The organism is Streptomyces sp. NPDC058751, assembly GCF_042746485.1.
GTDB lineage: Bacteria > Actinomycetota > Actinomycetes > Streptomycetales > Streptomycetaceae > Streptomyces.
In genome coordinates this window covers 57,105-98,584 of sequence record NZ_JBHYPZ010000029.1, presented here as the reverse complement: position 1 = coordinate 98,584, position 41,480 = coordinate 57,105, and the positions used below count along the sequence as shown (strand labels likewise).

Genomic DNA, 41,480 nt, shown 5'->3' with positions numbered 1-41,480 from the left:
GGGGCCCCCGGCCACACCACCGAACCGGTTGGGGGCCTCCACCCCGTCCCGGGGGCCCCCCCCCCTCACGTATGCGTGTGTGCGACGGCGGGGCCGGGGCTCAGTGGCCGCCCTGCTCGTCGCGGCGACGCTGCCAGCGCTGTTCGATCCGGTCCATCATGGAACGGTGCTGTCGGCCCTGCCGGCGAGCGGCGGACGAGCCCGGAACGGTCGGCTGTTCACCCGGCTTGGGAGCTTTGCGCCAGCCGGTGACGGCGAGCACCGCGCAGCCCAGCATGACGAGGAAGCCCACCACGCTCAGCCAGATCTGGACCGCGACCATTCCGGCCATGAGGAGCGCGATACCCACCAGGAAGCCTGCGACCGCTTGGTAGACCCGTCGCCGGGTGTACGTACGCAGCCCGCTTCCCTCAAGCGCTGTCGCGAACTTGGGATCTTCGGCGTACAGCGCTCGCTCCATCTGCTCGAGCATTCGCTGCTCGTGCTCCGAGAGCGGCACGGAGTCCTCCTCATCGTGCAGTCGCCGGGGCGACCGGGGGTCCCCTTCAGGATAGGCAGGGAATCGGCCCCGTGAAACCCGCCCTCTACGCCAATTCGCCGACCGGAACCCGGCACGGCGCCCCGATGCGCTGAGGCGTGCATTCCCCAGCGACCGGCCCGTCATGCCGGACGGTCTCCCCCGATCATACGGCGCCGAGCACTCGATCGGGTGGTCTGTGGCGTACTCCATCCGCCGCCGAGCCCCTGATCAGCGGCGCACCGTGGGGCCGCTCAGACCTCTGCGGCCCCTCGAGCCTCACCGAGCACATGGAGCTGTGTGGCCACGGAGTGGAACGCGGCGAGTTCGGCCGCGGCCGCCTCCAGCTTCAGCAGGGCGTCCAGGGCGCCCGGCTCGGTGTCCACCAGGACCCCCGGCACCAGGTCCGCGAAGACCCGGACGCCGTGCACGGCGGCGACGTGCAGGCCGGCGCCCGCGACCAGGGAGGTGAGCTGCTCGGCGGTGAACCGGTGCGGAACGGGATCGCTCTCGCCCCAGCGTCCGTCCGGGTCGTCGAGCGCGTGCCGGGCCTCCTTGAAGTGCCCGGCGAGGGCGCGGGCCAGCACGGCACCGCCCAGGCCTGCGGCGAGGAGGCTGAGTACGCCCTCGGGGCGCAGCGCGTCCACGACGTTGCGGACGCCCTCGGCCGGGTCGTCCACGTATTCGAGCACGCCGTGGCACAGCACGGCGTCGTAGCGGCCCCGCTCGACCACGTCGAAGAGGCCGTGGGCGTCGCCCTGGACGCCCTGGACGCGGTCGGCGACGCCGGCCTCGGCGGCACGCCGCTCCAGCGCGAACAGCGCGTTCGGGCTGGGGTCCACGACGGTGACACGGTGCCCGAGGCGGGCCACGGGCACGGCGAAGTTGCCGCTGCCGCCGCCCGTGTCGAGCACGTCGAGCGAATCCCGCCCGGCGGCCTTGACCTGACGGTCCAGGGCGTCCTTGAGGACCTCCCAGACGACGGCGGTACGGAGAGAAGCGCGGGGGCGCATCGGGTCCGACACGGCAGTTGACTCCTCGGCGCGGCACCGCCCGGTGAACGGCGGAGCGATGTTCGGGCCTCCCGGCGGGGAGGCAGCAGGCGCCTCCACCCTATTGCCTCCGCCGCCGTGACCGGTCCCCCGTCTCACGCGCGCCGGGTCACCCGGGCGACGCGCGCGGGACCGCCCGCGGTCCGCGCGGGGTCCCTCCGGTCAACCCGCGCCCGGAACCCCCCTTTCCGGCCCGCCCGCCCCGCCCGGCCCGCCCGCCCCGCCCGGCCCGTCCGGGCCCCGGCCGGGCCGGGGCAGCACGGGCTGCAGCGACAGCATGCGTTCGACCAGGCGCAGGAACATGTGGACGTCACGTATCAGGTCGTCGGCGTCGCGGGTGCCGGCCGCTCCCTGGATGCCGGCCTCGGCGCGGGCACGGCGGGTGGCTCCCGAGGCGAACAGCGCGCTCCACTCGGTCAGTTCGGGAGCGATCTCGGGGAGTACTTCCCAGGCGCTGCGGATCCGGGCCCGGCGCCGGGACGCGGGCTCCGGGCGGGCACGCGCGGCGAGGACGGCGGCCGCGGTGCGCAGCGCGGCCAAGTGGGCCGTCGCGTAACGCTCGTTGGGCGTCTCCAGGGCCGCCGCCTCGTCGAGGGCGGCGCGGGCCTGGGAGAGCAGGTCGAGGGCGGCGGGCGGGGCCGTGGCCCGACGGGGCACGGGGTGGACGTCGCCCGCCGGTCCGGGCAGTGAGGGGGCAGGGCCGGTGGCGCGGCGCCGACGGGCGGCGGCTGCGGACGAGCTGGCCATGACGAACCTCCTGTCGTCGTGTGACGGCACTGTGGCCGTATGTGCACATCGTGCGGTATGCCACTGACAATCCGTTCTGACCTGCGCTTTTGCTTCGATCGACAGTTCGGGTTAGTTTTTGCACTGACCAGTCAGTTCAAAAGTGGTTCGATGTGTTCCAGAGGATGGGGGGAGCTGTGGACGGTCCGCACGGACTGCGCCTCGCGGCCGAGGACTTCGGACTCGACGGACCCCGCGGACGGGTTTTCCGCGGGGTCCGTCTCGACGCGGAGCCCGGTTCGCTCGTCGCGATCGAGGGACCGTCGGGATCCGGCCGCACCTGCCTGCTGCTCGCCCTGACGGGCCGGATGAAGGCCACCGAGGGGACGGCGGCCGTGGGTCCGTCGAGGCTGCCGAAGCAGCTGGCGGCGGTGCGCCGCGTGAGCGCGCTCGCGCACGTGCCCGGGGTCACGGACCTCGACCCCGCGCTGACCGTCGGGGAGCACCTGCGGGAACGGGCCCTGCTGCAGCGGCGGTTCGGGGGATCGCTGCGCGCCCTGCTGCGGCCTCGCGGCGAGCGGGCGGGCGAGACCGGGGCACGGATCGGTGCCGCGCTCGCGGCCTCCGGGCTCGACCCGGACACGCTGCCCAAGGGACCGAGGACCGCCGTGCGCGATCTGGAACGGGTCGAGACGCTGCGGCTGTCGCTCGCGCTGGCCCTGATCGGCCGCCCGCGCCTGCTCGGCGTCGACGACACCGACCTCAAGCTCTCGGACGCCGAACGGGCCGAGGTCTGGGCCCTGTTGGCGTCCATCGCCGCGTCCGGCACGACGGTCGTGGCGGTGTGCAGCGAGGCTCCCGAGGGCGCCGTCGTCGTGTCCACCGCACCGGCCGCCACGACGGGGACCGCCGACGGGGAGAACGCCGTCACCAGCACCAGCACCGTCACCCGCGCCGCGACCGGCACGGAGGCGGCGGCGGACGCAGACGCAGACGCGAAAACGAAGGCGAAGGCGACCGCGAAGGCAGACGCGGACGTGAAGGCAGACGTGAAGACGGAGGCGGAAACGAAGGCGAAGGCGGCCGTCGCTTCCGGCACCGCTCCCGAAGCCGACGCCACCGACACGGGAACCGGAACTGCCGGCACCTCCGACGCCGACGCCGACAGCGACAGCGACAGCGACAGCGGGAAGCACGACAGGAAGACGACCGATGCGCTCGCCTGAACTGGCCTTTCTCGAACTCCGCCGCTTCGGCCGGGGCAAGCTCCCGCGCGCAGCCCTGGTCGCGCTCCTGCTGCTGCCCCTGCTGTACGGCGCCCTCTACCTGTGGTCGTTCTGGGACCCCTACAGCCGTCTCGACCGCATCCCCGTGGCGCTGGTGAACGACGACGAGGGAGCCACGGCCGACGGCCGACGGCTCTCTGTCGGGGACACCATCACCGAAGGGCTGCACGACAGCGACACCTTCGAGTGGCACGAGGTGACCTCGGCCGAGGCCCGCCGGGGCGTGGAGGACGGCACGTACTACCTGTCGCTGACCATGCCGGGCGACTTCAGCAGGAGGATCGCGTCCAGCTCCGGGACCTCGCCCGAGACGAGCGCGCTCCAGGTGCGGACCAACGACGCGAACAACTACATCGTCGGACAGATCTCCCGCACGGTGTTCGGCGAGGTGCGCAGGGCCGCCTCCACGAAGGCCTCGCGTTCGTTCCTCGACAAGATCTTCGTCTCGTTCTCCGACATCCACGGGAAGACCGTGCAGGCGGCCGACGGCGCCGACCGGCTCAGCGGTGGCATCGGCAAGGCGAAGAAGGGCTCCAAGGACCTCGCGGACGGTCTGAAGGAGGCCAAGAAGGGCAGCGGGAAGCTCTCGGGGGGCCTCAGGAAGATCACCACGGGGGCGGGCGACCTGGAGGACGGTTCGCGGCAGGTCGCGGACGGCACCCGGGCGCTGGCCGACAAGGTCGACGGGGTCGCGGACGAGGTGGGCCCCTTCCTGGAGGACAACGAGAAGTCGATCGGCGACGCGGCCCGGCTGGTCGCCGACTCCGCCGCGGGGATCCGCCACAACCTCGGCACCCTGGTGAAGACGGCCCCGGCCGCGGCCAAGGGCGCGCACACCGCCTCCGACGCGCTGGACGCCGTCCACCGCGCGCGGTGCGAGACCCTGCCGGTCCCCGACCCGGCGTGTCCCGAGCTGACGAAGGCCACGAAGGCCGCGGCCGACGTCGTCAAGGTCGCCGACGACGTGAACGTCCTGATCGGCGACCAGGACGGCGACCTCGCCGAGCTGGACAAGAACCTGGTGACCCTGGAGAAGCGGGCCCGCGCCCTCGCCGCCCGCTCGCCGCACCTCTCCGAGGACCTCGACGACGCCGTCTCCAAGGTCGACAAGCTGAACGAGGGAGCCGCAGCCGTCGCCGACGGCGCGAAGCGGCTGCACTCCGCCCTCGGCACCGCCAGGACCGGGGCGACGTCCCTCGACAAGGGCGTCGGCCGGCTGAAGACCGGCGCGAACACCCTGGACGGCGGCCTGTACAAGCTCGTCGACGGCTCCGGGAAGCTGGCGGGCGGCCTGCACGACGGCGCCGAGCGGATCCCCGACTACGACAAGTCCGACCGCGACCTGCGCACCGAGGTCATGGCCGACCCGGTGCGCATGGCCTCCGAGGACCTGCACGAGGCGCCGAACTACGGCACCGGATTCGCCCCCTACTTCATCCCGCTGTCCCTGTGGGTCGGCGCGATGGTCGCGTACATGCTGATCCAGCCGCTGAACCGGCGCGCTCTCGCGGCGGGCGCCTCGGCCTGGCGCATCGCGCTGGCGGGCTGGCTGCCGGTCGCCGTCGTCGGCGTCCTGCAGACGGCCGCCCTGATGGCGGTGCTGCACTGGGCGGTCGGCCTCCAGATGGCGCGGGCGGCGGGAACGGTCGGCTTCCTGTTCCTGGTGACGGCCTGCTTCGCGGCGATCGTGCAGTGGCTGAACGCCCGCTTCGGGGCCGCGGGCCGGATCCTCGTCCTGGCCTTCCTGATGCTCCAGCTCACGTCGGCCGGCGGCACCTACCCCGTCCAGACCAGTCCGGGCTTCTTCAACGCGATCCACCCCTACCTGCCGATGAGTTACGTCGTCGAGGCCCTCCGCCGGCTCATCACCGGCGGCGGCCTGGAACCGGTGGGGACCGCGTGCGCCGTGCTGACGGCCTTCACGGCGGGCGCGCTCGCGCTCACCGCCCTGACGGCGCGCCGCAAGCAGGTGTGGACCCTGGACCGGCTGCATCCGGAGCTGAGCCTGTGACCACGCGCGCGGGCGCTCCTGTGACAATCGGTGCCATGGAAAGCAGCAGCATCACGGCGGGCGGTGGCGGCCGCCGCGAGGCGACCAGGCAGAAGCTCTACGAGGCGGCCGTCACCCTGATCGCCGAACAGGGCTTCTCCGCCACCACGGTGGACGAGATCGCCGAGCGGGCCGGTGTCGCGAAGGGCACGGTCTACTACAACTTCGCGAGCAAGTCGGTCCTCTTCGAAGAGCTGCTGCGCCACGGCGTCGGGCTGCTCACCGCCTCGCTGCGGGAGGCGGCGGAGAAGACCGACCGGGACGGCGGCAGCAAGGTCGACGCGCTGGACGCGATGATCCGGGCCGGGCTCGTCTTCATCAGCCGGTATCCGGCGTTCACCCAGCTCTACGTGGCGGAGCTCTGGCGCACCAACCGGGCCTGGCAGTCCACGCTGATGGTGGTGCGGCAGCAGGCGGTGGCGGTCGTCGAGGGCGTGTTGCGCGACGGGGTGGCGGGCGGCGAGCTCAGCGACGAGATCGACATCCCGCTGACGGCGGCGGCACTGGTCGGGATGGTCCTGGTGGCCGCCCTGGACTGGCAGGCGTTCCAGCCGGAGCGCTCCCTGGACGACGTCCACGCGGCGCTGTCCCGGCTCCTCCAGGGCCGCGTGAGCGGCCACCGCTGAGCCGGAGCCACGAGGCCCGCACCGGACGCGCGACCGGCCGCCGCGCACCGGGCGCCACACGCACGAGAGCGCCGGTACGGCCGGCCGCGTCCCCCGCGGGCCGTCCCTACCGGCGCTTCGCCGTGCTCCCCCGTACCCCCGTCTGCCCCCGTTCGGCCGTCCCCCCGGGTCCCCCGTGTCTCGCTCCCGCCGGCCGGACCGGCGGAAGGAGCGGCCAAGGGCGCGGGTTCCGTTCCGCCGCCCCGTGCCGGCGGTACCGGAACCGCGCCCCTCTCCGTGCCTCCACTCTGTCGTTCACGCAGGTCGCAGCCCATCCGTGCGCCTACTCATCTCTCCCTGTAGGTACGGATACTCAGGCATACGTGCTCAGACCCAGGACACCCCCGTCGCCCACTGGCTACGATCCCCTCCGTGTCCGTACTCCCTCTGGTCCTCACCAGCGGCTGGGCCAGCGGTGTCAACGCGTACGCGGTGGTGCTGCTCCTCGGCCTCTTCGGCGCGACCGGCCTGACCGACGACGTCCCGGAGGCCTTGCAGCGCCCTGAGATCCTGGTCACGGTCGGCGTCCTCTTCCTCTGCGAGGCGGTCGCCGACAAGATCCCGTACGTCGACTCGGTGTGGGACTCCGTGCACACCGTGGTCCGGCCGGCGATGGGCGCCTGGGTCGGGGCGCTGCTCGCCGGGCAGAGCGACGCCGTCCCGGACCTGACGGCGGCCCTGCTCGGCGGTTCGACCGCGCTGGCGAGCCACCTGGTCAAGGCCGGGACGCGGATGGCGGTCAACACCTCGCCCGAGCCCTTCAGCAACATCGTCGTGAGCATCGCCGAGGACCTCGGGGTGGCGGGCGTCATCACCCTGGCGGTCTTCCATCCCTGGGCCGCGGCGACCGTCGCCGGTGTCCTGCTCCTCACCGGGCTCACGGTGCTCTGCTTCCTCGTCTCGCGCATCAGACGGTTCCTGCGCCGCCGGGCACAGCGCCGGGAGGAGCGGCGGACGGTCGCGGCGGCGGGCCGGCCGCCCGGCGGTGCGCCGTGGACGGACGGCGGCTGACGGGACTGCCGGCGGGGGCGGATAAAGTCGCCGCCATGGGACGGATCGCGGTGATCGGCGCCGGGATGGGCGCGATGGCGGCCGCCGCCCGGCTGGCCGTCGCGGGCCACCGGGTGGTGGTGTACGAGCGGACGGAGACGTACGGCGGTGCGGTGCGCCGCTTCGAACGGGACGGCTTCGCCTTCGACACGGGCCCGGGGCTGCTCCCGGTGCCGGCGGTCTACCGCGACCTGTTCGTCAAGACCGGGAAGCGGCCCCTGGAGGAGTGCGTCGAGCTGGTGCGGGTCGACCCGTCGGCCGACCACGTCTTCGCGGACGGCACCCGGGTGTCCCTGCCGAACGTCTCGCGCGCGGGTGTGCTCACCGCGCTGGACGAAGCGCTCGGCGACGGCGCGGGCGCCCGCTGGGGCGACTTCCTGGTGCGGGCCCGCGAGGCGTGGGACCGCTCGCGCCGGCCGCTCCTGGAGGAGCCCCTGTGGCCCAACTGGACGGTGCTGGCCGAGCGCGAGCCCTACCCCTCGGTGCCCCACAGGAGACTGCTGCGCACCCGCCGGGCCGGGACCCTCGCTGAGGTCGCCGCCCGGGAACTGCGCGACCCGCGCCTGACGGCCCTCCTGGAGAGCCACGCCCTGGCGTACGGGCTCGACCCGCACAGCACGCCGGCGAGCGCCGCCGTGCTGCCGTACATGGACCACGCCTTCGGCACCTGGTACGTGCGCGGCGGCATCCGGGAGCTGGCGCGCGCCGTGTACGAGCGGTGTCTGGAGCGCGGGGTCGAGTTCAGGTTCGACACCCCGGTCGAGCGGATCGTCGAGAGGGACGGCCGGGCCGCCGGCGTGGAGCTCTCCCGCGACGGCTCCGCGGCTTCCGGCACCGGGGACGGGCCGGGGACCTCGGGGGCCTTCGAGCAGGCGGACTTCGTGGTCGCGGGCGTGGCGCCGGGCGTCCTGGACGGTCTGGTGACCGGGGCCGCGCTCCGGGGCGGTGACGAGGTGCCGCCGCAGCCGGGCGCGGCCGGCAGGCTGACGCTGCTGCTCGCGCTGCGCGGCGGCCGTCCGGCCGGGACGGCGCACCGCACGGTGGTCCACTCGGCCGACCGCGACGGCGAACTGGAGCGGCTCTTCGGGGAGCGTCCCGGGGTGCCCGCCGCGCCGACCGTGGTGGTGGCGCGTCCGGACGACCCGGCGCTCGTCCCGGACGCGGAGCACGAGGCGGTCGCCCTGACCGTCACGGTCCCGTCCGGCGCCCGGGTGTCGCAGGAGGACGTGGAGCGGGTCCTCGACGCCGCCGGGCGGGCCCTGCCGGGTCTGCGCGAGCGGCTGCTGTGGCACGAGGTCCGTACCCCGGCCGACATCGCGGAGGAGACCGGCGCGGAGGGCGGCGCGGTGCCCGCCCCGGCGCTCGCCGCGGGGGACGGCCGGCTGCTGCACCCGTCGAACACCACGCGGGTACCGGGGCTGTTCGCGGCCGGGGGCTGGGCACACCCCGGCGGCGGTCTGCCGCACGCCGGGATGTCGGGCGCCCTGGTGGCCGGGCTGATCGTGGAAGGGCCGGGGTTCCAGGGCTCGCAGTAGGGGAACGGGCGGACGACGGCGCGGGGAGACCCGGGGCCGCCGTCCGGCAGGTCAGTAGCGGTACTGCTGCTCGTCGTACCCGGCGTTGCCGTTGCCCTGGTAGGGGTACTGCTGCTGCTCGGGCGGGAGTTCCCCGCCGTACTCGTCGGTGCGCTGCTGCGGCACCCAGACGCCGCTGGCCGGGGTCTCGCCGCCGTACGTGCCGGTGGCGTACTGGTCCTGGCCGTAGTTCTGCTGCTGGGCGTAGCCCTGGTCGCCGCCGTTGTAGGCGCTCTGGTCGTACGTGGCGCCCGTGTACGTCTGCTGGCCGGTGTACGGGTCCGTGTAGCCGGCGTACTGCTGCTGGTCGGTGCCGTAGCCGTACTGCTGCTGGTCGTAGCCCGTGTAGCCGTCGTACGCGTAGGCCTGCTGGTTCTGGCCCGTCGAATAGACCTGCTCGTTCTGGCCCGTCGAATAGACCTGCTGGTCCTGGGAGGCGGACGCGCCGGCGTAGGACTGGTCGGTGGCGGCGGCGTACGCGGTGGAGTCGTAGACACCGTAGGTGCCGGTCTCCTCGGGCAGGGGCTGCGGCTCGTACACCGAGGTCGACTCGGCGGCCGTGGGCTCGGCCGGCTCCGGGGGCGTGAAGCGGTCGGACGGGGCGGGCGTGAAGACGTCGTCCTCGTCGGCGTACGGGTCCTCGCGGCGGTAGGCGGCCACCTCGACCTCTTCGAGGTCGGAGCCCTCCTCCGCCTGGTCCGTGTCCTCCGGCTCGCCCCGGCGGCGCTTGAGGAGGCTGCCGGGCCCGTCCTCGGCGGAGGGGCCCTTGATGGCCCAGCCCTGCGCGAAGCCCTGGCGGAACGACAGCGTCACATAGGTCTGGCCGACCGTGAAGGCGGCCGCGCCCAGACCGATGACCACGACCGAGTGCATCAGGACGCCGAGCACCACGCCGAGGAAGCCGACGAAGGCGAGCAGCCTGAAGCGCAGCCTCGCCTTGTACTGCAGCAGCACCTCACCGAGCAGCCACAGCGCGACGATGCCGAATGCCAGATAGAGGACCGTCAAGCCCATGTACGCCCCTCTCCCAGTGGCCGCTACGCAGTGTGTCGTACGCGGGTGCGGCCGGTCTAGGCCTGCTGCGGGTGGTGCAGGCCCAGATTCTCGTAGATTTCCAGTGTCGCTGTGGAGTTGTTGAGCGTGATGAAGTGCAGTCCGGGGACTCCCTCGGCCAGCAGCCTCGCACAGAACTCCGTAGCGAACTCGATCCCGATCGAGCGTACAGCCGCCGCATCGTCTTTGACTGTGAGGATCCGCTCTTTCAGGACGTCCGGGAACGAAGCGTTCGAGAGTTTGGGCAGCCGTTCCAACATCTTCACACTTGTCACGGGCATGACTTCAGGGATGACCGGTGTCTCGCAACCCGCCGCGTCCACACGGTCACGCAGACGGAGGTAGGACTCCGGCTGGAAGAACATCTGCGTGATCGCGTAGTCGGCGCCGGCGCGGCACTTGTCGACGAAGTGGGACACGTCGAGGTCCCACTCCGTGGACCGGGGGTGCATCTCCGGGAAGGCCGCGACCCCGACGCAGAAGTCGCCGGACTCCTTGATGAGGCGCACCAGTTCGGCCGCGTAGGTCAGCCCCTGGGGGTGGGGGACCCACTCGCCCATGGGGTCGCCGGGCGGGTCCCCGCGCACCGCGAGCATGTTGCGGATGCCCGCGTCCGCGTACTGCCCGATGATGTTGCGCAGCTCGGCGATCGAGTGGTCGACCGCGGTGAGGTGCGCGACCGGGGTGAGGGTCGTGTCGAGGACGATCTGCTCGGTCTCCTTGACCGTGCCGGCCCGCGTGGAACCGCCGGCCCCGTAGGTCACGGAGACGAAGTCGGGCGCCACGGCCTCGACCCGCCGCAGGGCGTTCCACAGGTTCCGCTCGCCCTTGGGGGTCTTCGGCGCCGAGAACTCGAAGGAAAAGGTCTGCTTGCCGGTGGCGAGCATGTCGCGCACGGTGCGCGCGCGGTCAGTCCTGGTGGAAGCGGATCCGAGGGCCATATCGGCAGGTTAGCCAGCGGGCGCCGCTCCCCCAACCGAACCGCTGGTTTTTGTCCGATCTGTCGATTTCTTGTCCACCCCTCGGACGGTTGCCCCTCCGCGACGCCCGGCGTACGGCCGCCGGGCCCTCACAACGCGCGCAGCCGCTTCGCGAATTCGGCCGCCGCCGCGCCCGGGTCGTCCGCCTCGGTGATCGCCCGTACGACGACGACGCGGCGGGCGCCCGCTTCGAGCACCTCGTCCAGCCGGCCGAGGTCGATGCCGCCGATCGCGAACCAGGGGCGGGCGGTGCCGAGGGCCGCCGTGGCGCGGACCAGGCCGAGTCCGGGTGCGTGGCGGCCGGGCTTGGTGGGGGTGGGCCAGCAGGGGCCGGTGCAGAAGTAGTCCACGCCCTCCTGGACGGCGGCGGCCGCGGCCTCGGCCTCGGAGTGCGTGGAACGGCCGACGAGCACGTCGTCGCCGAGGATCGCGCGGGCCGCGGGGACCGGCAGGTCTCCCTGGCCCAGGTGCAGGACGTCGGCGCGGGCGGCGTGGGCCACGTCCGCCCGGTCGTTGACCGCGAGGAGCTTGCCGTGCCGGGCGCAGGCGTCCGCGAAGACCTCCAGGTGCTCCAGCTCCTCCCCCGCCTCCATGCCCTTGTCGCGGAGCTGCACGATGTCGACGCCGCCCGCGAGGACCGCGTCGAGGAACCCGGGGAGGTCGCCCTGGCGTCTGCGGGCGTCCGTGCACAGGTAGACGCGGGCGTCGGCGAGGCGGTCCCGGGCGGTCGTGGCGGCGTTCTCGGGCATGCGTGGTCCCCCGTTGTCGGTGCGCGGGGAGCGCGGCGGCCGGGACGGTCCCGCCGCCGCTCTCCCCGTGCCGGACGGTCTCTGTCAGGTCAGACGGCGAGCGCCTGGGCGCGGCGCTTCACCTCCGTGCCGCGATTCTCGCTGAGAGCCTGCGCGGGGGTGCCGGGCAGGGTCGGGTCGGGGGTGAAGAGCCACTCCAGGGCCTCTTCGTCGGAGAAGCCGTCGTCCCTCAGGAGCGTCAGGGTGCCGGCCAGGCCCTTGACGACCTTCTGCTCGGCCACGTCGATGAAGTCGGCGGGGACGTGCAGCGCGCGGTTCTCACCACGGCGTACGGCGATCAGCTGGCCTTCCTTGACCAGCTGCCGGACGCGTGTCACCTCGACGCCGATCTGTTCGGCGATGTCGGGGAGGGTGAGCCAGGCGGGGACGAGAGCATCGATCTTTGCGTCAATCTCGGTCACGGGACAAGCGTGCCATCCCGCACCGACAGTCGGAAGCCGAGGGCGTCCGACCCGGGGTGACGGATCAGGCCGTGGCTCCCTTCAGCGGCCTCGCCGGGTCCGCGAGCAGTTCCGGGTCCATGGCGGCGCCCGCCTCGATCAGCCTGCGGCCCTGGGCGAGGTCCCGCGGGCGGCCCACCGCCAGGAGGGCGACGAGCCGCGCCCCGCGCAGCCAGCACACCGACCAGGAGGCGCCCGCGGGGTCGCCGCGCCACACCAGGGTGTCGGCCGGCGTGTGGTGGCCGACGTACTGCACGAAACGGCCGAACTGCTCGGACCAGAAGTACGGCACGGGGTCGTAGGCGGCGGGCGTCTGGCCGACGATGTTCAGGGCGACCGTGCGCGGGCCCTGGAGGGCGTTGTCCCAGTGGTGGACGAGGAGGCGCTCCCCGTAGCGTCCGGACGGGAAGGAGGCGCAGTCGCCGACCGCGTAGACGTCCGGCAGGGAGGTGCGCAGGTGGTCGTCGGCGACGATCTCGCGGTGGGCGCCGAGTTCGATGCCGGAGCCTGCGGTCCAGGCGGTGGCGGGCCGCGCGCCGATCCCGACCACGACGGCGCCCGCGGGCACCCGGGAGCCGTCGTCCAGGACCACCGCGCCGGGCTCGACGCGCTCCACGCGCGCGCCGGTGCGCAGCGAGGCCCCGCTGTCCGCGTACCAGGCGGCCATGGGGGCGGCCACCTCGGCGGGCAGCGCCCCGGCGAGCGGCCGGTCGGCGGCCTCGACGACCGTGACCGCGCAGCCCGCCTCGCGCGCCGCCGTGGCGAACTCGGCGCCGATCCAGCCCGCCCCGACCACCACGATGTCGTGCTGGCGGGCGAGGACGGGGCGCAGCCGGTCGGCGTCGTCCAGGGTGCGCAGCAGATGCACGCCGGGCACGCCCTCGGCGCCGGGGAGCCGGATCGGTTCGGCTCCGGTGGCGAGGACCAGGGCGTCGTACGGGACCGCTCCCGCGTCCGTGTCCAGTTCGTGGTCGCCGGGGCGCACCCCGAGCGCCTCGCTGCCCAGCCTGAGCTCGATGTCCAGGGCCTCGAAGTCGACGTCGAAGGCGGAACCCTCCGCCTTGCCGAGCAGGACGGCCTTGGACAGCGGCGGCCGGTCGTAGGGCTGGTGCGGCTCCGCGCCGATCAGCGTGACGGTGCCGGCGAAGCCCTGTTCGCGCAGGGCGACCGCGGTCTGCACCCCGGCCATGCCCGCGCCCACCACGACGACCCGCCGTACCGGGGACCTCTGCGACGGGGACTGTGACTGCGTCTGATCGCTCACCTGATCACCATAGACACGTGACGATCCGTCAGTCAGTGGACGTGCTCGGTGACCTCTTCCACACGACGGCTCCCGCGCGGTTCCTCCACCACGCTCGTCCCCGATCCCGGACGCGACTCCCACGTCCAGGTCTCCTCCAGCCGCACGCGGCCGTCGGGCAGTTCCACGACGAGGGACACGCAGTGGCCCGAGGCGGTGGTCCCGTCGCGCCCGAGCTGCACGTACCGGAAGTCGACGCGGTCGCCCTCCCGGGTGCCCACGAGGTGTCCGCGGACGACGTCGCCGCCCGCGTAGTCGGCCCAGACCACGCCGTCCTCCTCGTGGTACGCGAACCGGGTGCCGGTGCCCACCTGGCCCGGCGCCTGGTCGGCGACGGGGACGAGGACGAGGCCGTCGAGCGGTCGTGCCATGAGCGGAGACTCCCTTACCGAGACGGACGGGGGCGGGCTAGGGTGGCCAACGTAAAGCACTCGCGGGAGCCCGGGCGCACCGGGCTGAGAGGGAGGCTGGGCGGCCTCCGACCGTACGAACCTGATCCGGGTCATGCCGGCGAAGGGAGGGGCTGGACGCCCATGCCGTCTTCACGTTCTTCGGACGTCCTCGTCGTCGGGGGCGGGATCATCGGTCTGGTGACGGCCTGGCGGGCCGCGCAGCGCGGGTTCACCACCGCGCTCGTGGACCCCGAGCCGGGCGGCGGGGCCGCGCAGGTCGCGGCCGGGATGCTGGCCGCCGTCACCGAGCTGCACTTCGGCGAGGAGACCCTGCTGGGCCTCAACCTCGCCTCGGCGCGCCGCTATCCGGACTTCGCCGCCGAGCTCACCGAGGCCACCGGCCAGGACCTCGGTTACCGCCGCAGCGGCACGCTGGCCGTCGCGCTGGACGCCGACGACCGCGCCCATCTGCGGGAACTGCACGCGCTCCAGGTGCGTTCGGGGCTGGAGTCGGAGTGGCTGAGCGGCCGTGAGTGCCGCCGTCTGGAGCCGATGCTCGCGCCCGGCGTGCGCGGGGGTCTGCGGGTGGACGGCGACCACCAGATCGACCCGCGGTGCCTCGCCGCCGCGCTGGTCACCGCGTGCGAGCGGGCCGGGGTCGTGACGCACCGGACCTGGGCGGAGCGTCTGAGCGTCGTACGGGAGCGGGCCGCCGGGGTCGTCACCACGGACGGCACCGAGCTCGGAGCGGGCCGGGTGGTGCTCGCCGGGGGCAGCCTCAGCGGGCGCCTGGCGGGCGTCCCCGACGACGTCGTGCCGCCGGTGCGCCCGGTCAAGGGGCAGGTGCTGCGGCTGACCGTCCCGCGGCACCTCGCGCCCTTCCTGGAACGCACCGTGCGGGCGGTGGTGCGCGGCAGCCAGGTCTACCTGGTGCCGCGCGAGAACGGCGAGCTCGTGGTGGGCGCGACCAGCGAGGAGCTGGGCTGGGACACCACCGTGACGGCGGGCGGCGTGTACGAACTGCTGCGCGACGCCCACGAGCTGATCCCCGGGATCACCGAACTGCCGCTCACCGAGACCCGCGCGGGCCTGCGCCCCGCCTCGCCGGACAACGCCCCGCTGCTCGGCCCGAGCGCCCTCGACGGACTGCTGCTGGCCACCGGGCACCACCGCAACGGCGTGCTCCTGACGCCGGTGACCGGTGACGTGATGGCCCACGTGCTGACCACCGGCGGTCTCCCCGCCGAAGCCCGGCCCTTCACCCCCCTGCGCTTCGGCGCCACGGCCCTCATGGAGACGCCCGCGATGGAGACGCCCGTATGAACGTCGTCGTCAACGGGGAGCGGCGGCGGATCGCCGCGGGAACCGCTCTCGGCACGCTCGTCGCGACCCTCACCCCCTCGTCGTCGGGGGTGGCCGCCGCCCTGAACGAGACCGTCGTCCCGCGCGCCGAGTGGCCGTCCACCCCGCTCGCCGAGGGTGACCGCGTCGAAGTCCTCACCGCCGTCCAAGGAGGCTGACCCATGGCAGACGACCCCTTCGTCCTCGGCGGTACGGCCTACACGTCGCGGCTGATCATGGGGACGGGCGGCGCGCCCAGCCTCGACGTGCTGGAACGCTCCCTGGTGGCGTCCGGCACGGAGCTGACGACGGTCGCGATGCGGCGCGTGGACCCGTCCGTGCACGGCTCGGTCCTGTCGGTGCTCACGCGGCTGGGCATCCGCGTCCTGCCGAACACGGCCGGCTGCCACACCGCGGGCGAGGCCGTGCTGACGGCCCGTCTGGCGCGCGAGGCGCTGGGCACCGATCTGGTCAAGCTGGAGGTCATCGCCGACGAGCGCACGCTGCTGCCCGATCCGATCGAGCTGCTGGACGCGGCGGAGACGCTGGTCGACGACGGCTTCACCGTGCTGCCGTACACGAACGACGACCCGGTGCTGGCGCGGAAGCTGGAGGACACCGGCTGTGCGGCGATCATGCCGCTCGGCTCGCCGATCGGTTCCGGGCTCGGGATCCGCAACCCGCACAACTTCGAGCTGATCGTCGAGCACGCGCGCGTGCCGGTGATCCTGGACGCGGGAGCGGGCACGGCCTCGGACGCGGCGCTCGCGATGGAGCTGGGGTGCGCGGGGGTGATGCTGGCCTCGGCGGTGACGCGGGCCCAGGAGCCCGTCCTGATGGCGGAGGCCATGCGGCACGCGGTGGAGGCGGGGCGCCTGGCCCGGCGGGCGGGGCGCATCCCGCGGCGGCACTTCGCCACGGCGTCCTCCCCCGTGGAGGGCAGGGCCGCGCTGGACCCCGAACGCCCCGCGTTCTGACGGCCGGACGGCCCCGCGTCCCGGCGGGCGGTCCACCCCGCGTTCCGCCGTCTTCCGCCCCGTCCTGCGCACTCCGGGCCGCCCGGCGTCGGTTTCCGGCCGGTCCGGCGGGGTGGTTGTCGTGTTGTGGCCTTGCGGTGACAGACGGGGCATGATCAGACATTCGTGCGACGAACAGGACTTCGCACGTGCGGCGCGCGTCACAGCTCGGCTGCAGTCGGGCCCCCGTATCGGCCGAACGGGGCGCCGTGACGGTGGCGGCTCGTAGACTCACCTGCGTGGATACGACCCTTCAGGACCCGCTTGTCGGACACGTGCTCGACGGCCGTTATCGCGTCGAGGCACGGATCGCGGTCGGCGGGATGGCCACGGTCTACAGGGCCCTGGACACCCGCCTCGACCGCGTGCTCGCGCTCAAGGTGATGCACCCGGCGCTGGCCGCCGACGCCTCGTTCGTCGAGCGGTTCATCCGCGAGGCCAAGTCGGTGGCCCGGCTGGCGCACCCGAACGTGGTGCAGGTCTTCGACCAGGGGGCGGACGGGTCGTACGTCTATCTGGCCATGGAGTACATCGCCGGGTGCACCCTGCGCGACGTGCTGCGCGAGCGCGGCGCCCTGCAGCCACGGGCCGCGCTCGACATCCTGGAGCCGGTACTCGCCGCGCTCGGCGCGGCCCACCGCGCCGGGTTCGTGCACCGTGACATGAAGCCGGAGAACGTCCTGATAGGGGACGACGGCCGGGTCAAGGTCGCGGACTTCGGTCTCGTCCGTGCCGTGGACACGGTGACCAGCACGACGGGCACCGTCCTCGGCACCGTGTCGTACCTCGCCCCGGAGCAGATCGAGCACAACACCTCCGACACCCGGGTCGACGTCTACGCCTGCGGTGTCGTCCTCTACGAGATGCTCACCGGCGCCAAGCCGCACACCGCGGACTCCCCCGCCCAGGTGCTCTACCGGCACCTCCACGAGGACGTGCCGCCGCCGTCGGCCGTCGTGCCCGGCCTGGCGCACCCGCTGGACGAGCTGGTCACCGCGGCCACGGCCCGCGATCCCGAGCTCCGCCCGGCCGACGCGGTGGCCCTGCTCGGCCAGGTCCTCGAAGCGCGGGCCGGTCTCACCGCCGAGCAGCTGGACGCGATCCCGCCGGGCGCCCTGTCGGTGAGCCACGACAACGCCGACGACCGTACGAGCGTGATCCCCCGGTCGCTGTCCGTCCCCCGTCTGCTGCCCGTCAACGAGGACGACAACTCCGTCGACCGGACCAGCCGGTTCGAGCAGAGCAGCCCGTTCACCACCTCGCCGGTCCCGCAGCAGGCCGCGGACACGAGGCCGCGGAGACGCGGGACGCTGCTGGTCGTCGCGGCGATCGTGCTGGTGCTCGGCCTCGGCGCCGGTGTCTGGTACATCAACTCGGGCCAGTTCACCAAGGTCCCGCCCGTCCTGGCGAAGACGGAGCAGCAGGCCAGGAACCAGCTCAAGGGCGCCGGGCTCGACGTCAAGCGGGTCGAGCACGCCTACAGCGACACGGTGAAGCGGGGCACGGTCATCAGCACCGACCCCGGTGTCGGCCAGCGCATCCGCGACAACGGCTCCGTGACGCTGACCCTCTCCGACGGCCCCCGGACGGTGAAGGTGCCGGACCTGAAGGGCCTCGCCCTGTTCAAGGCGCGGGAGGTGCTCAAGGGCGACGGCCTCGCCCCGGGCATGGTCACCCGCGAGTTCAGCCAGGACGTGACCAAGGGCTTCGTGATCGGCACCGATCCGGCCGCGGGTACCGCGCGGCACTCGGGTTCGGCGATCGCGATCGTGGTGAGCAAGGGCGCCCCGGTGGAACTGCCCGACGTGACCGGTTCGTCGGTCGAGGACGCCACCGCGGAACTGGAGGACGCGGGCCTGAAGGTGAAGATCGCCGCGGAACAGGTCGAATCGGAGTTCGACAAGGGCCAGGTCGCCCAGCAGACGCCGCGCGCGGGCCGTGAGGCCGCCACGGGCGACACGGTGACGCTGACGCTCTCCAAGGGCCCCGAGATGGTCGAGGTCCCGGACGTCGTGGGCGACAACGTGGACGACGCCACCGAGACGCTCGAGGCCGCCGGGTTCGAGGTCGACGAGGACCGCGGGATTCTCGGGTTCTTCGGGGACACGGTCAAGAAGCAGTCCGTGAAGGGCGGCGACACGGCTCCCAAGGGCTCGACGATCACCATCCAGATCCGCTGAGCCGGTCCGCCGACGGACGGCGGGGACGCACGGGCCGTCCGGGGGCGGGTGACGGGCCCACCCGGGGACGGGTGCCCCGCGGCGCGTGACACCCTTGCGGGTGTGACCAGCAAGCAGCTCCGCAACCCCGTCGGCGGCCACGTCCCCGTGGCCGGCGGCCTCGCCTCCGTCGGTCTGGCCTACGCCCGTGACCTCGCGGCCGAGGCCGTCCAGGTCTTCGTCGCCAACCCGCGCGGCTGGGCGACGCCCGCCGGGAACCCCCGGCAGGACGAGGACTTCCGCGCCGCGTGCGCCGCCGGATCGATCCCCGCGTACGTCCACGCCCCATATCTGATCAACTTCGGCTCGCACACCGAGGCGACGGTCGAGAAGTCGGTGGAGTCGCTGCGGCACTCGCTGCGGCGCGGCCGGGAGATCGGCGCCCTGGGAGTGGTCGTGCACACCGGGAGCGCCACCGGCGGCCGGGACCGTTCCGTCGCGCTGAAGCAGGTACGGACCCACCTGCTGCCGCTGCTGGACGAGCTGACCCATGACGACGACCCGTTCCTCCTGCTGGAGTCGACGGCCGGCCAGGGCTCCTCCCTCTGCTCGCGCACCTGGGACTTCGGGCCCTACTTCGAGGCCCTGGACGCGCACCCCAGGCTGGGCATCTGCCTCGACACCTGCCACATCTTCGCGGCGGGCCACGACCTGACCGGGCCGAGCGGCATGCACCAGACCCTCGACCTGCTGGTCGACACCGTCGGCGAGGGGCGGCTGAAGCTGATCCACGCCAACGACTCCAAGGACGTGGTCGGCGCACACAAGGACCGCCACGAGAACATCGGCTCCGGCCACATAGGCGAGGATCCGTTCCGCGCCCTGATGGCCCATCCCGCCACCGAGGGCGTACCGCTGGTCATCGAGACGCCGGGCGGGAAGGAAGGGCACGCGGCGGATGTGGAGCGGCTGAAGAAGCTCCGCGACGGATGACCCGCCTCCCTCCCGGGAACACCCCGGGGCCGGGGGCTCAGAGTTCGGGGCCGTCCCCGGGTTCCTCCTGGTAGGAGTAACGCTGCTCGCGCCAGGGGTCACCGACGTTGTGGTAGCCCCGCTCCTCCCAGAAGCCGCGGCGGTCGGCGGTCATGTACTCGATGCCGCGCACCCACTTGGGCCCCTTCCACGCGTACAGGTGCGGGACGACCAGGCGCAGCGGGAAGCCGTGCTCCGCCGTCAGCAGTTCGCCGTCCTTGTGGGTGGCGAAGATGGTGCGCTCGGAGGCGAAGTCCGCGAGGCGCAGGTTCGAGCTGAACCCGTACTCGGCCCAGACCATCACATGCGTGACGGCGGGCGCCGGCGGGGCCTTCTCCAGGATCGTACGGGCGGGGACGCCGCCCCATTCGGCCCCGAGCATGCTGAACTTCGTGACGCAGTGCAGATCGGCGACGACGGAGGCGTACGGCAGGGCGGTGAACTCGTCGTGCGTCCAGCACTGCTTCCCGCCGTCGGCGGTGGCGCCGAAGACCCGGAACTCCCAGCGCTCGGGGCGGAACCTGGGGACGGGACCGTAGTGCGTGACCGGCCAGCCGCGCTGGAGTCGCTGCCCCGGCGGGAGCTGCGGCTGTGCCGTCTCCCCAGATTCCCGCTCGACCGGCTGACCCATGATTCCATCCTGACAGACCCGGAACAGTGCCCATGACCAGCACGGGCCGGATTCGGGCAACTCGGAGTAAGCGTGCACTTACTGGACGCTCCCGGACACCGGTGAAAAGATGCGGCGCAATCTGCCCGGTACCCCGCCTGGAAGGAGCCTCTGCGATGCAGGGCGACCCCGAGGTCATCGAATTCCTCAACGAACAGCTGACCGCCGAGCTGACCGCGATCAACCAGTACTTCCTGCACGCGAAGATGCAGGAGAACTTCGGCTGGACGAAGCTCGCGAAGTACACGCGGCACGAGTCGTTCGACGAGATGAAGCACGCGGAGGTGCTCACCGACCGCATCCTCTTCCTGGACGGACTGCCGAACTACCAGCGGCTCTTCCACGTCCGGGTGGGGCAGACCGTCACCGAGATGTTCCAGGCCGACCGCCAGGTGGAGGTCGAGGCGATCGACCGCCTCAAGCGCGGGATCGAGGTGATGCGCACGAAGGGCGACATCACGTCCGCGAACATCTTCGAGTCGATCCTCGCGGACGAGGAACACCACATCGACTACCTGGACACCCAGCTCGAACTGGTCGAGAAGCTCGGAGAAGCGCTGTACCTCGCGCAGCTGATCGAGCAGCCGGAGGGTTAGGCGGCCTCTTGCCGGTCGGCGCCGAGGGCGTCGGAGAGCACCGGCATGCCCCGGTCGGCCAGCTCTCGGCGCGGACACGAGCCCCTGCCCAGCAGGGCCTGGATCCGGCGCACGCACGAACCGCAGTCCGTGCCCGCCTTGCAGGCCGAGGCTATCTGCCGCGGAGTGCAGGCGCCGTCCGCCGCGTGCTTCTTCACCTGGTCCTCGGTGACCCCGAAGCAGCTGCAGACGTACACGCGGTTCACCTCCCGCCGGAATCGCTGGGTAACGCCGTCCCGATGATCGGTGAGGCTAACCTAACCTTACCCGGCGCACAGGAGCCGCAAAAGGGGCGTGGGGCGCGGATCGCATGTGATCCGCGCCCCACCTCAGGCGCTCGCGACAGGCGTGCCGCCTGCCGGTCTCCTACTGGTCGCGGTACATCTCGGCGACGAGGAAGGCCAGGTCGAGGGACTGGCTGCGGTTCAGACGGGGGTCGCAGGCCGTCTCGTAGCGCTGGTGCAGATCGTCGACGAAGATCTCGTCGCCGCCGCCCACGCACTCGGTGACGTCGTCACCGGTGAGCTCGACGTGGATGCCGCCCGGGTGCGTACCGAGACCCTTGTGGACCTCGAAGAAGCCCTTGACCTCGTCGAGCACGTCGTCGAAGCGGCGGGTCTTGTGGCCCGAGGCCGCCTCGAAGGTGTTGCCGTGCATCGGGTCGGTCACCCAGGCCACGGTCGCGCCGGAGGCGGTGACCTTCTCGACCAGCTCGGGCAGCTTGTCGCGGACCTTGTCCGCGCCCATGCGCACGATGAAGGTGAGACGGCCGGGCTCGCGGTCCGGGTCGAGGCGCTCGATGTACTGCAGCGCCTCCTCGGCCGTCGTCGTCGGACCCAGCTTGATCCCGATGGGGTTGCGGATCTTCGACGCGAACTCGATGTGCGCCCCGTCGAGCTGACGGGTGCGCTCGCCGATCCACACCATGTGGCCCGAGACGTCGTACAGGTTGCCCGTGCGCGAGTCGACGCGGGTCAGCGCCGACTCGTAGTCGAGGAGCAGCGCCTCGTGGGAGGCGTAGAACTCGACGGTCTTGAACTCCTCCGGGTCGGTGCCGCAGGCCCGCATGAAGTTCATCGCGTTGTCGATCTCACGCGCGAGCTGCTCGTAGCGCTGCCCGGACGGGGACGACTTCACGAAGTCCTGGTTCCAGGCGTGCACCTGGCGCAGGTCGGCGTAACCGCCGGTGGTGAAGGCGCGCACCAGGTTGAGCGTGGAGGCGGACGCGTTGTACATCCGCTTCAGGCGCTCGGGGTCGGGGACGCGGGCCTTCTCGTTGAACTCGAAGCCGTTGACCGAGTCGCCCCGGTAGGTCGGCAGGGTCACGCCGTCGCGGGTCTCGGTGCCCTTGGAGCGGGGCTTGGAGTACTGGCCGGCGATCCGGCCGACCTTCACCACCGGCACGGAGGCGGCGTACGTGAGGACGGCGCCCATCTGGAGCAGCGTCTTGAGCTTGTTGCGGATGTGGTCGGCCGACACGGCGTCGAAGGCCTCGGCGCAGTCGCCGCCCTGGAGAAGGAACGCCTCTCCCTTGGCGACGGACGCCATCCGGGCGCGCAGCTGGTCGCACTCGCCCGCGAAGACGAGCGGCGGATACGACTCGAGGTCCGCGATCACATCGCGCAGAGCCTCGGCATCGGGGTACTCGGGCTGCTGCGCCGCGGGCAGGTCTCGCCAGGTGTTGCCAGCGCTCGCGCTGGACTTAGCGTTCACGGTCACCCCGACAACATTACGGGGTCGCGTCCCGCGTCCATTCGCATGCTCATCAATTGAGACGAACCGCGCTCGATCGACTGCCTCCCGGGCGGACGCGGAACCGGTCCCGGCGTCCGCCCGGGAAGGAGAAGACAGGCCCTACTCCACGTCGAGGAGGTCGCGGTCGATGGAGATCCGCACACCGCCGTGGGTCTCGGTCGTGTTGCCCACGTACTGGTGGACGCGCTGGTGCTCGGACCACAGGGCCGGGGGGATCGAGGAGTCGGACGTGGTCGACGCGCGGTTCCAGCGGGCGAAGTGGATCACGTCGGGCAGGGTGAAGCGGCTCTTGTTGGCGACCAGGTCGGACACCAGGGACGAGGTGCTGCCGTACGCGCCCGAGCGGTAGCCGAGCTCGCGCAGGCGCACGGTGTAGGCCTGGAGGTAGGTGAGCACCGTGTCGGTGATCTTGCCCCCGGACTCGTAGTGCTCCAGGTCGTTGTAGATCACCGTGCCCTTGCCGAAGCCCAGCGCGGCCGCCTGCCTGACCGCGTCGTCGGCGGCCGCGGTGCCCTGCGGCACCGGGCTGGTGATCGCCGAGCAGCCGCCCCCGCAGCTCCCGCCGTCGGAGGAGGGCTGCCGGCCCACGTACAGCGGGAAGAACCGCCAGCCGCGCGTGTACTGCGTCCGCACCCAGGCGGCGGTCAGGTGCTGCTGGGCGCAGGCGCGGTTGAGCCCGCCGATGTAGACGCCGACGGCGCCGTACGGGGAGTCGTCGCGCCAGGCGTCCATCGCCGCCTGGCTCGGGGCGGTGCAGGCGTCGAAGCCCTCGCCGCGGAAGGAGGTCGCGTCCTTGGGCAGCGGGGCCACCGCGCGCTGGTCCGCGGGCCCCTCGCGCCGGGCGGCGGCGACGGGCAGTCCTGCGCTGCTCAGGACCTCCTGGATGCGGGCGCGGTCGTATCCGTAGGCCGCGGTGACGGCGATGCGGTCGGCGGTGGCCCGGTAGGTGCGGGCCGTCGGGTTCTCGGTGACGGCCCTGGCCGCCGCGGGAGCCGGCTGGACCAGCAGCGCCTCGGTGCGGCCGCTGGCCCTGGCCGGGCAGTTCTGCTCGCTGCCCGGGGTGCCGAGGTAGACGGCGTGCCGGTCGAAGCGGACGCAGGTCTCGGGATGTCTCTTCAGGTCCACGATCCGCCAGGAGTCGGGGACGGTGAAGACGTACCCGCGGTAGGCGACCCGGGTCAGGTCCTCGGCGTCGCTCGGGAGCGGGGCGGAGCTCGCGGGGACGAACGTCCCGGCGGTGAGGGCGGCCGCCGCGAGGAGCACGGTCAGGGCGCGGGCGCCGGGGCGGCGGGTCCGGGACGGACTGCTTGCGTGCATGGCTCTCGTTTCTCGGTGCGTTCGGGCTGTCTGGCCATCCATGGCCGGTGACCGGACGGCCCGAACGCACCGCGGGACCGTTTCACGCTGTTGCGCGCCCCTCACCGTCGGGTAGGGTGCGGCGCATGTTCGCGCACTCGAACCAGAACTGGTGGTGGACCGCTCATCCGGCGGCCCGCTGACTGCGCGTAGACGAAAACGTCGCGAAGGCCGCCCGAGGGGCGGCCTTCGGTGTTTGCGGACCCGGGTCGTTCCTCTCCGAACTGCACGATTCGAGAGAAGGACCGCACCCGATGAACCTGCTCGACCTGCTCGACGATCCCCGTCCCTTCGCCCTGCTGCGCCGCCGCACCCCGGGCCGTGACCACGAGGTGGTCGAGGTGCTGCGGGGGCCGGTGCGCGAGGTGGAGCGCCTCGCCGACATCCCCGACGAGGCCCTCGCCCTGATCCCGTTCCGGCAGATCCGCGAACGCGGCTTCGACGTCCGCGACGACGGCACCCCGCTGTCGGTGCTCGTCCCCGAGGAACGCGCCGAACTGCCGCTCGCCCGGGCGCTGGAGGAGCTGCCGGCCCACGACGTCCGTGTCGAGGCGGGCGGCTTCGATGTCGACGACGAGGAGTACTCCGGGATCGTCGAGCGGGTGCTGCGCGAGGAGATCGGGCGCGGCGAGGGCGCCAACTTCGTGATCCGGCGGACGTACGAGGGCCGGATCCCGGGATTCGGACGGGCGGACGCGCTGGCGCTGTTCCGCCGGCTGCTGGTCGGCGAGCGGGGCGCGTACTGGACGTTCGTCGTGCACACCGGAGATGAGCAAGGGCCCGAAGGGCCTTCCTTGGAAGGGCGGGGGCGGGAGACGGGTGGGCGAACCTTGGTCGGGGCGAGTCCGGAGGTGCACGTGCGGATGTCCGCCGGGACGGTCGTCATGAACCCCATCAGCGGGACGTACCGCTACCCGGCCGGGGGGCCGACGCCGGAGGACCTGCTCGCGTTCCTCGCCGACGGCAAGGAGATCGAGGAGCTGTCGATGGTCGTCGACGAGGAGCTCAAGATGATGTGCACGGTCGGTGACATGGGCGGGGTGGTGATCGGGCCGCGGCTCAAGGAGATGGCCCATCTCGCGCACACCGAGTACGAGTTGCGGGGCCGCTCCTCGCTGGACGTGCGGGACGTGCTGCGGGAGACCATGTTCGCGGCGACGGTCACCGGCTCCCCGGTGCAGAACGCCTGCCGGGTCATCGAGCGTCACGAGGTCGGCGGGCGCGGCTACTACGCGGGCGCGCTGGCGCTGGTCGGGCGGGGGGAGGACGGGCCGGACGGCGGGCCCGGGGCGCAGACCCTCGACTCGCCGATCCTCATCCGCACCGCCGACATCGACGCGGACGGCCGGCTGCGGGTGCCGGTCGGCGCCACCCTCGTCCGGGGGTCGGACCCGGCGGGCGAGGTCGCCGAGACGCACGCCAAGGCGGCGGGTGTGCTGGCGGCGCTGGGGGTGCGGCCCGGCCGGCCGCTCCCGGAGGCGGCCCGGCCCGGGCTCGGCGACGATCCGCGGGTGCGGGCGTCGCTGGACGGGCGGCGGGCCTCGCTGGCGCCGTTCTGGCTGCGGATGCAGGAGCGGTCCCGGGAGCTCACCGGGCACGCGCTGGTCGTGGACGCCGAGGACACCTTCACCGCGATGCTCGCGCACGTGCTGCGCTCCTCCGGCCTGGAGGTGACGGTACGCCGCTACGACGGACCGGGGCTGCGCGAGGCGGTCCGCGCGCACGAGGGTCCCGTCGTCCTCGGCCCGGGTCCCGGCGATCCCTCGGACGCGGCGGACCCCAAGATGCGTTTCCTGCGCGCTCTGACGGCCGACGTGCTGCGTGAGCACCGGCACGGCGTCCTCGGTGTCTGCCTCGGGCACGAACTGATCGCCGCCGAGCTGGGGCTGGAGATCGTCCGCAAGGACGTGCCGTACCAGGGCGCGCAGACCCGCATCGACCTCTTCGGGCGGGCCGAGACCGTCGGCTTCTACAACAGCTTCACGGCCCGCTGCGACGACGCGGCGCTGGCGGAGCTCGCGGCGCACGGCGTCGAGGTCAGCCGGGCCGCGAACGGCGAGGTGCACGCGCTGCGCGGTCCCGGCTTCGCGGGCGTGCAGTTCCACCCGGAGTCGGTCCTGACGCTCGACGGCGCGGCCGTGGTACGGGAGCTGACGGGTCAGCTCCGGGGCACGAGCACGTTCTCCGAGCGGCGGCCCTCGGTGTAGTCGAGGACGTTGCGGACGGTGGCGTCGACTATCTGGCCGACGGCGTCCTCGGTGTAGTACGCCTGGTGCGAGGTGACCAGGACGTTCGGGAAGGTGACGAGGCGGGCCAGGGTGTCGTCCTCGACGGTCTCGAGGGACTTGTCGAGGAAGAACAGTCCGGCCTCCGCCTCGTACACGTCGAGGCCGACGCCCGTGAAGCGGCCCTCGCGCAGCTCGGCGACGAGGGCCTTGGTGTCGATCAGGCCGCCGCGGCTGGAGTTCACCAGGATCGCGTCGTCCTTCATGGCGCGCAGGGCGTCGGCGTCGATGAGGTGCTGGGTCCCCGGCATCAGCGGGACGTGCAGGCTGACGACGTCGGACTCGGCGAGAAGCCGTTCCTTGGAGACGTACGTCATCCCGAGCGCGAGGCACGCCGGGTTCTCGGCGACGTCCCAGCCGAGCAGCTTCATGCCGAAACCGTGGGCGATCCTGGCGAAGGCCTCGCCGATCTTCCCGGTGCCGACGACTCCCGCGGTGCGGCCGTGCATGTCACGGCCCATCAGCCCCGCGAGGCGGAAGTCGAAGTCGCGGGTGCGGTTGGCGGCGCGCACGATACGGCGGTTGACGGCCATGCCGAGGGTCCAGGCGAACTCGGCGACCGAGTAGGGGGAGTACGACGAGACCCGGGCGACGGTCATGCCGAGGCGCTCGGCGACGTCGAGGTCGATGTTGTTGAACCCGGTGGAGCGCTGGGTGACGAACTGGGTGCCGCCGGTCGTCAGGGTCTGCAGGACGCGGTTCCCGAGGGCGCAGTTGACGCTGGTGGACACGGCCTCGTAGCCGGCCGCGATGGGGGCGGTGTCCTCGCTGAGGAAGACGTCGAGGCAGCGGACCTCGTGACGTCCCGCGAAGGCCTTCTCTATCAGGGGCTTCTCGTCGGACTGGACGCCGAACGCAAGGATCTCCACCGGTCTCTCCCGTGCTGGGGTACGGACCGAATATTACGGCCCGTACCCCGGAGCCGTGCGGGCGCGGCCCGGCGGTGCCGTCAGCCGAAGAACACCCCGACCTCCTCGTACAGGGAGAGGTCGACCGTCTTCAGCCTGGCGGTGGCCTCCGCGATCGGGACGCGGACGATGTCGGTGCCGCGCAGCGCCACCATCTTGCCGAAGTCGCCGTCGCGGACGGCCTCGATGGCGTGCAGCCCGAAGCGGGTGGCGAGCCAGCGGTCGAAGGCGCTGGGCGTCCCGCCGCGCTGGACGTGCCCGAGGACCGTGGTGCGGGCCTCCTTGCCGGTGCGCCGCTCGATCTCCTTGGCCAGCCACTCGCCGACGCCGGAGAGCCGGACGTGTCCGAAGGAGTCCAGGCTGCCGTCCTTGAGGACCATCTCGCCGTCCCTCGGCATGGCGCCCTCGGCGACGACGACGATCGGCGCGTACGACGCCTTGAAGCGCGAGGTCACCCAGGCGCAGACCTGGTCCACGTCGAAGCGCTGCTCGGGGATGAGGATGACGTTCGCGCCGCCGGCCAGACCGGAGTGGATGGCGATCCAGCCGGCGTGACGGCCCATCACCTCGCAGACGAGGACGCGCATGTGCGACTCGGCGGTGGTGTGCAGGCGGTCGATGGCCTCGGTCGCGATGTTGACCGCCGTGTCGAAGCCGAAGGTGTAGTCGGTGGCGGAGAGGTCGTTGTCGATGGTCTTCGGTACGCCGACGACGTCGATGCCGTACTCGTCGCCGAGGCGCGCGGCGACACCGAGGGTGTCCTCGCCGCCGATCGCGACGAGCGCGTCGACCTCCTGCTTGACGAGGTTCTCCTTGATCCTGCGGATGCCGTTCTCGTGCTTGAGGGGGTTGGTGCGCGAGGATCCGAGGATCGTGCCGCCGCGCGGCAGGATCCCGCGCACCGCGGGGATGTCGAGCTGTACGGTGTCGCCCTCGAGCGGCCCCCGCCAGCCGTCCCGGTAGCCGACGAAGTCATAGCCGTACTCCTGCACGCCCTTGCGGACGATGCCCCGGATGACGGCGTTGAGCCCGGGGCAGTCGCCGCCTCCGGTCAGTACTCCGACCCGCATGGAAAGTCCCTTCGCCATGGTTGGCTGTCGGACTCACGCTAATAGTGACCCAGGTCACTTCGGGATGGGGCGGAAGGGCTGTTCCGCGAATTGTCGGACATCTGGTCAATAGACCACCCGGAAGGCGGCATCCGCCGGGTTCAGGCCTCGTCCAGTCCCCGCTCTATGGCGTAGCGGACCAGCTCGACGCGGTTGTGGAGCTGGAGCTTGCCCAGGGTGTTCTGCACGTGGTTCTGGACGGTGCGGTGGGAGATGACCAGGCGCTCGGCGATCTGCTTGTAGCTCAGGCCCTTGGCGACCAGGCGCAGCACCTCGGTCTCCCGGTCGGTGAGCTGCGGGGCCCGCGGCTCGTCGGCGTCCGCGGCAGGGACGGGTTCCGAGGCCAGCCGGCGGTACTCGCCGAGGACCAGTCCCGCGAGGCCGGGGGTGAACACGGGGTCGCCCACGGCCGTCCGGCGCACCGCGTCGGTCAGCTCCTCCGCGGACGCCGACTTCAGGAGGTAGCCGGTCGCGCCGGACTTCACCGCCTCCAGCACGTCGGCGTGCTCGCCGCTGGCCGACAGGACCAGGACGCGCGGCGACTGGTCGGTGCCGACCAGTTCCTTGCAGACCTGGACGCCGGGCTTGACGGGCAGGTTCAGATCGAGGACGAGGACGTCGGGTGTCACCGCCCGAGCGCGGCGCACGGCCTGTTCCCCGTCGCCGGCGGTCGCGACCACGTCGAACCCGGCGGCCGCCAGGTCACGCGCCACGGCGTCACGCCACATGGGGTGGTCGTCCACCACCATGACCCTGACGGGGTTCTCCCCCGCCCGCTGCTGTGCCGCAGTCCCGCCCGTCATCGCTCCGCCGTCGCCTTCGTCATCGTGTCTCCGCCTTCCCCCGCGCGTCCTTCGGTACCTTCAGTTCGACCTCGGTGCCCTGTCCCGGTACGGAGACCAGCTCCGCCGTGCCGCCCAGATCGCGCAGCCTGCCGCGGATCGAGAGCGCCACTCCGAGCCGCCCCTCGCCCTCGGCCTGGGCGAGCCGCCCCTCCGGGATGCCGGGGCCGTCGTCGCGGACCGTCACGATCACCGCGTCCGGTTCGTCCTCGACCAGGATCCAGGCGCGGGCCTCCTCGCCCACGTGCCTGCGGACATTGTCCAGGGCGGCGCCGACGGCCGCGGCCACCTCCCGCGCGGCGGACGGACCGAGCGGCACCGGGGCGCCGGGTTCGGAGAGGGTCACGCGCGCGGTGGCGTACGGGGCGAGCAGGGCGCGCAGGTCCAGCGGACCCGCCGGATCCTCCTCGTCGGGCTCGTCGACCGCCCGTACCAGCGCGCCGAGCGCCGCGTCCTCCGACACCCGTGAGACGGGCACCATGCCGCCGGACACCAGCGTGCGCAGCGCGACCTCCTGCTCGCCCGCCATCCGGCCGAGCTCCGCCGCCTCGCCGCCGAGCGCGCTGCCGCGCCGCTGCACCATGGCGAGGACCTGGAGCACGCCGTCGTGGATGTCGCGGGCCAGGCGCTCGCGCTCGCGGGTGGCGGCCTCGATCTCCAGGGCGCGGGCGAGGGTGCGCTCCGAGGCGCGGGCGACCTCGACGACGTAGCCGATGGCGATGGAGGCGACCCAGACGAGGATCACGTTGTGCACGGTGTCCCGCGCCGGGGAACCGCGCTCGACGAGGTTGGCCACCGCGACGAGCGTGGAGGCGAAGGCCGCCCACCGCCAGCCGCCCTTGATCGCGAAGGCCAGGACGGCTCCGGCCGTCCATATCGACGGCAGCGTCGGGCCGCCCGCGTCGATGCGCGCGGCGGAGTCGGCGACACGGGTGAGCAGGATGCCGGTCAGCGCGACGGTGAGGTCGGCGGCGAGGAACCGCTTGGTGCAGTGGGCCGCGCCGGAGACCCTGGGGAGCGTGGCCAGCGTCCAGACGAACAGGAACGCGAAGAACGCGGCGGCCACCCACGGACGCGCGAACTCGTCGTACGTGGTGGCGAAGAGGCCGATCGCGTACAACACGGTCAGCACCCGGTAACCGGTCAGCGCACGCCACAGCGGCTGTTCGACCGACATCCTCATGACTCTCTCGCGCTTGGCCATGCCCCCCACCCCAGAGTGCCGACGTCCCTACGGACGCTCCCGGGAGCCGGAGCGTTGCGTGCCGGCCGGCTCCTCCGCCGGGACGGCCGCCGCCCTGGCCGCCTTCTCGGCGTCCTTCCCGGCCTTCGCCGCCTCCGCGATCTGCCGCTTGGCGGCCGTCGCGTACATGTCGACGTACTCCTGGCCGGACAGCTTCATGATCTCGTACATGACCTCGTCGGTCACCGCGCGGAGCACGAACCGGTCGTGCTCCATGCCGTGGTACCGGCTGAAGTCCAGCGGCTCGCCGATGCGGATGCCCGGACGCATCAGCTTGGGCATCAGCTTCCCCGGGGGCTGGATCTTCTCCGTGTCGATCATCGCCACGGGGATGACGGGCGCGCCGGTGGCGAGGGCCACGCGCGCGAGACCGCCGGGCTTGCCGCGGTAGAGGCGGCCGTCGGGCGAGCGCGTGCCCTCCGGGTAGATGCCGAACAGCTCACCGCGCTCGATCACCTCGATGCCGCTCTTGATGGCGGCCTCTCCCGCGCCGCGCGCGCCGGAACGGTCCACCGGGAGCTGGCCGACGCCCTTGAAGAAGGCGGCCGTCATCCGGCCCTTGAGGCCCGGCGTCGTGAAGTACTCGGCCTTCGCGATGAAGGTCACCTTGCGTTCGAGGACCGCGGGCAGGAAGAAGGAGTCCGAGAACGAGAGGTGATTGCTCGCCAGGATCGCCGGGCCCTCGGCGGGGATGTTCTCGAGGCCTTCCACCCAGGGCCTGAAGGCGAGCTTCAGGGGCCCTCCGATGGAAAACTTCATTGCGCCGTAGATCACCCGCGTGCCTCCTGTGTCGTGGATCAGACCTTAACCCGGAGCGGCGTCGAAGGACCCGACGACCCTGGTCGGTGTCAGTACGGTCGCGTACGGTGAAGCACACCCGGAGTCGTTTTCCGTCCCACTCATGAACAGGAGACCGAGGTGCCGGTCCTTCCTGGAGCCGAGCCGTTCCGCCACGAGGGCGGAGAGGTCGGCGTCCTTCTCTGCCACGGTTTCACCGGCTCCCCGCAGTCGCTGCGCCCCTGGGCCGAGTATCTCGCCGAACGCGGTCTGACCGTCGCGCTGCCCCTGCTGCCCGGACACGGCACCCGCTGGGAGGACATGCAGCTCACCGGCTGGCAGGACTGGTACGCGGAGGTCGACCGCGAACTGCGCGCGCTGCGCGGGAAGTGCTCGCGGGTCTTCGTCTTCGGGCTCTCGATGGGCGGCGCGCTGGCCCTGCGGCTCGCGGCCAGGCACGGCGACGGGGTCGCCGGCGTCGTGGTCGTCAACCCGCTGAACAAGGTGCACGGCGCCACCGCGCGCCTGCTGCCGGTCCTGCGGCACCTCGTTCCTTCGGCGAAGGGCATCGCGAGCGACATCGCGAAGGAGGGCTCCGAGGAGATCGGCTACGGCCGGGTGCCGCTGCACGCGGCGTACTCGATGCACCGGCTGTGCGGGATCGTGGACGCGGAGCTGCCGCAGGTCACCCAGCCGCTCCTGCTGCTGCACAGCCTGCAGGACCATGTGGTCCCGCCCGCCGACTCGGCGCGCGTCCTCGGCCGGGTGTCCTCCGTGGACGTGACGGAGATCGTGCTGGAACAGAGTTACCACGTCGCGACGTTGGACCACGACGCGGACCGGATCTTCGAGGAGAGCCACTCCTTCGTCACCCGGATCGCACCCGGTGCCGGCGGGGAGGCCGACGCCGGCCGGGTGGGCCGACAGGAAGGGACGACAGCCGGTGGCTGAGCACGACGCGGACCGCGGCGATTTCGAGGAGAAGGGCGTACCGGTCGGCGAGCCGCTCGACGGGGCTCGCGGCGAGGGGCTCGGCGACGCGCTCGGCGGGTCCGCCGGGGACCTGGCCGAAGAGCCGTCCGGCGACGCCCGCGGGAAGCCGGCCGGCGAGGAGCAGGGCGTGCCCTTCGACGAGGAGGCCGCCTGGAAGTCGATCGTCGAGGGGTACGGCGAGGAGCCGCCGGACCCGCCCGGCTCCCGGCCGTTCCGGCCGATCGAGGACCTGGCGCTCCCCGAGCCCGGCCCCGACACCGCCGCCGGGCCCGGCGGCGGGAGCGCCGGGGACGGCACCGACCCGGGCGGCGAGGCCCCGGCTCCGGGATCGGGGACCGAGCCGGAGGCCTCCTCCGGCGACAAGCCCTCCCCCGTCAAGCCGCTCGGCAGCTCCGTCTCCTTCGCTCCGGGCGTCGGCGGTCCGCGGGACTACCACGCTCCCGAACCGTCCGAGGACGACTTCGACGAGGACGACGAGGGCCACTTCGTCCCGCCCGAGCCTCCCCCGCTGCCCGCCGCGGACACGACCGCCAAGTTCGCCTGGCTCGGCGTGCTCGGCGGCCCCGCCCTGCTCCTGCTGGCCGTCCTGCTCGGCTGGGACATGACCTGGTGGCTGACCACGCTCGGCATCGGCGGTTTCCTCGGCGGCTTCGCCACGCTGGTGACGCGCATGAAGGACGACGACGAGGACCACGACGATCCGGGACGCGGCGCGGTGGTCTGACCCCGGGCGGGGTTCCAGGGGTCCGGTGCGCTCCGGCGGGGGTCGGGCCGTGGGCTAGGACGCGGGCACTCTGAGGGCGGCCAGTACGGGCAGGTGGTCCGTGGCCGTCCTCAGGTCCGCTTCGCTCACCCCGGGGAGGCCGAGCGGCACCCCGCAGCCGAGGACCTCGACGCCGGGCGTGGCGAAGACGGCGTCGATGCGCCGGTCGGGCCCCGCGAACGTCCAGGTGTGCTCACCGCCCCAGGGGCGGGTGGCCCAGCCGTCCTGGAGCGCACCCGCCAGACGGCGGAACGCCGGTCCCGCGGGCTGCTCGTTGAGGTCGCCGCCCGCGACGGCGTGCGGGGTGCCGAGGTCGGCGAGACGGTCGAGGAGCATGCCGCTCTGCTCGTAGCGCTCGTCCTTCTGGAGCGACAGGTGGCAGCTCAGCACGCCGAGCCGGGCGCCCCCGAACCGCACGACCGCCGTGGCGAAGCCCCGCCGGTGCAGCCCCGGGGTGAGCGGGAGCAGGACGTCCTCGGTGCGCTCCACGGTGGCCCGCAGGGTGCACAGCAGCGCGGGCCCGGAGGCGGTGGCGCCGCCGGACAGGATGACGAGGTCGGAGGCGGCTGCGAGACGCGCGAGCTTCTTGCGCCAGCGGAAGAAGCGCGGCGCCTCCTGGACCAGTACGAGGTCCGGTGCGCAGGCGCTGATCACCCGGGCGAGCGCGGCGGTGTCGTCGCGCATCGAGCGGATGTTGTAGCTGAGCACACGGATGACGGCCGAGCCGTCGGGCTCGGTGCGGGAAACGGACAGCGGACTGGCGGGAGAGCTGGTCGGCATGGCGCTCAAGATACGCGCAGGGGGCCCGCGGGAAGGGCCGAAGAACCACATGGCCCGCACCGGCGTGGCCCGTCTCCGGGCGGTGCCGGGCAGGCGGCGCGGTGCTCCCGCCGCCCCGGGGAAGCCCCCGATCGGGTGAGGGGCGAGCCCGTGGAGGCGCGTCGGCACGCGGGGGCGCCCGCCGTCCCGGGGAGGGGTGCGGCCCACACGGCGGCGCCCGCCGTCCCGGGAAGGGGCGGCGGGCGCTGCCGTGCACGGCGGGTGGACCTACATGATCGGGTCGGGCTCCCGGGCCAGGTCCGCCGCTCCGACGAGACCGGCCTTGTTGCCCAGCTGGGCGGCGATGACCTCGGCGACCGGACGCCAGTTGCCGCCGACCAGCCAGCGCTTGTACGACTTGCGGATCGGGTCGAGGACCAGCTCGCCCTCGTCCGAGAGACCGCCGCCGACGATGAAGGCGGACGGGTCGAAGAGCGAGGCGAGGTCGGCCAGGCCCGCGCCGGCCCAGCGCGCCAGCTCGCGGTAGGAGTCCACCGCTACGTGGTCGCCCTGCCGGGCGGCCATGGAGATGTGCTTGCCCTCGATGCCGTCGGGGGTGCCGTCGCCGAGACCCAGGAGGACCTCCGCCGCCTCCGGGGTCGCGTTGGCCCGCTGCTTGGCGTAACGGACGAGGGCGCGCCCGGACGCGTACTGCTCCCAGCAGCCCTGCGAACCGCAGCCGCACAGCAGTCCGTCCGGCACCATCCGGATGTGGCCGAATTCGGCGGCCACGCCGAAGTGCCCGCGGCGCAGCTTGTTGCCGATGATGATGCCGCCGCCGAGACCCGTGCCCAGGGTGATGCAGATGACGTTGCGGTGGCCCTTGCCCGCACCGAACTTGTACTCGCCCCAGGCGGCCGCGTTCGCGTCGTTCTCCACGACGACCGGCAGGCCCACACGCCGCTCGACCTCGGCCTTGAGCGGTTCGTTGCGCCAGTCGATGTTCGGCGCGAAGTAGACCGTCGAACGCTGGCGGTTCACGTATCCGGCGGCACCGATGCCGACACCGACGATGTCGTGACCGGAGCGCGCGCCCTCCACGGCCGAGGCGATGGCGTCCACGATGGCCTGCGGCGTGCCCGGGGTCGGCACCTTGTGCGTCGAGAGGATATTGCCTTCCTCGTCGACCACACCGGCCGCGATCTTCGTGCCGCCGATGTCGACGCCGATGGTGAGTCCCATGAATCCCTCAGTTTCGGTCGAGCCCCGCTACGGCCAACCGTACCCGAGGGGGCGATTAGTCCAAGTCGATGTGCTCGCCCGGACCGGACTCGTCGTCACGGGATCCCGTGCCCCGAGTGGTCCAGCGGCGCTCCTGGTTCTCGACTGCCGAGCGGTAGGCGGCGAGGAGTTCCGAGCCCGCGGCGGCGAGGTGGTCGAAGACCTCGGGGTTGCGCTCCAGCACCGGTTCCACGGCGGCCCTGGCCTGCTGCACGACCTGGTTGACCATCTGCTGGGCGGTGCCGGAGGCGGCCGCGCCGAACAGCGGCGACTGGAGCCCGGAGAGCTTGTCGGCGACGGCGTCGACGAGTCTGCGCAGTTCCTCGGCGGCCGAGCCGGGCGGCGGGCCGTGCTGGGCGCGGCGGCGGGCCTTCTCCTCGGCGAGGTCCTCCGCGCAGGCCGTCGCCCACGCGTCGTCGTCGGTGACGCGCGCTTCCCCGACACGCACCTCGTCGGCCGTCTCCTCCTGAGCGGCGTCGGACGGTGGTCGCTCTTCGCTCATGGCGGCACTCCTGCCTGTGTTTTCCTTGCTCTCGACGTTACCCGAACGGGGGTACCCCGTTCACCGTGCCGGGTGCCCCCGGCGGCGGCGCGGTCACTTCTCGCGCGGCCACAGCCCGGGGTCCGGCGTGAAACGGACGCGCAGCTCGCCCTCGCGCAGCGCGGCTCCGGCCACCGTGCAGCGGCGCAGCGCGGACGGGAGCGGGACGATCCTGTGGAACTGGCCGACGGTCACGACCAGTTCGTCGCCCCGCCGGATCAGGTCGAGTTCGTCGCGTATCGCGCCGGGCAGCGGGATGTGCCAGACGAGCACGCCGTCCTCGGCGAGACGGTCGGTGACGGGCCACTCGACAGGGGTGGGCGCGGTGTTGACGCCGGGCACGGGAAGCGCGGCGAGGTCCTCGGCGCCGCGCGGGTCGTGGCCGCGGTGCGGGACCTCGTGGACCTCGTACGTCTCCCGCCACTCCTCCAGGGCCTTGCGCTGCTGGGCCGCGAGGGCTCCGAGCCAGGTGTCGTCGGTGGCCCCGGGCAGCACCCGGTTCGCGACGAGGCCGTCGACGGGCAGGCCGCGCAGGGCGAGGGCGGTGGCGGCGGTGCGGACGGCGTCGGCGCCGGCGGGTCCGGGCTCGGCGACCAGCCGTACGGTCGTGGCGCGGTCCTCGACCACGCCCTGCACGGCGGCCAGCTCGACGTCCCAGCGCCCCGCGGTCTCGTACAGCCACTCGGCGGGCATCGGCACGCCCGCGAGCCGACCGAGGACCGGGCGCAGGGCCCGGGCCGCCTGGCGCTCCGGCGGGAGCAGGCGGCGCAGATAGCGGCGGAGTTCCTCGGGCAGGGCGAGGAGGGCGAGGGCCTGGGGGGCCGGGGGCAGGTCCACGACGAGCAGGCCGTACGTCTCCGACAGCGCGGCGTCGCGCAGGGCGCGCAGCAGGGCGAGTTCCTCGGCGCCGGGGAGCGGGGTGACCTCCTCGGCTTCCAGGCGGGAGGCGCCGAGGAGGTCGAGGGCGGTGGTGGCGCGCCGCTGGAAGGCGGTGAGGTCGTCGCGGAAGCGGGCGGCCGCGTCGGGGCGCCAGGCGGTGAGGCCGGGGGCGGCCTCCACAGGGGCGGGGCCGGTGGGGACGCCGAGGACGGCACCGAGGGTGTCGGTGCGGTCGGCGGTGAGCACCAGGGTGCGGGTGCCCTCACGGGCGGCCTGCAGCGCGGTGGCCGCGGCGACGGTGGTACGGCCTGTGCCGCCTTGGCCGGTGATCAGGATGGTGCGCATGAGGGTGAACGCTACCGGTGCGGGGGGCTGCGCCGACGTCGCGGGTTCGGCCGGTGGGTGGGTCGGGGCCGTGCCGGTGCATCAGCCCGTCGCCGTCGGACGGAGATGTGGCCGTCGGTGGCGACGGGCATCGATGTACCGGCACGGCCCCTCCCGCCGGATCCCGGGTGCGGATGCGTCGTGGGTCCGCTCGTCCGCCGCGGGTGCGTGACGGCTTGGGCGCAGCCCCTCGCGGGCGCGATTCCTCAGCCCCGGCCGGAGAAATTTTCAGCCCCGGCCGGGAAGATCCAGCCCCTCCGGCGTTTGAGGAGCGGGGGGCCGGGGGCAGCGCCCCCCGGTACGGGAAGGGCAGGGGCGGAGGGGGCGAAGAAACCTAGGCGGTTTCCTCGACTCGCTTCTTCAGGCCTGCCAGGGCTCGGTCGATGATGACCTTCTCGGCCTTGCGCTTGATCATGCCGAGCATGGGGATCTTGACGTCGACGGTCAGCCGGTAGGTGACCTCGGTGACGCCCTCGCCCGCCGGCTTCAGCAGGTACGACCCGTCCAGCGAACGGAGCATCTGGGACTTGACCAGGGTCCAGGAGACCTCGTGGTCACCGGTCCAGGTGTAGCCGAGGGTCTGGTCGTCCTTGATGGCGCCGGCGTCCATCACGAGACGGACCTGCTCGGCGCGCCCGAGCTCGTCCGACTTGAGGACCTCCGCCTCCTTCACCTCGCCCGTCCAGTCCGGGTAGCGGGCGAAGTCGGCGATCACCGCCATGACGTCAGCCGGTGCCGCCTGGATCGTGATGCTCGAACTGGTGTGTTCCGCCATCGCGGTGGCTCCTCCAGATGCGGTCCGGTGAGGGAGGGTGGTGCGCACGTGTGTGCAGCGTGAAGGCTACCGCGCACTGCCGCGCGCGCCGTCACCCCACCTGGCCTTCCGCGCCGTCAGCGCGTCACCACTCCAGCACCCAGGGGCGGCCCGACCCCGCGAAGTGCCCCACATTCACGCATTCCGTCGCCCCCACGCGCATCCGGCGGACCAGCGGCTGATGGACGTGGCCGAAGAGCGCGTACCGGGGGCGCGTGCGCCGGATCGCGTCCAGCAGTGCGCGGGAGCCGCGCTCGAAGCGGCGCGCCACCGTGTCGTAGACGAGCTCCGGCACCTCCGGCGGAATGTGCGTGCACAGCACGTCGACCTCGCCGACCGCCTCGATCTTGGCCGCGTACTCCTCGTCGCTGATCTCGTACGGCGTCCGCATCGGTGTCCGCAGCCCCCCGCCGACGAAGCCGAAGACGCGGCCCCCGATCTCGACCCGCTCGCCGTCGAGGACGGTGGTGCCCGGTCCCGCGTACTCCGGCCACAGGGCCGGCATGTCGACATTGCCGTACGTCGCGTACGTCGGCGCCGGGAACGCGGCGAACAGTTCGGCGTACTGCTTGCGCACAGCCCTCTCGATCACCGCGACCCGGTCGCCGTCGACGCCCGCCCACAGCCGGGCACCGAACGCGCGCGCCTCCTCGAAGCGGCGGGCGGTGCGCAGCTCGACGATGCGGTCGGCGTTCTCCACGCCGAAGAGGTCCGGGAAGATGCCCCGCGCGTGGTCGGTGTAGTCGAGGAAGAGGACCAGGTCACCGAGGCAGACCAGGGCGTCGGCGCCGTCGCCGGCCCGGGCCAGGTCGCGGGCGTTGCCGTGCACGTCGCTGACCACATGAACGCGCGTCCTTCGACGGCCGACGGGTGTGGATGCCATGCCGATCAAGCGTAGGCGGGTGCGCCAAACGTGAACAGAGGGGGCCGGACCTGCGATTACTGGCACCCGCGGAAGGGCGTGGACTACTGTGCGCGCAGGAACGCCACCACGTGTGACGCATGGAACATCTCGCCGGGCCCCCCTGTCGAAGACGCCATACCGGCGGGTAACGTCCGGGCAGTCCAGTCGTACTCGGGATTTCAACATGTGATCTCTTGAGTACTTGCCCGAGCCTTGGACCGCATCGTCGCATCACACAGAGTCGTGGCGTCGGCGCCCTATGAGGAGCAGCAGTCTTGCGCGAGTTCAGCCTTCCGGCTTTGTACGAGGTCCCTGCGGACGGAAATCTCACCGACATCGTCCGCAGAAACGCCGCGCAGCATCCCGACGTGGCCGTGATCGCCCGCAAGGTGGACGGCACCTGGACGGACATGAGCGCCACCGCCTTCCTCGCCGAGGTGCGGGCGGCGGCCAAGGGCCTGATCGCCTCGGGCGTGCAGCCCGGCGACCGGGTCGCTCTGATGTCCCGTACCCGCTACGAGTGGACGCTGCTCGACTTCGCGATCTGGAGCGCCGGCGCCGTCACCGTGCCGGTGTACGAGACCAGCTCCCCCGAGCAGGTGCAGTGGATCCTCGGCGACTCGGGCGCGCGGGCCTGCATCGTGGAACTGCCCGCGCACGCGGCCTCCGTGGAGTCGGTGCGCGACCGGCTGCCCGCCCTCGAACACGTCTGGCAGATCGAGGCCGGCGGTGTCGAGGAGCTGGGGCGCCTGGGCGCGGACGTCAGCGACGAGACCGTCGAGGAGCGCAGCTCGCTCGCCAAGGCGGACGACCCGGCGACCATCGTCTACACCTCCGGGACGACCGGCCGCCCCAAGGGCTGTGTCCTGACCCACCGTTCCTTCTTCGCGGAGTGCGGCAACATCGTGGAGCGGCTGCGCCCGCTGTTCCGCACCGGCGAGTGCTCCGTCCTGCTCTTCCTCCCGCTCGCGCACGTCTTCGGGCGGCTCGTGCAGATCGCGCCGATGATCGCGCCGATCAAGCTGGGCTGCGTCCCGGACATCAAGAACCTCACCGACGAGCTGGCCGCGTTCCGGCCGACGCTGATCCTCGGTGTGCCGCGCGTCTTCGAGAAGGTCTACAACTCGGCGCGCGCCAAGGCCCAGGCGGACGGCAAGGGCAAGATCTTCGACAAGGCCGCGGACACGGCGATCGCGTACAGCCGCGCGCTGGACACCCCCTCGGGGCCGTCGTTCGGCCTGAAGATCAAGTACAAGGTCTTCGACAAGCTCGTCTACAGCAAGCTGCGCGCGGTGCTCGGCGGGCGCGGCGAGTACGCGATCTCGGGCGGTGCCCCGCTGGGCGAGCGGCTCGGCCACTTCTTCCGCGGTATCGGCTTCACGGTCCTCGAGGGCTACGGCCTGACCGAGTCCTGCGCGGCCACGGCCTTCAACCCGTGGGACCGCACGAAGATCGGCACGGTCGGTCAGCCGCTGCCCGGCTCGGTGGTCCGCATCGCCGACGACGGCGAGGTGCTGCTGCACGGCGAGCACCTGTTCAAGGAGTACTGGAACAACGAGGCCGCGACCGCCGAGGCGCTCGCCGACGGCTGGTTCCACACCGGTGACATCGGCACCCTCGACGAGGACGGCTACCTCCGTATCACCGGCCGCAAGAAGGAGATCATCGTCACGGCGGGCGGCAAGAACGTCGCCCCGGCGGTGATAGAGGACCGCATCCGTGCCCACGCGCTGGTCGCGGAGTGCATGGTCGTCGGCGACGGGCGGCCGTTCGTCGGCGCGCTCGTCACGATCGACGAGGAGTTCCTGACCCGCTGGGCCCAGGAGCACGGGAAGCCGGCCGGTTCGACCGCCGCGTCCCTGAGCGAGGACGCGGACCTGCTCGCCGCCGTCCAGCACGCGATCGACGACGGCAACGCGGCGGTGTCCAAGGCCGAGTCGGTCCGCAAGTTCCGTGTCCTCGCGCACCAGTTCACCGAGGAGTCGGGGCACCTGACGCCGTCGCTGAAGCTGAAGCGGAACGTGGTGGCGAAGGACTACGCGAACGAGATCGAGGCACTTTATCGGGGCTGATGCCCGAGCGACCGGGTTCCACCCCGGCCGGGAACAACACGGCTCGGCCCCCTCAGGTGGAGGGGGCCGAGCCGTTTCCGTCCCTGGGGGCCGTTTGCCTCGTTCGCCGGGTGGGGGGTTCCGGCTTCCGCCGTGGGGGGAGTCGCCGTCCCGGGCGGGAGGTAAGTCGTGGCCGTTCGCGCAGTTCCCCGCGCCCCTGACGGGGCTCGTCGTGGTCGCTCACGCGGTTCCTCGCGCCCCTCTGACGGGGCTCGTCGTGGTCGCTCGCGTCCCTGGCGGGCGCCCGCAGGGCGGCCGTCCAGGGGCGCGGGGAACTGCGCGAGCAACCCAGGGCGGCCCGCAGACGCCGATGGACAGCCAGGGGCATCCCGGTGGGCGGACCCGGTGGCGCTAGAGCAGCTCGCGCAGCCGCTCGGCCAGGAGGTCCCAGCGCCATTTCTCCTCGACCCAGGCCCGGCCGCGTTCGCCCATGCGGCGGCGGAGTTCGGGGTCGCCGAGCAGGGTGACGATGCGGTCGGCGGCGTCCTCGGCCGAGCCGCCGCGCACGACCCAGCCCGTCTCGCCGTCGAGCACGGCGTCGGGCGCTCCCCCCGAGTCGCCGGCCACCACGGGAAGGCCCGTCGCCGAGGCCTCCAGGTAGACGATGCCGAGCCCCTCGACGTCGAGCCCGCCCCTGCGCGTCCGGCACGGCATCGCGAACACGTCGCCGGCCCCGTAGTGCGCGGGCAGTTCCGACCAGGGCACCGCCCCGGTGAACCGGACCGAGCCGGCCACTCCGGTTTCCGCGGCCAGCGTGCGCAGGTCCTTCTCGTAGGGTCCGCCGCCGACGATCAGCAGCACCGCGTCCGGCTCCTTGGCCAGGATCCGCGGCATCGCGAGCACGAGGGTGTCCTGGCCCTTGCGCGGGACCAGACGGGAGACGCAGACGACGACGGGCCGGTCGGTGAGGCCGAGCCGGGCCCTGACCTCGTCGCCGCCCGAACCGGGGTGGAAGGTCCGCTCGTCGACGCCGGGCGGCAGCTGCACCATGCGCGCCGCCGCCTCGGGGGTCAGCGCGGAGGCGAT

Annotated in this window: 41 protein-coding genes and 1 riboswitch (1 of these 42 only partly in view); of the genes, 16 read left to right on the top strand and 25 right to left on the bottom strand. The window is 72.6% G+C overall.

Annotated elements, in window-relative coordinates; translation table 11 throughout:
* Positions 1-100: 100 nt before the first annotated feature.
* The 3 genes from ACFW6B_RS25750 to ACFW6B_RS25740 all read right to left on the bottom strand — a co-directional run bounded on the left by ACFW6B_RS25750 (position 101) and on the right by ACFW6B_RS25740 (position 2,316).
* Positions 101-499 (bottom strand): DUF3040 domain-containing protein, encoded by a 399-nt coding sequence (locus tag ACFW6B_RS25750; RefSeq protein ID WP_386599200.1) that lies wholly within the window; start codon positions 497-499, stop codon positions 101-103.
* Between the two features lie 272 nt (positions 500-771).
* A complete protein-coding gene (locus tag ACFW6B_RS25745) occupies positions 772-1,542 on the bottom strand; it encodes a methyltransferase (RefSeq protein ID WP_386599198.1) in 771 nt (256 codons plus the stop codon).
* Positions 1,543-1,731: 189 nt separating this feature from the next.
* On the bottom strand, positions 1,732-2,316 hold the full coding sequence (locus ACFW6B_RS25740; RefSeq protein ID WP_386599196.1) for an SAV_6107 family HEPN domain-containing protein: 585 nt from the start codon (positions 2,314-2,316) through the stop codon (positions 1,732-1,734).
* A 176-nt stretch (positions 2,317-2,492) separates the two neighbouring features.
* Here ACFW6B_RS25740 and ACFW6B_RS25735 point away from each other — a divergent pair, with 176 nt between their 5' ends.
* The 5 genes from ACFW6B_RS25735 to ACFW6B_RS25715 all read left to right on the top strand — a co-directional run bounded on the left by ACFW6B_RS25735 (position 2,493) and on the right by ACFW6B_RS25715 (position 8,881).
* Positions 2,493-3,521, top strand: a complete 1,029-nt coding sequence (locus ACFW6B_RS25735; protein ID WP_386599194.1) for an ATP-binding cassette domain-containing protein — start codon at positions 2,493-2,495, stop codon at positions 3,519-3,521.
* Positions 3,508-5,592 (top strand): YhgE/Pip family protein, encoded by a 2,085-nt coding sequence (locus tag ACFW6B_RS25730; RefSeq protein WP_386599192.1) that lies wholly within the window; start codon positions 3,508-3,510, stop codon positions 5,590-5,592. The genes ACFW6B_RS25735 and ACFW6B_RS25730 overlap by 14 nt, the downstream gene beginning before the upstream one ends.
* A 35-nt stretch (positions 5,593-5,627) precedes the next feature.
* The gene (locus tag ACFW6B_RS25725) at positions 5,628-6,257 is read left to right on the top strand and encodes a TetR/AcrR family transcriptional regulator (RefSeq protein WP_386599190.1); all 630 of its coding nucleotides are present in this window, start codon (positions 5,628-5,630) and stop codon (positions 6,255-6,257) included.
* A gap of 411 nt (positions 6,258-6,668) precedes the next feature.
* Positions 6,669-7,307, top strand: a complete 639-nt coding sequence (locus ACFW6B_RS25720) for a DUF4126 domain-containing protein (protein WP_386599189.1) — start codon at positions 6,669-6,671, stop codon at positions 7,305-7,307.
* A 35-nt stretch (positions 7,308-7,342) separates the two neighbouring features.
* Positions 7,343-8,881, top strand: a complete 1,539-nt coding sequence (locus ACFW6B_RS25715) for a phytoene desaturase family protein (RefSeq protein WP_386599187.1) — start codon at positions 7,343-7,345, stop codon at positions 8,879-8,881.
* Between the two features lie 51 nt (positions 8,882-8,932).
* Here the strand turns inward: ACFW6B_RS25715 and ACFW6B_RS25710 are convergent, their stop codons facing one another.
* The 6 genes from ACFW6B_RS25710 to ACFW6B_RS25685 form a co-directional block, all read right to left on the bottom strand.
* On the bottom strand, positions 8,933-9,934 hold the full coding sequence (locus tag ACFW6B_RS25710; RefSeq protein WP_386599186.1) for a hypothetical protein: 1,002 nt from the start codon (positions 9,932-9,934) through the stop codon (positions 8,933-8,935).
* Between the two features lie 56 nt (positions 9,935-9,990).
* The gene (gene metF / locus ACFW6B_RS25705) at positions 9,991-10,914 is read right to left on the bottom strand and encodes a methylenetetrahydrofolate reductase [NAD(P)H] (RefSeq protein ID WP_386599185.1); all 924 of its coding nucleotides are present in this window, start codon (positions 10,912-10,914) and stop codon (positions 9,991-9,993) included.
* A 128-nt stretch (positions 10,915-11,042) separates the two neighbouring features.
* Positions 11,043-11,702, bottom strand: a complete 660-nt coding sequence (gene thiE, locus ACFW6B_RS25700; RefSeq protein WP_386599184.1) for a thiamine phosphate synthase — start codon at positions 11,700-11,702, stop codon at positions 11,043-11,045.
* An 89-nt stretch (positions 11,703-11,791) separates the two neighbouring features.
* Positions 11,792-12,163: an Rv2175c family DNA-binding protein gene (locus ACFW6B_RS25695; protein ID WP_037623283.1), complete on the bottom strand. Its 372-nt coding sequence runs from the start codon at positions 12,161-12,163 to the stop codon at positions 11,792-11,794.
* Positions 12,164-12,227: 64 nt separating this feature from the next.
* Complete coding sequence (locus ACFW6B_RS25690) at positions 12,228-13,466, bottom strand: NAD(P)/FAD-dependent oxidoreductase (RefSeq protein WP_386599181.1); 1,239 nt, start codon at positions 13,464-13,466, stop codon at positions 12,228-12,230.
* A 32-nt stretch (positions 13,467-13,498) separates the two neighbouring features.
* Positions 13,499-13,876, bottom strand: coding sequence for a hypothetical protein (locus ACFW6B_RS25685; RefSeq protein ID WP_386599179.1), 378 nt, complete (start codon positions 13,874-13,876; stop codon positions 13,499-13,501).
* A gap of 52 nt (positions 13,877-13,928) precedes the next feature.
* Positions 13,929-14,041, top strand: a riboswitch (TPP riboswitch).
* On the opposite strand from ACFW6B_RS25685, the gene thiO reads away from it, so the two are divergent.
* The 5 genes from thiO (at position 14,039) to ACFW6B_RS25660 (ending at position 19,406) form a co-directional block, all read left to right on the top strand.
* Positions 14,039-15,220 carry a glycine oxidase ThiO gene (gene thiO, locus ACFW6B_RS25680; protein WP_386599178.1) on the top strand — a complete coding sequence of 394 codons (1,182 nt, stop codon included), beginning with the start codon at positions 14,039-14,041 and terminating at the stop codon, positions 15,218-15,220. Its footprint overlaps the riboswitch before it by 3 nt.
* The gene (gene thiS, locus ACFW6B_RS25675; RefSeq protein ID WP_386599176.1) at positions 15,217-15,417 is read left to right on the top strand and encodes a sulfur carrier protein ThiS; all 201 of its coding nucleotides are present in this window, start codon (positions 15,217-15,219) and stop codon (positions 15,415-15,417) included. Before thiO ends, thiS begins: the two co-directional genes overlap by 4 nt.
* 3 nt (positions 15,418-15,420) lie before the next feature.
* Complete coding sequence (locus ACFW6B_RS25670) at positions 15,421-16,215, top strand: thiazole synthase (protein WP_386599174.1); 795 nt, start codon at positions 15,421-15,423, stop codon at positions 16,213-16,215.
* A gap of 278 nt (positions 16,216-16,493) precedes the next feature.
* A complete protein-coding gene (pknB, locus tag ACFW6B_RS25665; protein WP_386599172.1) occupies positions 16,494-18,434 on the top strand; it encodes a Stk1 family PASTA domain-containing Ser/Thr kinase in 1,941 nt (646 codons plus the stop codon).
* 102 nt (positions 18,435-18,536) lie between these two features.
* Complete coding sequence (locus ACFW6B_RS25660; RefSeq protein WP_386599170.1) at positions 18,537-19,406, top strand: deoxyribonuclease IV; 870 nt, start codon at positions 18,537-18,539, stop codon at positions 19,404-19,406.
* A gap of 37 nt (positions 19,407-19,443) precedes the next feature.
* Here the strand turns inward: ACFW6B_RS25660 and ACFW6B_RS25655 are convergent, their stop codons facing one another.
* Entirely contained in the window at positions 19,444-20,076 is a 633-nt protein-coding gene (locus ACFW6B_RS25655; RefSeq protein WP_386599168.1) for a sulfite oxidase-like oxidoreductase, read from the bottom strand.
* A gap of 155 nt (positions 20,077-20,231) precedes the next feature.
* On the opposite strand from ACFW6B_RS25655, the gene bfr reads away from it, so the two are divergent.
* Positions 20,232-20,711 (top strand): bacterioferritin, encoded by a 480-nt coding sequence (bfr, locus tag ACFW6B_RS25650; protein WP_386599166.1) that lies wholly within the window; start codon positions 20,232-20,234, stop codon positions 20,709-20,711.
* On the opposite strand, the gene ACFW6B_RS25645 is transcribed toward bfr, so the two are convergent.
* The 3 genes from ACFW6B_RS25645 to ACFW6B_RS25635 form a co-directional block, all read right to left on the bottom strand.
* A complete protein-coding gene (locus ACFW6B_RS25645) occupies positions 20,708-20,956 on the bottom strand; it encodes a bacterioferritin-associated ferredoxin (protein WP_386599164.1) in 249 nt (82 codons plus the stop codon). The genes bfr and ACFW6B_RS25645 overlap by 4 nt on opposite strands.
* Positions 20,957-21,116: 160 nt before the next feature.
* The gene (locus ACFW6B_RS25640; RefSeq protein ID WP_386599162.1) at positions 21,117-22,469 is read right to left on the bottom strand and encodes a class II 3-deoxy-7-phosphoheptulonate synthase; all 1,353 of its coding nucleotides are present in this window, start codon (positions 22,467-22,469) and stop codon (positions 21,117-21,119) included.
* Positions 22,470-22,604: 135 nt separating this feature from the next.
* Entirely contained in the window at positions 22,605-23,822 is a 1,218-nt protein-coding gene (locus ACFW6B_RS25635) for a glycoside hydrolase domain-containing protein (protein ID WP_386599160.1), read from the bottom strand.
* A gap of 125 nt (positions 23,823-23,947) precedes the next feature.
* On the opposite strand from ACFW6B_RS25635, the gene ACFW6B_RS25630 reads away from it, so the two are divergent.
* Complete coding sequence (locus tag ACFW6B_RS25630; RefSeq protein ID WP_351867684.1) at positions 23,948-24,004, top strand: trp operon leader peptide; 57 nt, start codon at positions 23,948-23,950, stop codon at positions 24,002-24,004.
* A 111-nt stretch (positions 24,005-24,115) separates the two neighbouring features.
* Positions 24,116-26,068 (top strand): anthranilate synthase family protein, encoded by a 1,953-nt coding sequence (locus ACFW6B_RS25625; protein WP_386599158.1) that lies wholly within the window; start codon positions 24,116-24,118, stop codon positions 26,066-26,068.
* On the opposite strand, the gene ACFW6B_RS25620 is transcribed toward ACFW6B_RS25625, so the two are convergent.
* The 5 genes from ACFW6B_RS25620 to ACFW6B_RS25600 form a co-directional block, all read right to left on the bottom strand.
* Entirely contained in the window at positions 26,020-27,015 is a 996-nt protein-coding gene (locus ACFW6B_RS25620; RefSeq protein ID WP_386599155.1) for a 2-hydroxyacid dehydrogenase, read from the bottom strand. The genes ACFW6B_RS25625 and ACFW6B_RS25620 overlap by 49 nt on opposite strands.
* A gap of 80 nt (positions 27,016-27,095) precedes the next feature.
* On the bottom strand, positions 27,096-28,124 hold the full coding sequence (locus ACFW6B_RS25615; RefSeq protein ID WP_386599153.1) for a 6-phosphofructokinase: 1,029 nt from the start codon (positions 28,122-28,124) through the stop codon (positions 27,096-27,098).
* A gap of 140 nt (positions 28,125-28,264) precedes the next feature.
* Positions 28,265-28,966 carry a response regulator gene (locus tag ACFW6B_RS25610; RefSeq protein ID WP_386599151.1) on the bottom strand — a complete coding sequence of 234 codons (702 nt, stop codon included), beginning with the start codon at positions 28,964-28,966 and terminating at the stop codon, positions 28,265-28,267.
* A gap of 19 nt (positions 28,967-28,985) precedes the next feature.
* Entirely contained in the window at positions 28,986-30,209 is a 1,224-nt protein-coding gene (gene macS / locus ACFW6B_RS25605; protein ID WP_386599149.1) for a MacS family sensor histidine kinase, read from the bottom strand.
* A gap of 27 nt (positions 30,210-30,236) precedes the next feature.
* Positions 30,237-31,007: a lysophospholipid acyltransferase family protein gene (locus ACFW6B_RS25600; RefSeq protein ID WP_386599147.1), complete on the bottom strand. Its 771-nt coding sequence runs from the start codon at positions 31,005-31,007 to the stop codon at positions 30,237-30,239.
* A gap of 159 nt (positions 31,008-31,166) precedes the next feature.
* Here ACFW6B_RS25600 and ACFW6B_RS25595 point away from each other — a divergent pair, with 159 nt between their 5' ends.
* Both ACFW6B_RS25595 and ACFW6B_RS25590 read left to right on the top strand, forming a co-directional pair.
* Positions 31,167-31,976 (top strand): alpha/beta hydrolase, encoded by an 810-nt coding sequence (locus ACFW6B_RS25595; RefSeq protein ID WP_386599144.1) that lies wholly within the window; start codon positions 31,167-31,169, stop codon positions 31,974-31,976.
* Positions 31,969-32,742, top strand: coding sequence for a hypothetical protein (locus ACFW6B_RS25590; protein WP_386599142.1), 774 nt, complete (start codon positions 31,969-31,971; stop codon positions 32,740-32,742). The genes ACFW6B_RS25595 and ACFW6B_RS25590 overlap by 8 nt, the downstream gene beginning before the upstream one ends.
* Positions 32,743-32,796: 54 nt before the next feature.
* On the opposite strand, the gene ACFW6B_RS25585 is transcribed toward ACFW6B_RS25590, so the two are convergent.
* The 6 genes from ACFW6B_RS25585 to ACFW6B_RS25560 all read right to left on the bottom strand — a co-directional run bounded on the left by ACFW6B_RS25585 (position 32,797) and on the right by ACFW6B_RS25560 (position 38,280).
* On the bottom strand, positions 32,797-33,561 hold the full coding sequence (locus ACFW6B_RS25585) for an endonuclease/exonuclease/phosphatase family protein (RefSeq protein ID WP_386599140.1): 765 nt from the start codon (positions 33,559-33,561) through the stop codon (positions 32,797-32,799).
* A gap of 267 nt (positions 33,562-33,828) precedes the next feature.
* On the bottom strand, positions 33,829-34,782 hold the full coding sequence (locus tag ACFW6B_RS25580) for an ROK family glucokinase (protein WP_386599138.1): 954 nt from the start codon (positions 34,780-34,782) through the stop codon (positions 33,829-33,831).
* 55 nt (positions 34,783-34,837) lie between these two features.
* On the bottom strand, positions 34,838-35,323 hold the full coding sequence (locus ACFW6B_RS25575) for a DUF5304 domain-containing protein (RefSeq protein ID WP_386599136.1): 486 nt from the start codon (positions 35,321-35,323) through the stop codon (positions 34,838-34,840).
* A gap of 93 nt (positions 35,324-35,416) precedes the next feature.
* Complete coding sequence (locus ACFW6B_RS25570; protein WP_386599135.1) at positions 35,417-36,586, bottom strand: ArsA family ATPase; 1,170 nt, start codon at positions 36,584-36,586, stop codon at positions 35,417-35,419.
* Positions 36,587-36,959: 373 nt separating this feature from the next.
* The gene (locus tag ACFW6B_RS25565) at positions 36,960-37,400 is read right to left on the bottom strand and encodes an SRPBCC family protein (RefSeq protein ID WP_386599133.1); all 441 of its coding nucleotides are present in this window, start codon (positions 37,398-37,400) and stop codon (positions 36,960-36,962) included.
* A gap of 124 nt (positions 37,401-37,524) precedes the next feature.
* Entirely contained in the window at positions 37,525-38,280 is a 756-nt protein-coding gene (locus ACFW6B_RS25560) for a metallophosphoesterase (RefSeq protein WP_386599238.1), read from the bottom strand.
* 338 nt (positions 38,281-38,618) lie between these two features.
* Between ACFW6B_RS25560 and ACFW6B_RS25555 the strand changes: the two genes are divergently transcribed.
* On the top strand, positions 38,619-40,415 hold the full coding sequence (locus ACFW6B_RS25555) for an AMP-dependent synthetase/ligase (RefSeq protein ID WP_386599131.1): 1,797 nt from the start codon (positions 38,619-38,621) through the stop codon (positions 40,413-40,415).
* A gap of 390 nt (positions 40,416-40,805) precedes the next feature.
* Here the strand turns inward: ACFW6B_RS25555 and ACFW6B_RS25550 are convergent, their stop codons facing one another.
* On the bottom strand, positions 40,806-41,480 hold the 3' portion of the coding sequence (locus ACFW6B_RS25550; RefSeq protein ID WP_386599129.1) for a glycosyltransferase family 4 protein. The gene runs 468 nt beyond the window's last position; 675 of the gene's 1,143 nt are visible here — the last part of the coding sequence; its start codon lies beyond the right edge, outside the window — the gene reads right to left on this strand; its stop codon occupies positions 40,806-40,808.

What these genes read in the sequence shown, in the direction of transcription:
- ACFW6B_RS25740 (WP_386599196.1), bottom strand. Translation starts at nt 2,316, where the DNA reads ATGGCCAGCTCGTCCGCAGCCGCCGCCCGTCGGCGCCGCGCCACCGGC.
- ACFW6B_RS25730 (WP_386599192.1), top strand. Translation starts at nt 3,508, where the DNA reads ATGCGCTCGCCTGAACTGGCCTTTCTCGAACTCCGCCGCTTCGGCCGG.
- ACFW6B_RS25725 (WP_386599190.1), top strand. Translation starts at nt 5,628, where the DNA reads ATGGAAAGCAGCAGCATCACGGCGGGCGGTGGCGGCCGCCGCGAGGCG.
- ACFW6B_RS25715 (WP_386599187.1), top strand. Translation starts at nt 7,343, where the DNA reads ATGGGACGGATCGCGGTGATCGGCGCCGGGATGGGCGCGATGGCGGCC.
- ACFW6B_RS25710 (WP_386599186.1), bottom strand. Translation starts at nt 9,934, where the DNA reads ATGGGCTTGACGGTCCTCTATCTGGCATTCGGCATCGTCGCGCTGTGG.
- metF (WP_386599185.1), bottom strand. Translation starts at nt 10,914, where the DNA reads ATGGCCCTCGGATCCGCTTCCACCAGGACTGACCGCGCGCGCACCGTG.
- thiE (WP_386599184.1), bottom strand. Translation starts at nt 11,702, where the DNA reads ATGCCCGAGAACGCCGCCACGACCGCCCGGGACCGCCTCGCCGACGCC.
- ACFW6B_RS25685 (WP_386599179.1), bottom strand. Translation starts at nt 13,876, where the DNA reads ATGGCACGACCGCTCGACGGCCTCGTCCTCGTCCCCGTCGCCGACCAG.
- thiO (WP_386599178.1), top strand. Translation starts at nt 14,039, where the DNA reads ATGCCGTCTTCACGTTCTTCGGACGTCCTCGTCGTCGGGGGCGGGATC.
- thiS (WP_386599176.1), top strand. Translation starts at nt 15,217, where the DNA reads ATGAACGTCGTCGTCAACGGGGAGCGGCGGCGGATCGCCGCGGGAACC.
- ACFW6B_RS25670 (WP_386599174.1), top strand. Translation starts at nt 15,421, where the DNA reads ATGGCAGACGACCCCTTCGTCCTCGGCGGTACGGCCTACACGTCGCGG.
- ACFW6B_RS25655 (WP_386599168.1), bottom strand. Translation starts at nt 20,076, where the DNA reads ATGGGTCAGCCGGTCGAGCGGGAATCTGGGGAGACGGCACAGCCGCAG.
- bfr (WP_386599166.1), top strand. Translation starts at nt 20,232, where the DNA reads ATGCAGGGCGACCCCGAGGTCATCGAATTCCTCAACGAACAGCTGACC.
- ACFW6B_RS25635 (WP_386599160.1), bottom strand. Translation starts at nt 23,822, where the DNA reads ATGCACGCAAGCAGTCCGTCCCGGACCCGCCGCCCCGGCGCCCGCGCC.
- ACFW6B_RS25625 (WP_386599158.1), top strand. Translation starts at nt 24,116, where the DNA reads ATGAACCTGCTCGACCTGCTCGACGATCCCCGTCCCTTCGCCCTGCTG.
- ACFW6B_RS25615 (WP_386599153.1), bottom strand. Translation starts at nt 28,124, where the DNA reads ATGCGGGTCGGAGTACTGACCGGAGGCGGCGACTGCCCCGGGCTCAAC.
- ACFW6B_RS25610 (WP_386599151.1), bottom strand. Translation starts at nt 28,966, where the DNA reads ATGACGGGCGGGACTGCGGCACAGCAGCGGGCGGGGGAGAACCCCGTC.
- macS (WP_386599149.1), bottom strand. Translation starts at nt 30,209, where the DNA reads ATGGCCAAGCGCGAGAGAGTCATGAGGATGTCGGTCGAACAGCCGCTG.
- ACFW6B_RS25600 (WP_386599147.1), bottom strand. Translation starts at nt 31,007, where the DNA reads ATGAAGTTTTCCATCGGAGGGCCCCTGAAGCTCGCCTTCAGGCCCTGG.
- ACFW6B_RS25585 (WP_386599140.1), bottom strand. Translation starts at nt 33,561, where the DNA reads ATGCCGACCAGCTCTCCCGCCAGTCCGCTGTCCGTTTCCCGCACCGAG.
- ACFW6B_RS25580 (WP_386599138.1), bottom strand. Translation starts at nt 34,782, where the DNA reads ATGGGACTCACCATCGGCGTCGACATCGGCGGCACGAAGATCGCGGCC.
- ACFW6B_RS25575 (WP_386599136.1), bottom strand. Translation starts at nt 35,323, where the DNA reads ATGAGCGAAGAGCGACCACCGTCCGACGCCGCTCAGGAGGAGACGGCC.
- ACFW6B_RS25570 (WP_386599135.1), bottom strand. Translation starts at nt 36,586, where the DNA reads ATGCGCACCATCCTGATCACCGGCCAAGGCGGCACAGGCCGTACCACC.
- ACFW6B_RS25565 (WP_386599133.1), bottom strand. Translation starts at nt 37,400, where the DNA reads ATGGCGGAACACACCAGTTCGAGCATCACGATCCAGGCGGCACCGGCT.